The following is a 57050-nucleotide window of genomic DNA, read 5'->3' as shown; positions in this document are numbered from 1 at the left end:
TTCGACGCCGTCTCGGTGGAGGACATCGCCACTGCCGCCGCTATCTCCCCCCGCACGTTCTTCCGGTACTTCGACAGCAAGGACGACGTGTTGCTCGGCTACCAGCGCCGGCTGGACACGCGGCTGGCCGACGCGCTGCGGGACCGGCCTCCTTCCGAGGGAGCGGTGACAGCGCTGCGGGCCGCCTTCGTCGCCACGTCCACCACTCCAGCGGAGGAACGCGTCGAGCTGCTTCAGCGGTTCCGCGCGATCGCCGCCTCGCCGAGCGTTCAGGCCCGTTCCCGCGGAGAGCACGCGGCGATGACCGCGTTGGTCGTCCCGCTTGTTGCCGAACGGATGGGTGTGGACCCGCAGGACCCGCGCCCACGGGTCATCGCCGCCGCGCTGGGTGCGATCGCACTGTCTGCATGGGACTCCTGGGTTGCAGGGGCCGGCACCGACGACCCGGCCGACATCATTGCCGCTCATCTCGACCTCGTCGTCGCGCGCTTCGCCGACCTCGACCAGCCGTCCGCGAAAGGACCGAAATGAAGGATCTGTTCGACCTGACAGGAAAGGTCGCCCTGGTGACCGGTGGAAGCCGGGGTATCGGGCGGACTATTGCCGGCGCGTTCGCCGAGGCGGGTGCCGATGTCGTGATCGCAAGTCGGAAGGCGGATGCCTGCGTCCTGGCCGCAAAGGAGATCTCCGAGGCGACGGGGCGGCGCGCCCTCGGTCTGGGCTGCCACGTCGGCAAGTGGGACGACTGCGATGCCCTGATCTCCCGCGTCTACGACGAGTTCGGTCGCTGCGACGTTCTCGTCAACAACGCCGGCATGTCCCCGAAGTACCACGACCTCGCGTCGATCACCGAGGACTACTACGACAAGGTCTCGTCGGTGAACCTGAAGGGCCCGTTCCGGCTGAGCGCTGCGATCGGGACCCGGATGGCCGCGGGTGAGGGCGGCAGCATCATCAACGTCTCGACAATTGGGTCCACCCGGCCGGGGGCGAACGAGCTCGTCTACGCCTGCGCGAAGGCCGGTCTCAACGCCCTGACGATCGGCACCGCCGAGGCGTTCGGCCCGACCGTCCGGGCGAACGCGATCCTCCCCGGCTCCGTCATGACCGACATCTCCCATGCATGGACCCCCGAGTTCATCGAGATGGTCAGCGACGTACCCGCCGGCAGACCGGGACAGCCCGAGGACTTCATCGGAACCGCACTGTGGCTCGCCACGGCGGCCTCCGCCTTCGTCACCGGGGCGATAATCCGCGTCGACGGTGGCGCTTTCCGCCAGATGTAGACACGATTCCAAACGTAAGCGAGAGGACACTACTAATGATCGACTTCGAACTACCGGACGACGCCAAGGCCGTCCGTGAGAAGACCGCCACCTTCATCGACACCCACGTGCTGCCCGCCGAGTCCCAAATCGGGACCCGGCCGTATTTCGACATCGTCGCCGAGCTGCAGGCCAAAGCCCGTGCCGAAGGTCTGTGGTGTCCGTTCGTGCCAAAGGAGTGGGGTGGCATGGGCTTGGGCCCCGTGGCCAACGCCGCCGTCCAGATCGAGGTCGGCCGCTCGTTCTCCTACCTGGGAGCTTGGGCCATGAACTGCATGGGTCCGCAGGACGCGACGATGTTCACGCTGATGTCGCACGGCACCGACGAGCAGAAGGAGCGCTATCTCAAACCGCTCGTCGACGGCAAGATTCGCATTTGCTTCTCGATGACCGAGCGCGCCGCGGGTGCGGACGCTACCGGCATGCAGACCACTGCAGTTCGCGACGGCGACGAGTGGGTGCTGAACGGCGAGAAATGGTTCTCCTCCAGCGCTTCGATCTCCCAGCTTGCGCTGGTCATGGCGCGAACGGACCCTGACGCCCCGCGGCACAAGCAGTTCTCGACGTTCCTCGTCGAGCTGCCCAATCCGGGCTACCAGATCGTCCGCAACATCCCGGTACTGGGCGAGGTCGGCGAAATCGCCTATGAGAACGAGGTCACCGTCGGGCATGCCGAGGTGAAGATCGACAACCTTCGAGTCCCCGCAGAAAACCTGCTCGGCGGGGTCGGCGAGGGCTTTTCGATGGGCCAACACCGCCTGGGCTATGGGCGGCTGCGGCACGGCATGTGGTCGATAGCCAAGGCACAGGCCGCGCTGGACATGGCGACGGACTACGCACTCAACCGCAGCACCTTCGGCAGTCCGGTCGCGGATCGTCAGGGCATCCAGTGGATGCTCGCCGACGCGGCCTCCGAACTCTACATCTCTCGGCTGATGATCATGCACATCGCCTACAAGATGGAGAAGGGACTCGATATCCAGCAAGAGAACTCCATCGCCAAGAACTACATCGCCCACATGCTCCACAACGTGGTCGACACCGCGATGCAGATCCACGGCTCCCTGGGCTTCACGCATGACACCCCGCTGGCCGCGTGGTACGCCGAGGCCCGCGGACAACGTCTGGTCGACGGCCCGGACGAGGTTCACCGCTGGAAGATCGGACGCAACCTGATCAAGGCATACCGCGAGACCGGGAGCACCGCCCCGGCTTCCGGCGGCGACCTGATCTGATCCCATGGACCTCACCGGAACCTCCGTCGTCGTCACGGGCGGCGGGAATGGCATCGGCCTCGCTCTGGCTCGGCGCTTCGCCCAAGCCGGAGCGCGGGGCATCGTCGTTGCCGACCTCAACGCAGGATGGGCCGAGAGCGCGGCCGATCTCCTACTTGCGAACGGCACTCCCGCGGTCGGGCTCGCCTGCGACGTCGGCGACCCTGATGCCATCGGCAGGCTCGTCAGCACCGCCGAAGAGGCACACGGCCCGATCGATGTCTTCTGCTCCAATGCCGGCTACAGCGACCCGGCGCCCGGCACCCTGGACGAGTCCGTCCCCGCCGACGCCTGGCGACGGATCGTGGATGTCAACCTGCTGGCCCACGTCTGGGCCGCCGAGCGGGTCGTCCCCGGGATGGCGGAACGCGGCAAGGGCTATCTGCTGCAAACCATCTCCTCCGCCGCGCTGATAACCGGTCCGTCTGCACCCGGCTACACCCTCTCCAAACACGGGGCGCTCGGCTTCGCCGAGTGGGTCACGCTCAACTACGGGCACCGAGGTGTCCGGGTCTCCTGCCTGTGCCCCAACGCCGTCTACACCGGAATGTTCGGCCGCGCACCAGACGACGAGGACACGGACACGACCATAGACGTACCGGGACTGGGTGAGGTACTCACCCCGGAGAGCGTGGCAGACACGACAGTCACCGCGATGGAGGGCGCCGAGCCCTTCCTCGTCCTGCCGCATGAGCGAGTCGCCGCGTCATTCCTGCGGAAGGCCACCGACTACGACGGATGGATCGCCCGCACCCGAAGCCGACTCGTCGGAACGAATGACGGCAACGGAACGGGCGCGTTGTGACTCGACATCCATCCCTGATCGCCGAGGAAACATCGTGCCCGAACCGTTCCTGACCGCTCCGATGACCGACGAGCAGCGCAAGGCCGTCGCCCTCGCGTACTTCACGCGGATGGACTCAGGGCGAGACTTCGTGAAGCTGTTCGCCGACAACGCGTACGTGTGCTTCCCCAAACACAAGCCCGCGCACGGCATCAAGCACATCCAGGATCTGTTCTCCGACATCGCCGTGCGGATCGCCCGGATGGCCCATCACGCGCCGTACTTCAATTGGGTCGTCGCAGGGGACGTGGTGGTGGTCGAAGGGTTCACCTCGGGTGTGCTGGTGGACGGAACGTCGTGGCAGGGGGCCTACGACCTCGGTGGACGGTTCTGCAACGTCTTCGAGATCCGCGACGGCCTCATCCAGCGGCTGAACGTGTACCTCGACCCCGACTACACGACCGCGGACCGGGAGCGCTACCCCTGGCTCGACGCCTGAGCAACGAAGCGCCGATGGTGTCCACCCCAGCAGTTCAGGTGGGGTGGACACCATCGGCTCTCTCTTCACTGTGCCTGCTCTCCGGCGGTTACGCAGATCCGGGGCGCGGTTGGCCGGTCTGCCACCGCCAGGTTGCACCGGTGACGCTGTGTCGTCTGGAAATGACGCCCCCAGCGACGCAACGCCGAAGAGCATCGCGAACCCGGACTCCGACTTTCAACCTATCGGGGTTGTCGCCGGTGGTGGCAACCATGTGTCCGGCGATCCCGCGCGAGCAGCTTCGGTGCGAGTACTTACAACCAGCGGGTTGATCGGGCAAGGTCGGTAATCCCGTGGGGCAATTCGAGGAAACGACACGCCATCCGGACCGCGGACCACCTTATTCCAAAGACATAGGAGTCTTTTCGATGAACACCGTCATCGACAAATTCTTCACCACCCCGATGTCATGGCTTCTGGGCGTGCCGGTCGTCTTGCTGGACCGCATGCTGGCGCCGGGCTTGCCTGAACTACGCCGCTATGCAGCCCCGCCTAAAAGCGGGCCTCACGGGCCGTCCGTTCATATATGGCGAACAATTGGCAGCGGCCGGGACACACGAGCATTGGAGATCCTGACCGGAGAACGCGTCAGGAAATAATTAGATGACGCCTGATCGGTGGAGGAGCTAGACGCGAACTGACTGGCAGACAACTGCGGAAATATGCAACCGTGCGCTTTCGCACGAACTGAAAAGGGTTACCTCATATGACATACTGGCGAGCGAAATGCGGCGATGGCCGTAGAACTGGGCGTGATTTATCTGCGCTATTGCTTCGCGGCGCAATCGGCGGAACTATGATCGTCCACGGGGTGAAGCACGGGCGTTCCCTTCAGGGGACCGCGGGCTGGTTTGGGTCTATTGGCTTTCGACGGCCGAAACTCCAGGCTCAGGCTAGCGCCGTTGTAGAGATTGGGTCTGGTTCGCTTCTTCTGGCGGGCGCTGCGACGCCGCTCGCCGCGGCCGCTGTAGTCGGCACGATGGTTGTTGCGGCCCGCTCCGTCCACGTTCCCAATGGATTCTTCATCACGGCGGAGGGCTGGGAATACGTCAGCAACCTCGGCGCTGCTGCGGTCGCGTTGGCTGCCATCGGTCCAGGCCGATTCAGCGTGGACCGAATCGCCGGATTAGACAAGAGATTCATAGGCCCCAAAGGCGCGGCTCTGACGGCAAGCCTTGGGCTCGTTGGTGCCGCAACCCAGCTGGCGGTATTCTGGCGCGACCCAGCGTCCGGCGCCAACGCAGACCTCTGAGTACTAACAGGGCATGTCTCCCAAAAATTTGAGCCACTCGACGATGCCTGTGAGCATGAATCCGGCGCGGTAGGTGAGGGCGAGTTTGTCGTAGCGGGTGGCCACGGTGCGCCGCTGTTTCGCCTTGTTGAAGGCCCGTTCGACCACATTGCGGCCCTTGTAGGACTCCGGGTCGAAGTTTGGTGGCCGCCCGCCCGCGCCGCCCTTGTTCACCCGGTTCGATGCCTGATCGGTCTTCTCAAGGATCACCGCCTTGATGCCCTTGCTGCGCAGTAGTTCCCGGTTGGCCCGTGATGAGTACGCCTTGTCGGCCCAGACCTCGTCGGGGCGCGTGCGGACGCTCCGCCGGCGAGCCGCGGGACGCTGATGCCGTCGAGGAGTGGGCCGAACATCGGACTGTCACCTGCTTGACCTGGGCCGATCAGCACCGACAGGGGGCGCCCGTGACCGTCACACGCCACGTGCTCCTTGCTGGTCAACCCGCCCCTCGACCGGCCGATGCCGTGATCGGCAGGCTCGTCACGCAGGTTCGTGCAATTCGGTAGATCCCCCTGTGTGGCGGGCGGCGTTCGCACCGTGCTGATGGACACGGACGACCGTGGAATCGACCGATACCGCCCAGTCCAGGTTCCCGCCGGCGTCGGCCATCGCACCAGCGCCGTCAGCACCCGATCCCATGCTCCCTCTCCGGCGGAACGGCGATGCCGCTTCCACACCGTCTTCCACGGTCCGAAATGCGACGGGAGATGTCGCCACGGCAACCCGGTCCGCAGTCGATACAGCATCCCCTCGACCACCACACGATTGTTCCGGGACTTCCGCCCCAGGAGCCCATCGGAAATGGGCAACAGCAGCGCGAGCAACTCCCACTGTGTCCGTCAACACCGACCGCACCGGCGTCCTTAACCGGTCCGTCCTGTTCGAGCGAATCGGGCGGGTCTCAAGCGACCTCTCGACACCGGCCGGAATTGTTGTTTATCGACGTGGACAATTTCAAGACGATCAACGACACCAACGGGCAGATCATAGGTGAATTGATGCTATGCACTACCACGTAACGTATTGTCGCCAAGTACGATTCGATCACGGTAATCGGTGGTGACGAGTTCGTGGTCGCACTGTTCCGGCACACCGAGCTCGGAAGCCCCACTCCTGCAACCGATATTGCCGAGCGCATGCAGCGTTCGTGGATATCTCCTATCCGTGCCGACGCCGCCCTCCGCCGTTCGAAGAACGCTAGCTGAGCATCCCGACCGGTTACCGAAATCGACCACTAGCAGGTACCCCCGGTTCGGGGGTCTGTGACTGCATGAGGCCGCAGATTCCACCGCGTCAGTTCCGCGCGTTCGGTATTTGAGCGGTATGGAAACCTGACCGACCACGCCTACCGCCGCCCTGACGGGTGCCCGGGGTCAATGCACTTGAGGTGCAGCACGATCATTTGCGAAGGATGAGATCCAACGCCTCGGCCCGTGACGCAGCACTCGACTGCAGCAAGCCACGGACCGCCGACGTGGTCGTGCTGGCACCGGGTTTGCGAATGCCACGCATCGCCATGCAAAGATGCTCGGCTTCGACGACGACGATGGCACCGCGCGGATCGAGCTTGCGCATGACCGCGTCGGCGATCTGGCTGGTCAGACGCTCCTGGACTTGTGGGCGCTTGGCGTACAGGTCGACGACGCGCGCCAGCTTGGACAGGCCGGTGACCTTGCCCGACTTGCCGGGGATGTATCCGACGTGGGCGACGCCGTGGAAGGACACCAGGTGGTGCTCACAGGTCGAGAACATCGGAATGTCCCGTACCAGCACGAGTTCCTGGTGGCCTTCGTCGAACGTGGTGTTGAGGACGGAGTCGGGATCGGTGTAGAGCCCGCCGAAGATCTCCTTGTACGCGCGCGCGACGCGTGCCGGGGTGTCGACGAGGCCGGGTCGATCCGGATCCTCGCCGACGGCCGCCAGCAGCTCACGTACTGCAGCCTCTGCCCTGGGTTGGTCGAACGTGCGCCCCGTCTGCACCGCGACGACGACGTCGTTCACCACGGTCACACCGTCTTTGCCAGTATGCTTCAATAACACCAAGATCGAACCTTCGTCGGGTCGGGAAGGCTGGTCCCGAACGGTCTTAGCCAAGCTAACGTCCGACCGGAAGCGGAGAACGAGTTAGCTGTATTTCTCGCCCCTCTCTGGGTACTGAGTGCGCGGGCGGCCGGCGGCGTCGTACACGACTGGGACAACCACACCGACACCGCTCCAGATGGAGGAAGGGAGCGTCTGCCGAACTCCCTGCCCGACGCGATCGCACGTCAGCTACAACCAGCAGCGCAACAATTCTGCTCGCAGCTGCAAAGCTGGGTTCGAGTATCGAGTGCGCAGCGTCGACACATTGAGTGGCGTCACTTTTCATTGCTTCAGCAACATACTTCATGTGCGGTAGCTGAAATAGTGCCCTGTTGAGATGCCCCTCTTGAAACGATGCGCGTAACGGATCTCGGTTTCATCGCCATCAGGTGGTCGAGGCCACGTATTCGCCTCCGGGTGGCCTACTTCCTCCGTCCACAGATTTGAAAGCGGTGCGGTGAGCCGACGGATTGCGTTACATGGCACAGTCGGTTACTACATCGTTCGGCTTATGCCATGCGCCGACGTGCTCGAGCGACAGCGAGAGGCGATCCCGGGGCCGCCCTCGTCAAGTCCTGCGTAGACGCTGCAGATGTCGAGAGAACGTCGGTGTCACTCGGTAGCAGGTTTGCATGTATCACACTCGCGATGTTCTCTGCCCTGCGACATGAAAGAGACGACACTGATAACCGGATCGCGAACTTCATTCCTAGCTCACGAAAGTAGTGTCCCCCGCAGAATTCTCGGAAGTGTCCACCGTCTGTGACAGGCGGGCGAGTCTCCTCGTTTTGTAGATGGCCAGCGGAACGAGTAGCGCCGCAACGGCCAGCCAGGCAATCAAAATGTACCAACCCACGATGGCGTATCCAAGCGTAGAGATCACGGTAGCCACCGTAAACGGAACGATCAGGTTGGACAGACGACCGGAACCAAAGGCCACGCCGCTGCCAGTTGTGCGGAGATTGCTCGGAAAGCTTTCCGCCATCACGGTATTCAAAATGGGCGCAAAACATCCCAACAGTAAAGTATGACCGAATCCGCCAATGGCAGAAGGTCACACCCGTTGGCTGCGATTATTGAAAGACCTGTGTGCTTAGGGTCCTCAATCGCCAGTATTCGGTGGACATAATGATGCGGCGTTCGAGCCGGCAGTGGCCTCGTCCGGCAATCGACCTCGACGCCGGAATGTTCGTCCACGGCAGTGCCTTCAGTCGCTTCAGCGGTTTCGGATGATTCGCATTCACGGTGAACGCGTAATGGCCGCCGCGGCCGACGATGTATTCGGCGGTACCCCGTTGGCAGTGCAGGGCGTCGGCGGCGGATGACGGTGTCGGCGAACTCTAGGGGGGTCGAGCAGGAGCGGAATCTCGTTGATCCTCGCACCCACCGCCACCTGCCTGAGCACCACACCCGCGTCGTGATCGACCGCGGCCAGCAGGTGCGTGAGATGACCCGAGCCGTCTTTCGCTCCGCGCCAGGTCTTTCCCATCGACGGCGATGATCCTCCTGCCGTCGACCACGGTGCGCACCCACACATCTACATACCGAGCACCTGGTCGAGGGCGGTCGCGTCGACGCCTGCCAGAAAGCGGCGACTCGTCGATTCGCTCGGGACGACAGCAGAAACCCCGAGTCCGCCCAGCGCCTCGGCGGGTGCGTCGTGGGCCCATTCGGCGATCGCGATGAACGAGCGGGCACCGGCACAGGTTGCGGACAGAGCGGGCGCGAGGATCACCGAGAAACGATGCCGGACCCCACGCCGGTGACGGGGATCGGGCACCTCGTCAGTAGGCCGAGGATCCCGCTGTCGGCGACTGGTGACGCGCCGAGAAACGGTCCGCTCTCGCGGACGGTGACGGGCATGGGAGATGATGGGTCCGCGGGCACGGCTCGTTCCTGGTGGTGGTACTTGTGTAGGAACATGAATCATCGCCGCAGCTAGCGTGCCCGCCCTCGATTACGGGCTCAACGGCGTGTCGCATCCCCCAAAACAGCAGCTCAGAACTCATCTCTCATGACTTTGCCGAGCCCCTGGTGGGGGCAGTACCGTCCATTACCAGGTAGGAACTCCTGAAGTCAGCAATTGGCACGGAATGATTGGGATCCCGATTCGACAAATATGGGAGCCTGTTTAGATATTGCGCTAGGTGTAAATATTGTTGTGTCTTGAGCCCACTACCGCGGTAGGAGATCGCAGATGCGCCCGGTGATCGGAGACATTTGGAATAGAACTCAGGCGATCAAGGGCCTGAGCCGAGCCAACGGCGGCACCGGTTCGACCTCCAAAAGCGAGCCACTACACTTCATTCGAAGTGATCGGCCGCAGTGATCCAGTCCGAGGCCGCAGAGAGATCACCGCTGGCTCGTGGCGTTAGGCCTTCCCCGCCATCCCAAGTCGCACCGCTCGCTGCGCTCGCACTCGCGGGACTGTGCACATCCTTTATGCATACGCTCGTCATTCCCATTCAGAACGATCTGCCTGCACTTCTTCACGCCCCACGTAGTGACACCGCATGGGTGCTGACCATCACCCTGCTGGTTTCTGCCGTGTCGACTCCTATTGCTGGCCGCTTGGGCGACCTGTACGGAAAACGCCGGGTGATGTCGATACTGCTCCTACTGCTGGTTGCCGGTTCGGTGGTCGCAGCCATGACGTCCAGTGTCTGGGTTCTTGTGTTCGGCCGCGGCCTTCAGGGCGCCGGAGTGGGCGTGATCCCCCTGAGCATCTCTCTCTTACGCGATATTTTGCCTGTGAAACAACTGGGGTCTGCTGTGGGGCTGATCAGTGCGACGTTGGGTGTCGGAGGGGCCGTTGCACTGCCGCTCAGTGCACTAGTAGTCCAGTATGCGGAATGGCACCTGCTGTTCTGGATGGCAGCTGCTCTGGGCCTGTGTTGCATAGCAGCGCTATGGCGCTTCGTGCCACGTGACGAGGTTCAGCGAAGTGGCCGTCTGGACATTGTTGGCGCCTTCGTTCTGAGTACCGTCATCACAACCGTGCTCCTATTGATCTCGCACGGAGACCAGTGGGGATGGACGTCACCTTTTACGATCATCTGCGCGGCAATAGCTGCCATCTCAGCGCTGATGGGCGGATGGTACGAATTACGCAGAACTGACCCAGTCGTTGACCTGCGGGTAAGTGCTAAGCGGCCTGTCTTGTTCACGAACCTGGCATCTCTAGGACTTGGGTTCACGATGTTCGCGGCAAGCGTGATGTTTCCCCAATTTCTGCAGCAACCGCTTGAAGTCGGAGGCGGTGGACTCTCGCTGATGTCTTCGAGCTTGGTCGTCATGCCGTCAGGATTGGCGATGCTGGCCATGTCATTGGCAGCCGGCCGATTGGAACGAATACTGCGACCACAGACGCTGCTCATCGCGGCGGCACTAACCATGACAGTCGGTTACTCGACACTGTGGCTGCTTGGGTCGGTTCAAGTATGGCAAATTTTGGTGGTCAACCTCTTGGTGGGGTTGGGAATCGGAATTGGTTTCGCAGCTATGCCTCTGCTGATCATGAATTCTGTGCCGGTCAAGCAAAGTGGAGCGGCCAATGGACTAAACACACTCATGCGCTCGTTGGGTACCGCATCCGCATCGGCAGTAATCGCTGCGCTACTCGCAACGTCGGCGTCGAGAGGAGAGATTGACAAGGATCTTTTCCAGCGAGGATTTATGATCGCAGCGGTGGCGGGTTGTGCCAGCGCGATATGCGCGGCATGGATCTCGTCATCCCGGCCGCACAAACGACTGTCGTAGTTTCTGTGCTGCGCATGGCTGCGGTCGCCGCTGTAGATGAAGTTGAGGTTTCGGGGCGGCCGCCCAGTTCGCTCGAAAATCCGGGATGTCACGGCTGGTGGCGTGGCGTAGGCGGGTGTTAGTGTACTCAATAGTACGCGATGAAACGAGGTGCCAGGTAGATGCGGAAACAGGTGCCTCATGTACCGAAAGACTTGGCAGATATCCGCCCAGCCAAGCATCCTGAGGTTAAGCTAGCCAAGGTTCTGGCTCAGCGCCTCGAGGCCGACATTGCGAGGGCCGGTTGGCCAGTCGGGGAGATTTTTGCGTCAGAAGACGGACTTCGAAGCCGCTACGGCGTTAGTCGTGCCGCACTCCGAGAAGCCATCCGGTTGCTCGAACACCGAGGCTTTGTCCGCACACGCCGGAGTGCTCCCGGTGGTCTCGTCGTGCAGGCCCCAGACGCGAGACCGGTGTCTCGCGCCATGGCTGTGTACCTTGAGTTCGTCGGTGCAACAGTAGACGATCTGCTCAGGGCACGCGTGCTACTTGAACCGGTCGCCGCACGGGTGGCTTCGCAGCACCTGACTGAGGACGGAATCGATTATCTCCGCGGATGTTTGACCCGTGAACAGGCGAACGAAGGATTCGAACCAACTGGCCGCGAACGGCTCCACGTCGTGTTGGGGAATCTTTGCGGAAACACCGCCCTCACCCTGTTCGTGGACGTCCTAGTGGAACTCACTACCAGCTACGCGAGAGTGCCGACGCTGCCCGCCGATCCCAAGCTGCAGGAACTCAAGTCGGAGTCTGATCACGCGCACGGAGCAATCGTCGATGCTGTCGTCTCTGGAAATCACATCCTCGCTCATCACCGGACAGTTCGGCACCTACGTGCCGTGCACGCCTGGCTCATGTCCGCGAAGCAGTCACCTATCGATCGAGGCTCGTCAGCATCGGCACCACTCCCTCCGACAGCCAAGCTCGCGGAGACGGTTGCGGACCGCTTGATGACGGAGATCGCCGCCAGCGGCATAGGTGCTGGGGAGATCTTCGGATCCGAGCGGGAGCTCCAAGCGCGCTCGGACGTCAGCCGCGCCGTCTTCCGCGAGGCGGTCCGCCTCCTCGAACATCATCACGTCGCGCGGATGCGGCGCGGTCCGCATGGTGGCTTGGTGATTACCGACCCCAACCCGGCGGCGAGTGTGGAGGCGGCGGTCACCTACCTGAGGTACCAAGGTGCTTCCGCACATGATCTACAGCACGTACGCGAGGTCATCGAGCTCGGTGCGTTGAGCACCGTTGCGGCGCGCCTGCACGAGCCAAAATTGCGCGGGCTTCTAGAGGTCGCGTCGGACTCTTTCTCGGAGACGGTCTCCGACGACTTGCCGACGTTGTTTGTCCGTCTCGCGGACAACCCGATCCTCCTCTTATTCACTCAAATCCTGTTGGCTGCTGAGAGTCCCGACTTCGAGCACTCCGTCATGGATCGCGAGACCCGCGACGCATACGCCGCGGTACTCGCAGCATTGCTCGACGGGGACTCCGCGCGTGCACAGCACCGACTGAACCGGCATCTCCGCCGTACCCATCAATCGTGACCAAAGGAGTCAAGACCTTGTACAACCCCACGAAGGACAAGGTGGCGATCGTCGGGATCGGTACCACCCCGCACGTCCGAGATGCTCGAAGTACCGCCTGTAGCCTCGCGCTGCGGGCTTGCAGGGACGCCGTGCGAGATGCGGGTCTGACTGCATCCGATGTCGATGGGGTCATCGGATCCACTCAAGTCCCGGTGCACGACGTTGTGGCTGGTCTCGGACTGAACGACATTGGGTGGTGGGTCGATACACCGATACCGTTCACCTTTCATATAGCCGAAGCGGTCAACGCGATTCATTCCGGGGCGGCGGAGGTCGTGCTGGCCTATCACGCAACCACCCGCGCTCCGGGCACGTCCCGGTCGGCTGCCACTGATCCCATCCGTGCCAGGGCGGGCCTCGGCTCAAACCGTCCGGGTCATACGCCGGACACGCTGGCGGGCTCCCCTGGGTACGCCGCCTGGGCCTCGCGGTATCTTCACGAGTACGGCGTCACGCGGGACGGCTTCGGACTCATTGCAATCAACAGCCGCTCGAACGCGGCCCGCAATCCTGATGCCGCCTTGCAGAGTCCCTTGACGATGGATGATTACCTGGCTGCGCGCATGATTCGAGAACCGTTGTGCATCCTGGATATGGACTACCCGGTGGATGCTGCGGATGCTCTCGTGCTGACCACTGCCGAGCGAGCCGCGGACCTTCCGCACCCGGCGGTACTCGTGCACGCCGTGACCAGTGGTATGTCTCCTCGTCCAGACGAAGATCAGCAGATCGACCTCGCGCACACCGGTCAGCAGATCGTTGCCGATCGTCTGTGGCGTACTAGCGATGTCAAGTTGAGTGATGTAGACGTTGTGTTCCCCTACGACGGATTTTCCGTCCTTGCGCTGCGGTGGCTCGAGGTGCTCGGGTACTGCGGTGACGGTGAGGGTCGCGCATTTCTTGAAGCGAATTGGGATCAGGCCCAGAACCGGATCCTCATCGAAGGGCGCGTACCGGTCAACACTCACGGGGGCAGCCTGTCGGCCGGGGGGACCCAGGGCTCCGGTCATGTCCGTGAGGCTGTAGTTCAACTCCAAGGGCGAGCAGGCCTACGCCAAGTGCCGGACGCGTCTGCGGCGCTCGTGACGCCTGGTGGGTTTTTCTACAATTCGGGAGGGATGGTGCTTGTTCGTGACTGAGCAGCAGCGCATTCTTACACCCTGGCATGGTTCAGAGGGTGGGCGATCTTTCCACCGCGCCCCCATTGCTGCCGGCTGGTATGACGCGGTCGACGAAGGGTGGTGGCCCTCGGTGTCGGACGTGCGAGCAGGTTGTCTGCGCCTGCCTTCCGGAAAGTCCGCGAGGCCCATCGCGCCGAACAGCGTTCTGTCCGCTGTCCTGATCTTCGTCTTCAACGAGGCTGGGGAGCCCCACGTCGCCCTCATCGAGCGCTCCCACCGGTCCCCGAACAATCCAGGCGAGCTCGCCTTCCCGGGTGGGATCTTGCATCCACGGGAATCCGCGCTGACGGCGGCGCTGCGCGAGACCGAGGAAGAGGTCGGCGTCAAGAGTTCGGACATCGAGGTCCTCGCCTCACTCGACGAGATAGCCACACCATCAGGATTCCTCGTCCGTCCGTATATCGGCTTGGTGACGGGTCGCCCCGACTTCCTCATCGACCCAACCGAGGTAGAGCGGGTGGTCACGGTGTCACTGGCAGAGCTCGCCCTGCCGAGCGTACATCGCCAGCTCCCATTCCCTGGAACGGGTGTGCTGCTCAACCACTTCGACGTCGGCGAGCTGAATGCCTGGGGAATGACCGGCGACCTCCTCGCCCAGCTCCTGACCATCGCTGCCGACGGTCGACGGGGTGACGACCGTGTCGCCTGAGCCGATCGGCACCGAGGACGAGTTCGCCCTTCTCACCGAGAACGCCATCGAGCTCGGCCTTGCAGCCGACGCGGTGCCGCCCGTCCGACGGGTAGACACGCATGTCGAAGGGCGCGTCGTCAGCGCACTGCTCTGGGGAGACAAGTCCCCGCAGATCGTGTTCCTTCACGGCGGCGGGCAGAACGCGCACACCTGGGACAGCGTTCTGCTCCACCTCAACGTCCCGGCGCTTGCGATCGACCTGCCTGGACACGGGTACTCCAGTTGGCGGGACGACCGCGACTACATGGCATGGACCGCCGCGGAGGCGGTCGTCCCTGTCCTGCGTCGGTGGGCACCCGACGCCCGGACGGTCGTCGGAATGTCCCTGGGCGGCTTGACAACTGTTCGACTTACTGCGCTGGTGCCCGAATTCGTGCGGCGGGCGGTCGTCGTCGACGTCACGCCGTCAGTGCATCTGCGCCACCGGCGGATGACCCAAGCCCAGCGCGGCACCACGGCACTGATCAACGGCGCTCGCACGTTCCCCGACCGCGAGGACATGGTTCGCCAAGCCATCGCGGCCGCACCGCAGCGCTCCCCCGCGGCGCTGAGGCGAGGCGTGCGGCACAACAGCAGGCCCTCGGCCGGCGGCGGCTTCGAGTGGCGGTACGACGTGCTGAGCGAGGGGCCATCCGACTCGTCGGCACTGTGGGAAGACGTGAGCGCGTCCTCGGCGCGGTTCACGCTGGTACGAGGAGGCGATTCCGTCTTCGTGTCCGACGACGACACGGCGGAGTTCCTGCGCCGCAGCGCCTCCACCGTTGTGCTGACGGTGCCAGAAGCAGGTCACTCGGTCCAGAGCGACCGCCCGCGCGAGCTCGCCGAGATCGTGCGGGGCGTTCTCGAGACCTAACCCGACAGCTTTCGGCTTCGGGTCGCCGAGACCGGAGGCGCTACGCTCGCTCCAAGCGCGGACAGGCGTGTGATCTCCAGCCATAAGGGATAAATAAGGCAGGGAGCTCAACCGCGTGACGGCCCGGGACAACAGACCTGATGGACGGGAGGCCGAACGGGCCAAGATCGTCGAGGCGGCTTATCGGCTCCTCGCCGTCGACGGCGCGTCAGCATCTGTCACCGACATCCTCGCGCAAGCCGGCCTCGGTACGCGGGCCTTCCACCGACTCTTCGACTCGAAGGACGAACTGCTGCTGACCATGTTCCGCAGCGACGGGGACTGCGCGCTGGGTGACTTGGAGGTGGACGCCGCGCTGGCCCCGGACGGCCGGATTGCATTGCACGGCTGGATCAGCGCTCTGCGCGCGTCGCCGCAGATCCCAAACGGCGCCCCCGCGTGTTTATCTTGCTTTCCGACGAAGTCATGAGGGCGCAGGGAGACTCGAAAGAGCGTGAGCACTACGACGCACGGCAAGAGACGGGCCTGAAGTTTCTGCTCGACCGCGGTCGTCGCGACGGATCGTTGCCGCGGGCCGACACCGCCGACGCTCAGTGGGTACGCGCGCTCATGGACCGTGGCTTCGAACAGTCCATTGCCCTCCCAGAAGGAGCGGATGTCTCGCACCTCCTCGCTTGTCTGATTGGCTTCATTGACCGGGCGCTTTGTAAACAGGCCCCTGATTTTGAGGTCCTGTCTGTTGACAGTACGTGTGTGGGCACCGACACTGAAAATGATAATTTTCACTCTGCGTCCATCGAGCCGAGGCGCGGACCACAACATCGGAGGACGGCATGGGAAAGATCTGGGCGAACTCGGGAGACTCTCATTTCTTGGAGCCCGAGACCCTGTGGCGGGACAACCTGCCCAAGCGGCTCGCAGACCTGACACCCCGCTCGGTCAAGGACGCCGACGGTGAGTGGGAAACCGTGCACATCGACGGCATGGCGTTCCGCCGCAAACTCCCGACCAGCGCCGCGATGAAATTCATGGAAGCGACTGTCCGTGCCCCCGGCGCGGGCAACGTCGAACTACGTATGAAAGACCTCGATGAAGAGGGTGTCTGGGGCGAGGTGGTCTTCCCTTCGTTGGGGATGTGGAGCAGTTCGTTCCGTACCCCCGAAGTCCTCCGCGAGTGCACGCGAGTCAGCAACGACTGGGCCTACGAGACGCTCGAGAAGTATTCACCCCGCCTGGTCACCACCGCACAAGTGTCGACCCTCGACGTCGGCGACGCCGTGGCTGAGCTCGAACGCTGCGCCGAAATCGGCTACCGCGCGGTCTACCTCCCCGTTCAGCCGCACCCACTGCAGCAGGACTGGAACAGGGACGTATGGGAGCCGTTCTGGGCTGCAGCCGAGGCCGCGAACATGGTCCTTGCATTCCATATCGGCAGTGACCCCATCGACCTGGCCAAGGGCGCGGCGGCAGGAGTGGTCTACCGCGGCCCCGGGGGTGCGGTGCTGAACTACACCGAGACCACATTCGGCGGCCAGCGAGCAGTCATGAAGCTCGTCGCAGCAGGTGTGCTCGACCGACACCCGAACTTGAAGGTGCTGGTTTCCGAGGGCGGCGCGACCTGGGTCCCGTTCATCGCCGACCGGATGATCGAGGGCTACCGCCAACACTCCATGGCCGTGCGCCCGAAGCTGAAGCGGGACATCAAAGAAACCATCTACACCCAGGTCTACGCATCCTTCCAGCACGACGCCTCGGCGGTCGCCGTCGCCCAGCACATGGGCTACAACAACGTCATGTGGGGAAGCGACTACCCCCACATGGAGGGCACCTACGGCCACACCCAGCAGACCCTGCACGACCTGTTCAACGGCGTCGACCCGGCCGTGAAGCAGAGGGTGACGATCGGCGCGTTCCAGGAACTCTTCCCACAGGTGCCGCCGGTCCCGACCGCGGCCTGAGCCCGAGCGGAACAAACACGATGAATGACGAGACCATCCTTTACGAGGCCCCAATCGAGATCATGGCCGAGGCAGCGGCGCTGAGCGGCGAGTGCGCCGCCCAGTCCGTGATCCCATTCGGCGCGGACGGACGCTATCGGTGTGCCTGTACCTGCGAGCGGTGGGAGGTTGAGGCGGAGAGCCTGGAGACCGGCCTGGAAGCGGCGCGCAGGCACACAGGCGCCATCGCCCCCGTACCTTCGGCGAACGGCCGGATGGGCGTGCAGTGACCACTGAGGAGACCACTGCGGCGCGGGCGAATTGGTGGATGAGCCGGCAGGCCCCCGCAGCGCCTGTCGGCTACCCCGATCTCATGAAGGCGCTTCGCAGCGTCCAGGACCGGATCTCTGAATCCGTGCCCGACGCAGGGCTCGTCGCCGACGTGACCCATCTGCTGCGAGAGATCGTGTGCCTCCTCGAGCCCTCGGTGGAGGAGAACGAGTGGCTGCGGCTCAGCGGAACGCTCGACGAGCTACCCGGCCGTGGCCAGGCCTTCATCCCCGCCATCGAGTACGACAGGCTTGAGGATGGCCGCGTTGCTGGCCGCGTCGAGTTCAGCAGCTTCCACCTCGGCGGTAACGGGGCGGCCCACGGCGGTGCCATCCCGCTGTTGTTCGACGACGTACTCGGCCGCATGGTCAATCACGACCAGACATCTGTGGCCCGAACGGCCAATCTGTCCGTCGACTACCGCAACGTGACCCCCGTCGGACGAGACCTCGAGGTGCAGGCCTGGATCGAACGTGAAGAGGGCCGCAAGACCTACGCTCGTGGTGAACTCTGGGACGGACAGGTCTTGTGCGCCGAAGCTCGCGGACTGTTCGTGACTCTGCAACCCGGTCAACCCTGAGTAGAAGGTGACCTCATGACGACACCAAGCGACCAAGACATTCTCGAAGCGTTCCCGTTGGACCCGATCGATCACGACAACAAGGAAATTTATCGTGGCAGGCTACAGAAACGCCTGCTTGTCAACCGCTGCGGGGAATGCAAATCCTGGTCGCAGCCCCCTCGCGGAATCTGCCCCGTCTGTTGGTCGGATGCTGTGGAGGCCACCGAGGTCAGCGGACGAGGCACCATCTACCTCACGATGCTGCTTCACCAGGGCCCACCCGCGCCAGGCGTGGATTACAGCGAACCGCATCCGGTCGTGACCGTGGAACTCGACGAACAGCCCGGACTGCGAGTGACCACGACAATAGTCGGTCTGCCTGTCGATCAGGTCCAGATCGGGATGAAGGTCGAATTGACTTGGATCGACCGCGGCGGAGAGCCGACCCCGGCCTTCCGGGCGATTGAGTAGTCGAAGTAGTACATCCCTCGCGCCGAGAGCTCGTGACGAGGCTCAGCAAAAATTGGACCTGGCACGAATTTCGTGAGTGCTATGGGGCGCTTAGCTATCCGGCGTGTATGACGCGTTTGCGGAGCAGATCCAAGTTCGACCGGCCGTACATCTGGCGTTTGAGCATTTCGAAAGATACGTGGAATCTGGCCGTGGGGATGATCATGTCTCCTCGGTTGACCACGGAACTGAGGAGATGGCTTGCGCGGCACGGTGGTGTTGGAGGAGAAGTGGCCGGTGCTGGGCCGGCATGTACAGGCGGCCGGGTGGCTGCGGGCGTGGACCGATCTCGAGAGGGCGCCTCGGACGATCGACACCTACGCCCGGCGGCTCGCCGAGTACCTGGAGACGTGCGAGCGGGAGGGGTGTCGACCCGCTCACGGCGAGTCGGGCGCATGTCGGCGTCTACGTGCGGGAGTTGACCGACCGGCCCAGCCGCCGTGGCGCGAACGTGGTGGCGATCGACTCCGGCTGCGGGCTGGCGAATGCCACGATTCAGCAGCGGCTGGTGTCGGTGCGACTGTTCTATGACTAGCTCATGGAGGAGGGGCTGCGCGAATCCAATCCCGTTGACCGGAGCCGTTTCACACCCGCCCGATGCGGCGGCGGGAATCAGCGCGGGTTGGTGCCCCGGTTGACGAAGCTGCCGTGGATCCCCACCGAGGGGCAGTGGGCCGCCATCCTGACCGTCGCCGCCGTGGAACCGGTCCGCAACCGGGGTGATGCTCGCCCTGGCCTACGACCGCGTTGCGCCGTGAGGAGCTGTGCTCGCGCACCGACGATCTCGACCCCGCCCACCGCATCCTGCGGATCCGGGCGGAGACGACGAAGAATTGGCCCGAGCGGGTCGTGCCCTACTCGGCTCCGACCGGAGTGCTGTTGTCGAACTGTCTCGCACACCGGGCGAGACTTAACAGGGCACGCGGACCGCTGTTCTTGTCGGAGTTCCGCCGCAATCGCGCCCAGCCGTTGATCCTGTGGGCATGGTCGAAGGTGGTACGACGGATTCCCCTGGCCGCCCGATGTTCCGCGGTTCTCCACGCACACCACACGGCATCTGTGTCTGACCGATCTGGGCCGGATGGGCTGGGAACTGCACACGATCGCGACCTTCGCCGGGCATCGCCACACGGACTCGACGCTGCGATATCCACCTCCCTGGGCGGATTTGGCCGACAAGCTCGGCCGCGGCATGGACCACATCCACGCCTGGCGCATCGGAATGCTCACAGGCACGGACGCTGCGACCGCAGGCACGCCGCGGTGACCGCGCGGCTGTCGGGGTCCGTCACCGCGGACTTCGAATCACGTTGGTGCTCAGCGCTCGTCGCGCATCGCTTCGACACCGCTATCGAGGTCCGAGACGAGGGGGCAAGGGCCATCGGCGACCTCGGGATACGAAACCTGCGGCGGCTGCAGTGTCACGATCGGAGCGCGCCGGGCTGGCGTGTGATCGGACGACTGCTGCGACCGTTGGAGGTGGTCAACGCAGGGCTGGATTCGCCTGTCACCGTGCATCGGCGGCGGGCCATGGCCGATGCGGTCGCGGTGCTGCTGGTGCGAGGCGCCGAGATCGGGCGGACCTTCTGGGTCTGGAGCACGGAGGAATGGGTCGATCTGCTCGACCGGGATCAGGTCGAGTTCCGCCGGAACGCACCCGCCTGGGCCGGCGAGGAGGTCCGTTCCTACCTCGTCGCGCATGCCTACCTGCTGGGCTCCTTCACGGGGTTCCACCGGCTCGGCAGCTTCCAACGTCTGACCTTGTCATGGCGGATCTTCGGGCGCGACCGCGTGGGCGGCGAGATCGCCCGGCTTCGTCAGGTGCTCGCCGGGTGGGGTTATCGGCTCGGGCACGGCGACGACACGATGCTGCCGGTGGTGATATGCCAGCTGTTCCTGCTCAACGGCAGCCCGAACCTCGAAGATCTCGGCACCGACCTGTTCGAGCGTGTCCGCAATGACGGACTGCTCGGCGGCGCCCGGCTGAACGCTCTGCATGCAGTGCAGCGGGCGGTGACTGCGCTGGGGTTCTGTGACTTGCCACCCGCGACGACCGGTCGTGGCACAGCTCGGGCGGCCTGCGGTGGTCAGATCTGGCACGAGTGGGTCGAACGGTGCTACGCCACTCCGACATTGACACCGCGGGCACGCGGCGACGTCCGCTCCCGCATGCTCAAGATCGGCCGCTGGCTCGCAGCCGAGCATCCCGATGCCGCCGACCCGGCCGCCTGGACCCGGCAGACCTGCGCGGCCCGAGTCGCCGCGATGGACCGGATGAATGTCGGCGACTCCGTGCACCGCACCACCGGAATCGAGGACCGTCTCGGCAAGCCGCTTCAGGCCTCGACCAAGGACGGTCATCTCGCGGCGATCCGGAGGTTCTTCACCGACTGTCAGGAATGGGATCTGCTACCGCGACGCTTCGATCCTGGGCGTGCACTGGCCACTCCACGCAGCATCACAGCTGCTCGGCCCGAACCCCGGGTGATCGCCGACGACATCTGGCGTCGTGCGGTCTCTCTTCGGACACTGCCGGAAGACAGGCACCATCTTCCGCGACCCGACCACACGCATTCGCGTTGGACCGAACAGCTACGGCGTCATAACGCCGCTGGAAGACAACGAAATCACCGAGGCGGCCTGGCGCGGCCACGACACCAGCGACCCGCCTCGCCCTCGCCCTGGCCGCCATCCACGCCGCCCGATCCAAGGACAGCGCCCAGTTGCTGCTCGACGACGTCGACCTCGGTGACCGTCGTCTGAGTAGGTGTTTGGAAAGCTGTTCGATTTCGACCCCGAAACGAATTGGCGACTCATGATGGGGCATGGTTTCTCGTAAGCAGCGTCGCAAGCCGAAGCCGTACGGTTCGATCTGACTGATGCGCAGTGGGAGTTGATCGACCGATGGTCCCGGTACCTTCGGCTGGTCGCCCGCCATCCACTCTCGACGCCGGATCGTGGACGCGATCTTGTATGTCAACCGCACCGGCTGTTCCTGGCGCCAGTTGCCGCATGATCTTCCGAAGTGGGAGACGGTGTACTGGTACTTCGAGGTGTGGAACGAGTCTGGGGTGACCGACCGGATCCACGACGCACTGCGGGCGCGCGATCGCGGTGGTCGGGATCCAATGGCCTCGGCGGGGATGGTCGACGCCCAGGCGGTCAAGGGTGCCGACACCGTCGGCACGAACACGCGCGGTTGGGACGGCGCGAAACGAGTCAATGGGCGCAAACGGCACTTGGTGACCGACACGCTCGGCCTACTCGTGGTGGTGTTGGTGACGGCGGGGAGTGTGCAGGACCGTGACGGCGGACGCCAGGTACTGGCGCGGGCGAAGACGGCGATGCCGTCGATGGTCGTGGTGTGGGCCGACGGCGGCTACGCCGGCAAGCTGGTCGCCTGGGTCGACACGCACTGCCGCATCGCACTGGATATCGTTCGGAAACCCAAAGGGCAGGGTGAGTTTGCTGTCCTACCGCACCGCTGGGTGATCGAACGGACGCTGTCGTGGCTGATGCGCTGTCGCCGCCTCGACCACGACTATGAGCGCCTCCCCGCACACTCGGAGGCATTCATCAAGTGGGCCATGATCGGGCTCATGACGCGACGACTAGCACCGACACCGGGACGCCGCCCCGGTGTTCCAAGAGTCGGATGGCTTCGCAGTGCGCCTCGACTCACGCCGTAGCGGCGGCGAAGGTCGTCTTCCGACGCAAAGATCTTCCCGACTGGCCAACCGGCCTCCGCGGTGTCGTTTTCGAGGCGCTGAGCCAGGATCTTTGCAAGCTTCACTTCGGAATCCTTATTCGGGCGAGTAGCTGCAGAGTTCGCAGAGGCTACGGGGCCTTCTCGTTTCCCCGTCGTAGCACCTAGGCCCCCTGTGACACATTGAGTACACTATCGCTGGCGGTGAGGAACTGCAGGCCGGTGGCGACCGTCGAGACCGCGCCGTTGTCGAGGTTCAGCGCCTGGATCGTGCCGTCCTTACTGGCCGGTGATCCCGACGGTGAAGCTGTTGCAGGTATTGAAGTAGGCGGTGTTGCCGCGGACGACGATCCCGCCGGGGCTGCTGACGTTGGCAACCGCAGTGGACTTCGTGCCGTCCGCGCCGAGACGCTGCAGGACGCCCGATCCGCCGGCGAGAGACTGCTGGCTCAACCACACACCGCCGCGGCAGTCGGAGGTGAAGTTCTCCAGCGTGCCGTAGCCCTACGCGACGGTTTGCCTGGCCCACGGCGTGCGCGGGTTCGGTTCGGCGACAGCCGCATTCACTGCTGGTCCGATCACCACCGCCGAGGCGATCGTCGCCATCCGGCGGAATCGGTGGTGGTATCCGGCGCGGCAGAACTCCCAGGATCAGAGTCCGAGATCCTTGGCGATGATCGTCTTCATCACCTCGCTGGTGCCGCCGAAGATCCGTGACACCCGGGTATCGGCGTAGAGGCGCGCGATCGGGTACTCGAGAATGTAGCCGTAACCACCGTGCAGCTGCAGGCATTTGTCGATGATGCGTCCGGCCGCTTCGGTGCTGAACAGCTTGGCACGGGCGGCATCCTGAACAGAGAGCTCGCCACGGTCGTGCAGTTCGAGTGCGTTGTCGACCATTAGCTGGACGGCCTGCAACTCCGTGGAACATTCGGCCAGAACGAATTTCGTGTTCTGGAACGCGGCGACGGGCTTGCCGAACACCTTGCGATCGGTCGTGTAGGCGATCGCGTGCTGAACCGCGGCCGACGCGGTGGCGGACGCGTCGAACGCGATGGTGAGCCGCTCCTGCGCGAGATTGTGGGTTAGGTACGAGAAGCCCTTGCCCTCCTCTCCGAGCAGGTCGGAGACGGGCACCATTACGTCGTCGTAGGACAACTCGGCGGTGTCGGACGTCTTCAAACCGATCTTCTGCAGCTTGCGTCCCACGGAGAAGCCTTCGCTGCTGGTGTCGACGACGAGAATCGACAGGCCGGAGCGGCGGTTTTCCGGGTCGAACGGCGACGTGCGGCACACCGTGAGAATGCGATCCGCCAATACGCCGCCCGTGATGAAGGTCTTCGAGCCGTTGAGCACGTAGTGGCTGCCATCCTCGGACAACTTGGCGGTAGCCGAAATATTGGCGAGGTCCGAACCGGTGCCGGGCTCAGTCATCGCGATCGCGAACATCAGGTCACCGGAACAGAATCCGGGAAGCCAGCGCTGCAGCTGCTCCCCGGTCCCGTACATGGTGAGGTACGGCAGGATCAGATTGGTGTGCACGGAGTAGGAACCCCCGAAAGACACTCCGGCCGCGGCACACTCCTCGGCGACAACGGCATTGAACTTGACTGACGCTTCGCCACCGCCGCCGAACTCCTCGGGCGCCTGGATGCCGAGAATGCCGAGTTCACCGAGACACCGGTAAAAGTCGCGCGGCGGATGCCCATCCGCTTCCCACTCATGGTAGACGGGTGCGACTACTTTGGCGATGAAGGTCCGCACTGTCTCGCGGAACGCTTCGTGATCCTCGTTGAACACAGTTCGTTGCATGGCCAGTCTTCTTCCTCGCTCGGTCTCTAGCTCTCGCGGTATTCGCGCAGGACGCCCCGCTGATGATTTCTGATCGGTTCTATCGCGGTCACCGGCCCGATCGCAATCGGTGCTGCGATCCAGTACTTTTCCACGATCAATGCGCCGTTCAACCACCGGCCCCGGCAAAGTAGGTCTCTCCATCTACCGGTTCAGTGGCTCGCGTAACGCCGCGCAGGCGTTGGTAGGACACGATAATCGACGATCAGCAACGAAGAGTGCTTCAGATACCAGTCGATCGGATGTCCCGCTCGGTAGCCCCCAATCCATAAAACACCCGCGCAGGGGAGCCCGGGGACGACTGCGCTCGAGGGATGTGACGGTGCTTGTGTTGGCAAGTTCTATATCAGCGGCGTGACAGTATGTTCTGATTCCACCGAGTTCGAGGAAACCATGGAGTTACAAAATCGACGAGAAAGCCGTCACAGCACACATGGCGGTAAAATCTCACCTACAAAGCGAACGCAACACTTTTACGCCCACAAGGCGACGCCACAGGAAGTAATGAATTCTGGCGCGCAATGGGTTAGGTCCTCGCTGCACGAGCTGAAAGTTTTGAGTGGCGCCCGTTGCGTCGACATACATGCGGTGCCGTATATCGAGTTTGCGATTCGGTGGGCCCCGTTCGGGCGTGCTCGGCCCGGCGACGTACTGGTCGCATTCGGCACCGACCGTAGACGTTTCGAAGAGTTGGTCCGTGCTGGATTGCAGCCGAGTCAAATGGATACCGAGAAATCGCGATGTTTTAAACGGTCACTGTTGGAGACTTTGACGTCGGCCTGGCAGAGTGGCAGATTACCCTCTGCCGTCTCCACCTGACGCAGTCATCTATCGAGCAGAAGTGGCAGCGGCGCCGACGACGATGTACACGTGCGTATCTGGTTGGGTGGTGGGGCTTTCGAATACCAGGCGCCAGAAGCGGCAGACAAGAGTTTGATCCGCGATTGGCAGCGAAAGCGCCGGTGCGCGCTCGAACTCGTCCGTTCCGCCATCGGTCGTTCTTTGCCGGATGTCAGGTTGCCCAATGAACGACTGTTTCTCGATCCGTGAGTGTGAACCGGCCTGGTTTCAGACGTGCCCTCTCGGGGCCAGGAGGTGGGCACGCCGGCTCGCGGATGCCCTCCAATCCGTTTATGACTGTGCTCCGGAGGTTCGTCGCTATGACGGATTGCCGGACGGAACGCCAGGTGGCCGAATTCAGTAGACGACGTGTGGCGCGGCTAGGTGTCGGGACGATTGAGGTGATCCAGAGCTCGGGCGCAGCTTGACCGAGATCTAGGTGAATGTGGGCTGGCAGCTGGCAGACCTGAACGCACGGGAGATCCCATCCAACTCGCCGGTGTGCCTGCCAACGCAGCGTCGCGGTCAAGGTCCTCCTCGCCGACCGTGAAATCGACAGGGATTGTCATCGACCCGGAAGCGGCGATCATGGCTGGTCCTTTGCCCGCAAGCTCAGCCGATCGCTCGATGATGGACTGACTTGTCATGCCTTCACAATCCTAGGATCTTGGCGGCTGAGATAGATCGAGCCAGCAGCACACCCTCCTCGATCAACTCGACCGTTGGAGAGACTTCGACCCGCTCCTGGACAGAGGAAGACAACCGTTCCACCAGCTCGTCCAAGTTGGTTGTCCGCTCGCGGTTGTAGCCCACGCGGATGTGCAGCTTGTCAACTTCGCGCTCCGGCCGCACTATCTGGAATACCGTAGGCGGGTCTCGTCGTGCTGCTCAATCGCCGACCACACCTCCACAGGCATGACCGCGCGGCCCTGTACAACTGTGACGTCCCCCGAGCGGCCCAGCGGCCAAACGCGAGAGTGGTGACGTCCGCAGCGGCGCTGCGAGGACGAGTGGCGCACGAGATCTTCTGTGCCAGATCGAACGAGCGGCGCACCGCCTTATCGATATCAGTGACCACGAGCTGCCCGACCTCATCCTCGCGTGTCCGAGCGCGTGTGATCGGGTCAAGCGACTCGGGTATTATCCGGCGACGAGAGTGGATGGGCGGCGACCAGCCGAAGGTACCGGGACCATCGGTCGATCAACTCCTGCGCATCAGTCAGATCGAACTGTACGGCTTCGGCTTACGACGCTGCTTACGAGAAACCATGCCCCCCTCATAAGTCACCGATTCGATTCGGGGTCGAAATCGAGACCGTCCCTCGAAAAAGCCACAGGGTCGCCTGGCCGAACCAGGTTTGATAGTATACTCAATGGAAGACCGATGAGGTGAGGTGGGGCGCGATGTCGACGGGAACACGACAGACCCAGATTCCTGCAGCCCCTGTCCCTCCTCGCACCGAAGGGGAGCGCAAGCGGAAACTAGCCGCTGTCCTCGCCCAGCGACTCGAAGCCGACATCGCGGCTGCCGGCTGGCGGGTCGGAGAGGTTTTCGCTTCCGAGGAGAACCTCTGTAGCCGTTACGACGTGAGTCGAGGCGCGCTACGGGAAGCCATCCGGCTCTTGGAGCATCGGGGCGTCGTCCGCACACGCCGCAGCTCTCCGGGTGGGCTCGTCGTACAGGCTCCCGACGCGCATCCGCTGGCCCGAGCCATGGCCGTCTACCTCGAATTTGTCGGCGCCAACGTCGCAGACCTGCTCCGGGCACGCGTTCTGCTCGAGCCGGCCGCCGCTCGGCTCGCCTCGGAACGCCTGACCGAGGATGGGATCAACCACCTACGTGCGTCTCTGCGCCGTGAGCAGGAGGCCGAAGGATTCGATTCGACCGGTCACGAACGACTCCACATCGTGCTGGCCGATCACTGCGGCAGTGCCGTACTGACCCTGTTTGTGGACGTCCTGGTCCAACTAACGATCAACTACGCGCAGGTGCCGACGCTGCCCATCGACCGGAAGCTGCAGGACCTCAAGTCGGAGTCCGATCACGCGCATAAGGCGATCGTCGACGCCATCGTCTCCGGGGATCATGTCCTCGCGCAACACCGATCGGTTCGACATCTGCGTGCAGTAAACGCCTGGCTCCTGTCGGTGCAGCAGAGGCCAATCGATCGTGGGTCGTCCTCCCCCGCGCCGCTTCCACCCACTGCCAAACTCGCGGAGACGGTGGCGCACCGCCTGATGACGGACATCGTCACCAGCGGCATGCAGGCCGGGCAAATCTTCGGCTCGGAGTCGGAGCTGCAGGCGCGCTCGGGCGTCAGCCGCGCTGTGTTCCGCGAGGCTGTTCGGCTCCTCGAACACCACCACATCGCCAGGATGCGGCGCGGCCCGTACGGCGGCCTCGTGATCACCGAGCCCGATCCGGCGGCGAGCATCGAGGCGGCGGGGACATACCTCCGATACCGGGGAACCTCCACCGACGAAGTGAGGCAGGTGCGCGACATCCTCGAGCTCGGTGCACTGGCTGCCGTGACGGAGCGGTTGCACGAGCCCGAGATGCACGAGCGCCTCGAGGCTGCCGCCGAGTTTTGTGGCGGGGCCACGGCGGACGAGCGCGCCGTGATCTTCGCCCGTCTCGCAGACGACCCAATCCTTGAGCTTTTCACTCACATCCTGCTCGCCGCCGAGGGCTTGGACGCTGTACCTGTGGCCGACGATCGCGACGGGCAGGATGCGCATGCAAGTGTGCTCAGCGCGCTGCTCAACGGCGACAGCGCCCTAGCTCGCCACCGACTGGGCCGCCATCTGCGCCGCCCACCAACGGTCCAAGGAGTCTGAGACAGAGCGCAAACCCGCCATGGCGGTACGACGTGCTGGACAAGAGTCGATCCGATTCGTCGGCACTGTGGGAAGACGTGAGCGCGTCGGCCGCGCAATTCACACTGATCCGCGGAGGTACATCGGCGTTCGTCTCCACCGAGGACGCCACCGAGTTTGTGCACCGCAGTCCCGCCACCGTCGTCCGCACGGTCTTGGCGCTGGACACTCCGTGCAGAGCGATCGCCCCCACGAGCTCGCCGAGATCGTGCGGCAGATCATCGAGGGCTGACCCGACACCCTCCGACCTTGCGATAGGCTCGACTGCAGCGCGGACGAGCCGCGTGACCTCTCGACTTGTCGGGACGGGTGGGGCGGGAGGACGATCCGCGTGGCGTCCGGAAGCAACGGCCCTGACGGGCGTAGGGCCGAGCGTGCCAAGATCGTCGAGGCGGCTTATCGGCTCCTCGCCGTCGACGGCGCGTCAGCATCTGTCACCGACATCCTCGCGCAAGCCGGGCTTGGGACGAGGGCCTTTTATCGCCTCTTCGACTCGAAGGACGAACTGCTGCTGACCATGTTCCGCAGCGACGGGGACCGCGCGCTGGGTGACATGGAGGCGGACGCCGCGAGGGCCCCGAACGGCCGGATTGCATTGCACGGTTGGCTCGGTGCCCTTCTGCATGTCGCTGGCGACCCCACACGGCGCCCGCGCGTTGCGGTCCTGCTCTCCGACGAGGTCATGAGGGCGCAGGGGTACACGGCGGAGCGCAAGCACTATGACGAGCGACAGGAGAGGGGCCTCAGGGCCCTTCTCGACCGGGGCCGACAGGACGGCTCGTTGCCCCGAGCCGACCCCGACAACGACACCCAGTGGGTGCGCGCTCTGATGGACCGTGGCTTCGAACAGGCCATAGCCCTCCCCGAAGGTGCAGACGTCGCACCCCTCGTCGCCTCGTTGCTGAACTTCGTCGACCGGGCACTCTGCTGACGGGACCCGTTTACAGGTCACATGATTGACAGAAGATCAGTCTGACCGCACATCGCCATCGACACACTGACCAGCACCACGACGACCAAGCACGAGGCGCCCGCCCCGAACAATCAGGACGGGCGCCTCAGCCTGCCTCTTGACAGGAGACCACTCCATATCGACTGTGACGTCCAGCCAGATTGTTCAATCTAGTGATGGGTGCGGCCTTCCCGATTGCTGGGTGGGGCCGGTGATGTCGACTCGTGGACCGATGCCGCAGAGCGGCGAGCCGGGTTGATTCGCACGCTGGGATGATGCCGAGCCGGTGCCCTACCCCGAGAACCCCGGCCGGCGCGAAGAGGAGAAGTATTCGCACGGCGAGCGCTACACGACGGGATCAGAAGCGTCCTGCAGAACCTTGCGTGCGGGTGAGCCGAGCCGGCAGCAAGCAGGGTTGCGGTCCTCAGCCTGCTTGCGAGCTCAATGCCCTCACGCTGAGGGGCTCATCCCTCCTTCTCAATCGTTGGGCGCGCCAGCGACGTGTCGGTCAACGTAGCGCCTCAGCCACTCGACGAGGTCGGTGTCGTCCAATCGACCCAGGCGGAACTCGCGGATGTGGCCACCCGCGGTGTGCAGGACCCGCCCGTTGATTCCACCTGCCGCCTCGGTGCACAGCCCTGCCGCTACCTCAGCGACGCGTTCCGGGGAGAGGTCGAGGCCGGCCGGGATGCCCTGCACGTCGAGGAAGCGCTTCGACATGCGAGTGTAGGCCCCGGGCGACAGCGCGTTGACCGTGATGCCGTCCGGCTCCCCTGCCGCTGCAGCTGCCATCGTCGCGCCCCACACAGCGGCCTTCGCCGTCGAGTACGCGATCGAGTCGGCCATGTGTCGGTGAAGTGAAGCCTCAGAGATCGTGTTCAGAACCCGGCCGTAACGCTGGGCACGCATCACCGGAAAGGCCGCCTGCAGGACTGCAACCGTCGCGACGGCATGAATGTCCAGCTCAGCGCGCAGATCGGCCTCGGTCAACGCTTCAAGCGGCGCCCCGTGCAACGTGCCTGCATTGTTGACCACGATGTCCAACCGACCGAAACACTCCACCGCACTTGTCACGGCGGCCTGCGCACCCGCGAAAGTTCGCACGTCGGCGTGGTCGGCGACGGCCCGGCCGCCATCCGCACAGATCTCGTCGACAGTCGAGGTGGCTACGGTCGCATCGGGCGCGGTCCCGTCGAGAGCCACCCCCGTGTCCGCCACGACCACACTCGCGCCCAGCCGAGCGAGCTCCCGGGAGTGTGCCCGTCCAAGCCCACGGCCACCACCGGTCACCAGGGCCACTCGGCCGATGAGAGGCTTCGCAGCCGATGGTCGATTCATCGTTGAGCTCCCCTGTCCCAGGCCGGCCGTGGTGATTCTGTGCCGGTGAACGAGCCGTCAGCCCGCTGACCGGCAGTGAAGATCCGGTGCCGGACCCGCCAACCGTCGACCGTGCGCTCAACGTGATCCCGGTAGCTTCCGACAGCGACCCTGCGGTCCGGCAGCACCCCAATGACTCGACTGCGTAACCCGACTGGATCCCCCTCAACAACCCGGACGTTGACGATCAGGTGCGCCCGGGGATGCCGATCCGTCGTGGTCATGTGCCCCCGGATCGCCGCCAGCCCGTGGAACTCGCCGAGCCCGATATCGCTCATGTCAAACACCGCGTCCTCGGTGAAGATCTGAGCCAGTCCAGCCCAGTCCTTCGCATCCACGATCTCGCCGTAGGCCGCGGCCAGTTCGTGCAGTGCGAGACGGTCGGCCACATCGATGGTCCCGCTCACGATTCACCGCCGAGATAGGCGCGGGCCAGTGTCGTCTCGTCGAGGTCTGCCGCCGACCCATGGTGGACGACCCGACCGCGGTTGAGGACGTAGGCGTACGAGGCCAGGTTCAGTGCACGAGCGGCGAATTGGTCGACCAGAAGCAGCGCGGCACCATCGGCAACGAGCTGCCCCAGGAATGAGAAGATCTCGTCGACCACCAGCGGCGCGAGTCCCAGGGACGCCTCGTCGACCAGTACCAGGCGCGGCCGCCGGACGTAGGCCGCCGACATAGCCAGCATCTGCTGCTGGCCGCCGCTCATCGTTCCGGCCTGCTGTTCGAGGCGCTGACCGAGGACCGGGAACGCGCTGACCGCGCGCTCGATCGCCTCATCCTCCGCCCCTCTGCCCGCCTGCATGACCAGGTTCTCACGCACGGTCAGGCCACGGAAGACCCCGCGACCCTCCGGGATGTGCGAGAGCCCCGCTGCCGCGAGCTGATGCGCGGGCCGCCCGGTCACGTCCTCGCCATGCATCGCAAATCGGCCGCCCGTGAGCGGCAGCAGCCCGGACAGAGCGGCCAGCAGGGTGGACTTGCCTGCGCCATTCGGCCCAAGCAGGGCAACGGCTCCACCCGAGGGCACCGTGAGCGAGACATCCCGCAGCACAGTGGTGCTCCCATAGCCCGCACTGAGCTCCTCGACCATAAGCGCTGGTACGTCAGTTCGCACGTCGGACGGCGTCTCGGCAGTAGTCGACGGATTCACGCGGCACCTCCTACCGAGCCCGCAAGGTCGAGATCGTCGCCCAAGTACGCGGCGCGCACCAACTCGCTGGCCGCGACGTCCAGGGGGGTCCCATCGAAGATCATGCGGCCGAAGTCCAGCACGAAGATCGCGCTGCAGATCCGCATGACCAGCTCGACGTCGTGCTCCACCAGCAGGATCCCGATTCTCCGGCGCGCTACGACGCGCTCGAGCACCTCGGCGAGTCGGGCCGTCTCGGTGGCGTCGAGACCGGACGACGGCTCGTCGAGGAGAAGCACGTCGAAAGGACCCGCCAGGCAGCGGGCGAGCTCGACGAGTCGGCGCTGCCCCGTCGACAGCGTGGCGACCTGACGGTCGGCGAGATGCTCGATCCCACACTCGACCACGGCAGCCCGGGCCGCCGAGCGCGCCAGCCGCCACTCTGATGGCCGTGCGACCAGGTGCGAGACGAAACCCTTGCCCGCCTGCGAGCACTCCCGCCCCAGCACGACGTTCTCCATGACGGTGAGGGTCTCGCAGAGCTGCATCCGCTGAAAGGTGCGGCCGAGGCCTGCTCGGCCTCGCACTGCTGGAGACGAGCGGGTGATGTCGTCCCCGTGCAGCCTGATGGCTCCAGAGAAGCGCCGGTTGAGCCCACTGCACGCGTCGAACGTCGTGGTCTTGCCCGCGCCGTTGGGGCCGATCAGGCCCGTGATCGTGCCGGTCGGGACGCGGAACGTCGCGCCGTCGACGGCGACCAGACCGCCGAAGCGCACGTGCAGGTCGGCTACCTCCAGCCCGCCTCGGACTGCGGTCTCCACGGTCTCAACGGCCGAGCCCGTGGCGCGGAGGCCGTCGGTCGACTCCCCCTGCGCGGCTTCCGGCACATCTGGCTGCCTGCCGCCCAACCGATCCAGCAGGTGCTGGAGCCTAATCGGCATCCGTGGGGGGCCGCCCTGCATCGCGACCATCACACCGAAGACGCCGAAGACGGCGTTCACGATGTAGACGGTCTGGTCCCCCGGGAGGTAGGCGGGCAATACCGTGGTGAGCGCCACGAGCGCATACCAGGGCTCCGCGAACGGGGCCAGCGCCAGCATCGTGAGCAGGAGCAGCGAGCTGAACGGCAGGTAGAACGGGTCCGAGCCGATGGCGAAGTGTCGCACCATCCCGAGCAGCGCACCGCCGATGCCCGCCAGGTATGCCGAGATGCAGAAGACGATCAGCTTGGTGACGGTGCTGGAAAGCCCCAGGGCTGTCACCGCCATTGGCGATTCCGACATGCCCTGCAGCACCCGCCCGAGCCGGCTCCGCACGATCACGACGACGAGGATCGCGACGATTACCAGCGCCGCGAGCAGGACGTAGTAGAAGTCCGCCTGCGAGGTGGCGAACTCCGGCCGCGGCATCCGGCGGCCCTCCGACAACGAGGTGAACATCCATGGCTGTCCGTACAGCAGCTGCTGCACCATGATCCCGAACCCGAACGTGGCCAGCGCGAGGTACAGGCCGCTGAGCCGGATCGCCGGGATCGCGACCAATGCGCCAACCGGGACCACAACCAGCGCCCCCACCAGCAACGCCACGATCCACGGCAAGCCCAGTCCTTCGGACAGCTGGGCAAAGGCGACCGCACCGATCGCGGCGAACGCAGCATGACACAGCGACACCTGACCGGAGGTCCGTACCAGCAGGCCGAGCGAGAGCACCATGATCGCCGTGGCGATCGCCGTCGACCAGAAGGACAGGGTGGTGCCCGCGAAGGAGGGGACCAACAGCAGGGGGATCAGCACGAGGACCGCGACCGCGATCCGGATCCTCCCTAGCGCGCGGAACTGCGGAAGGGGAGGCCGGAGCTGCATCCTGTCGGGGACCGGGAGCCTGCCCTTCGGCAACACGAGCAGCCCGATGAACAGCACGAGGAACGGCAGGGTGGCGGGCACCCCGGCCAGCCAGGGGGCGTCGAGCACCCAGGCCTTCGAGAGGTCGGCCAGTACTCCGATCACCAGCCCGCCGATCAGGGTCCGCGGGATGTTGGAGAACGCACCGACCACTGCCGCGCCGAAGGCCTGCACCACCAGGAACGTCATTCCGATGGCGTCGAGGCCGATCACGGGGGCGACGAGAACACCGGAGAGCGCCGTGAACGTCGACCCGATGACCCACGCGGTGCGGCGCACCCTCGTCGGGTTCGTCCCTAGCATCGAGACCAGGTTCGGGTCGTCCACAACGGCCCGCATCGCCAAGCCGGTGCGCGAGAAGCGGAAGAGCGCGTAGAGACCGCCGACCGCTACGAGGGTGATCCCCGTGATGATGACGAAGTCCCAGGTCAGCACCACGCCACCGAGCGAGAAGGTGTCCGTGCCGAACGGCAGGAACTGGTCAACGCGGATCGTGGCGGGGCCGTAGAGGAGGGTGGCCAGGCCCTGGACGGCAAGCATGATCCCTACGGTGCCGACGATCTGCAGTGCCACCGGCTGCGGGGCGAGCCGCGCGGCCACGCGCTCCATGATCAACCCGAGCACCGGGCCGACGAAGAGGACCGCAATCACGAACGACGGCAGCGCGCCGAGACCGAGCTGGACGTGCAGCGAGTAGAACACATAGGCCGCGACGGTCGCGATCGCACCATGCCCGAAGTTGAACAGCCCCGACGTCTTGAAGGTCAGGACCAGTCCTGTACCGGCGAGACCGAAGATCGCGCCGGTCGCGATGCCACTGAGGATCAGGGGGAGGTACTGGAGCATGTCAGCTCGCGATCTTCGGCGCGCTGCACTGCGGCTCGCCCGAGGTGACCAAGGTGCCGTTCTCCAGTTTGTACAGCCAAGCACAGTCGATCCGGGGTGAGGGCTCTCCGCGGGTGAAGGTCACCGGCTGAGGGAGCAGTCCGTCCAGGGTCTCGTCCTTGATGGCGCCATAGGCGTCCTGGACCGTGTCCCTGGTGATGGTCGTCCCGGATACCACTCCGGACATCGTCTTCTCGAAGAGCTTGGCGCTGGCCCAGGCGGCAGTGGCCGGGGTCGAGGACCAGTCGTCCTCGCTGACCTTCTGTGCCGCCATCACGTCGCGGTAGTTCTGGGCGGCGGGTGACTCCATGAACCACGGGAAGGCGTTGAGCCCGCCGTTGAGCTGGATGCCGGGCACGCTCGTGAGCGTGCCGGTCAGGCTGTTGCTCGACGCGCCGAAGGAGCCGGTGTAGCCCTGTCGGATGCAGTCCTCGGCGACGCGCGGGGCGATCGCCTCGGCAAGACCGAGCTGGATGAAGTCGGCGCCCCTATCGGCGATCGCCAGACACTCGGCGGTGTAGTTCGGCGCCGTCGCTGCCACCTTCACCAGACCGGCGTAGGAGGCGCCGACCTCGTCGACGGCGGACTTGAAGGTGGATTCCGAGGCGACGCAGGAGGGGTCTTCCGCACAAGAGATCTGGCTGAGCTTCGTCGCCCCCGCTTCCGCTGCGGCCCATACTTGGATGCCCGTCACGTTCGGAAACGACGTGGTGATCCCGTACCAGTTGGGCAGCGCTCCCCAGACCTTGGGGTTGAATCCTGCTCCACCGACGACCGGCAGATCGGAGTCCGCGATCTGCTGGCCCACGGAGCCCTCGGTGCTGAAGGTCAGCGAGAACACGCCGACCACCGACTCATCGGCGATGAACTCCTCCGCGGCCGCTGCCGTGGTCGGAGCGTCCGCGCGGGTGTCCTTGATGACGAGCTCTACCTCGCGTCCGCCGATGCCGCCGCGGGCATTCACGTTTCGCGCCCAGGCTTCGAGCACCCGGGTCGCGCCACCCTCCTGCTTGCCGACAGTGCCGGTGACGTTGGCGAGGACGCCGATCTTCACTGTCGAGCCGTTCGGGTCGTTGCTTCCTGCGCCGCCTCCGCAGGCGGCCAGCACAGCGGAGAGCGCGACCATCGTCATCGCGACGAGACCATAACGGCGCATCGCGAGGCGACGCGTAGGGGAGAAACGGGGAAGGGGCATTGCTCGTACTCCTTGGCTTTTGCTGAGGGGTCGTACCGATAACCGGGCGCATCGCCGTCATCAGGACTCATCGTCGGGTCACACCGAAACTTGGTCCTGAGTACACCATCGATCGATTCGATAGCAGTATGCGTCACGCATGTAGATGTGGCAAGCCTCACTTTTTGCGCAGAGACCTCTCTAAAGAACACTATCGGCCCACTGTGTCAGACCGAACATCATGGGGTCGGGGTGACAGATTCCCCTTGCGCAGTCCGTGATTGTTGATTCCGAACGTTTGACCGAGTGGGTCGGCGATCGCCTGCCCGGTGCCGGTCTGCTCGAGCTCACCCGGATCGGGGAGGGAGTCGGCGTCGCCAACGCCCTCTTCGTGGTGAGCCGTGGGGGCGCGGTGGTTGCTGCGGCGCCCGCGGGCTCGAGGGCCTCGGCAGGCCGGAGTGGTTCCTGGAGCGACAGGTTAGACATCCCAGGGCCGTAAGTTGTCAAGCAGCTTGGGCGATGCGGGCGATGTGTTCGTCGTAGTGGGTGTGGTGGCGGAGGCAGCCGTGGAGGATGCCGACGAGGCGGTTGCCGAGGGCGCGGACCGCTTGGTGGTGCAGGTCGCCGGCGTCGGGTCGCTGGTCGTAGAATTCGCGGGCACCGGGACTGAACGATAATGCGCAGAACGCCCATTGAACGACCGCATCATAGAGGCGCTGGTTGCGGACGTGCCGGGAAAGCACCGCGCGTTTCTTGCCCGACGCGACCGTCAACGGCGAGGGCCCGGCGTAGTTTCTGCGGGACTTGGCGGTGGTGTAGCGATCGGGGACGTCCGAAGAACTCACCGAGCACCCGGGCGCCAAGGATGACACCAAGTCCTGGCAGGGAGCGGTAGATGTCGGCGTCCGGGTGTGCCTCAAAATGTGTTGCCAGTGTGGTCTCGAGTTAGGCGATCTGCCGGTTCAACTCGACGATGAGACCGACCGCTGCTCTGGTGGTGACGGCGAACGTGGCAGAGACCGGCGCCGGCGCGGCAGGTGCTCGGCCCGCAGTCCGGCCTGGATTTCGCGGGCCCGACCGTCGATATTTCGTTGCCTACCAGCCTTTTTGAGGTCGGATTGGATCGCCGGCAGGGTTAGGTGCGCGGCCTCGGCGGGAGTCTGGGCGCGACCGAGTGCGGCCAGGGTGTCGCGGTCGTGCAGGTCGTCGAACACCTCCAGCGCAGCCGGGTAGTACTCGCGCAGCGCCGAACGCAGCGCATTGGTCTGCCTGGTGCGGGACCAGATCAGGTTCTGGTGTCCGCGGGCGGGCGAGGACCTTGATCGCCTCCACGTCCGGGCTGTCTCCGGCGATCGGCCGGTGATTTTTCCGGTCGGTGCGTACCAGGTCCGCGAGCAGCCTGGCGTCACCGGGGTCGGATTTCGCGCCGGAGACGTGGTGGCGTCGCGGTAGCGCGCGACCGCGAGGGGATTGATCGCGTAGACCTGATAGCAGGCGGTGGTCAGCGCCTGCACCTACAGGCCGCGTCGGTTTCGATTCCGACCACGACCTGACCTGCCTCTTCGGCGTGGCTGGCTACCAGCTCGTGCAGCTGCCGGATGCCGGCCGGCCCCTCGGGGAGCCGCCGCGATGCCAGCCCTCGCCCACCCTCGTCCATCAAATGGACATCGTGATGGTCACTTTCGCGACGAAGAAGACCGAAGCAGATTCGGGAATGGCGTTGAACCGCGACGATCTGCGATTCTGGCACTAGTGTTCTGCGAGCCGACGGGGCTGCTTGTGATGTCCGGCCCGGCGTAGAAACGATTTCGGAGTGGTTGACCCAGCCCGTACCGATGCCGAGTTGATCCCCAGCTGCTCACCTATACCCCGACAGACGTTTCCGCACCGGCCGTCCGGGTCGGTCTTCGCGTCCGAGCACGAGCCGGAACACTCGCTCCAGCAGCTCATCTGGCTGTATCCTCGCGGCCATTGGCCGCCATCTCCAGTCGGCTCAGTAATCCCGAGGCGCGACACACGCGAGAGTCATGTTCTCACCGCCGAGCGCGTGAGAACGGCAAAGAACCACCCGAGTCTGTGTGCAGAGCGGAAGGTGAATCCATGACAGTCTCATTCAGTGGGCGAACGTTTGGCCCGGGACCACGACAGCGGAGCGGGAGCGGTACGCCTAGTTCGATGTCGAAGTAGTGAAACGGTGATTCACCGGCCGCGCCATACTGGTTCGCGCTTCTCGGCAAACGCGGTGGCCCCCTCCTTCGCGTCCTCCGAGGCGAACACGGGGCCCATGATCGTGGCCTGCTCCTGCCAGCCCTCGGCCAGGGCCCAGTCCGTGGTCTTTTGTGCGATCTCTTTCGTGGCCGCGACGGCGAGTGGACCGTTCTTGGCGATAGCGGTCGCCATGTCGACCGCGGCCTTCAGCGCCGCGCCGGACTCCGTGACCCGGTTGACAAGTCCCACCGCCGCGGCGCGCTCAGCAGAGAAGGGCTCACCGGTCAGCAGCAGCTCGAGCGCCACGGCGTAGGGCAGCCGCCGCGGCAGCAGCAGGGCCGCTCCCCCACCGGCCACCAGCGACCGCTTCACCTCGGGGACCCCGAACCGCGCGGTCTGCGCCGCGACAATGAGGTCGCACGCTAGCAGCAACTCGAAGCCGCCGGCCAGAGCCCACCCCTCGACCGCACCGATCAGCGGCTTGCGTGGGGTGGACTGGGTAATCCCGCACAGACCTCGACCTTCAATCGCCGGGGACTCGCCGCGCAGAAATGCCTTGAGATCCATCCCGGCCGAAAAGACCCCACCGGCGCCGGTCAGCACCCCAACCCGCAGCTCGTCCGACTCATCGAGCTCATCCACCGCCGCCGCGATGCCCTCGGCGACCGCCAAATTCAGCGCGTTCTTCGCCTCCGGGCGGTTGATGGTGATGACCTGAACCGCGCCGCGGCGCTCGACCAGTACCTCGTCCGACATATCAGTCCTCTCAGTCCAGTGACTCGACGATTTAGTCCAACAGCTCGACGATGGTGGCGTTGGCAGTTCCGCTCGCCTCGCACATCGTCTGCAGCCCGTAACGGATCCCTTTGTCGCGCATATGGTTCAGCATCCGGGTGAGCAGAATCGTGCCCGACGCTCCCATCGGATGTCCGACCGCGATCGCCCCGCCCAGCGGGTTGAGCAGCTCGTCCGCGACGCCGAACTCCGCCTGCCAGACCAGCGGGACCGGCGCGAAGGCCTCGTTGACCTCGAACACCCCGATGTCGGCGATCGAGAGCCCGGACCGTTTGAGCACCTTGTGCGTGGCCGGGATCGGCCCGCTGAGCATGTCCAGCGGGTTCGCCGCGCTCACCGCACCGGTGTGATAGCGCGCGATCGGAGTCACCCCCAGTTCGGCGGCCCGCTCAGGTGTTGTGACCAGCACGGCCGATGCGCCATCGGAGATCTGCGAGGAGTTGCCCGCGTGAACCAGCCCGTCCTCGGTGAAGGCAGGTTTGAGACCCGCCAGCGTCTCCGGCGTGGTGCCGGGACGAATGCCCTCGTCGGCGGTGAAACCCGGCAGGCTCGGGATCCGGACGAGCTGACCTGCGAACGCGCCTGCGTCCGTCGCTTCCTTCGCGAGCGCATGCGAACGCGCCGAGTACTCGTCCAGCCTGCGCCGGTCCAGCCCCGCCTTGCGGGCAATCCGCTCGGCCCCGATGCCCTGGTGGAACTCCCCGTCCGGGAACTCCCCCGATCCCAAATCCTGGGCGTACCGGGCGCGCAACTGCGTGCCGTACGGGCGTCCCAGGTCCGCGCCGAGCCCCATCGGGACCCGGGTCATCGACTCCACGCCGCCCGCAATCACGACGTCGTCGTGACCGGACCGCACGAGAGCCGCGGCGAAGTCGACGGACTGCTGGCTCGAGCCACAGGCTCGGTTAACCGTCACTCCGGGTACGGACTCCGGGAAGCCTGCAGCCAGTACGGCGCTGCGGCCGATCTGGATGCTTTGCTCGCCGAGTTGGCTTACACATCCCCAGATGACGTCGTCGACTACTACGGGATCGACACCGGCGCGCTCGACCAGCGCACGTAATACGTATGCCGAGAGATCCTCGGGATGGATGTCTGCAAGCGCCCCCTTGCGCTTGCCGATCGGGGTGCGCACGGCGTCGATGATCACTGCCTCGGGCATGGAGAGCCTTTCGGTCGAGCCTCGTGTTCAGCCGAGGCGGGTGGTGAGAGGTGAGGGCTCAGCGGGGGCCGAACCGCTGCCCGGCGTCGAGCCGAATGCACTGGCCGTTGAGCATGGGGTTTTCGACGATGGCGACGGCCAGCTTCGCGTACTCGTCCGGCTTCCCCATCCGCTTCGGGAACGCCGCGTCCTTGACCAGCGTCTCGGCCATCTCGTCCGGCACCTCGGCGGTGGCGCCGGTGAGGAACAGACTCGGTGCGATGGACAGCACCCGGATACCGAGCGACCCGAGATCGCGAGCCATTGTCAGGGTCATCCCCGCAATGGCCGCTTTGGACGCGGTGTAGGCGACCTGCCCGATCTGCCCTTCGAACGCCGCGATCGACGCCGTGTTGATGATGACCCCCCGCTCGGGGGTGTCGACGTCCTCCGGCTCGTTGACTGACATGTGCGCGGCCGCGAGCCTGCTGATGTTGAACGTAGCCACGGTGTTCAGGTCGAGCGTCCGTCGGAAGTGCTCCAGGCTGTGCGGGCCCTGCTTGCCGAACGTGCGTTCCGCTCCGCCTCCGCCCGCGGTGGTCACCGTGATATGTAGCCCATCGAGCTGCTCGACCGCCTGGGCCAACACCGCCTCCGTGCCCTCGAAGTCGAGTACGTCGACGGGCAGGAACCCGCCGCCGAAGTCCCTTGCGACCTCCGCCCCGGCCGACTGCTCTCGATCCAGCACTATGACCTGCGCCCCACGGGCAGCCAACTGCTCCGCCGAGGCCCGGCCCATGCCGGAGGCTCCGCCGAGCACAATCGCCTTCTTACCCTTGATCTCCATCAGAACTCCTCATCTTCTTCGATGTCGTGTGGTCCCGGCGCTTGCCAGGTCGGCTCGGCCGACGCCCGCCCGGACCACCGGGGGGGTCGCCGCTCGAGGAAGGCGGCGACGCCTTCCTCAGCATCCGGCTCGTCCGCAACCCGCGCAAACAGCTCGGTCTCTTCGGCCCGGAGCTCGGTGAAACCGGTCCACTCGGCTTTCTGCAGCAGGTACTTGCTGACTGCCACCGCCCGCGGCGCGGTGTGCCGGGCGATGTCCTCTGCGATCTCCAACGCGCGCTCGAGGACTCGGTCCCGGTCCACCGCCTCGCCGCACACGCCTAGCCGTACGGCCTCCTCGCCGTCGATTCGCCGTCCGGTCAGCAGCAGATCGTGTGCGACCCCCCACCCAGCGATCCGGGCGAGGCTCCAGTGGGCACCCATTTCGGGGATCACACCGAGCCGCGTCATCGGCGTGGCGAGGCGAGCGTCGCGGGCTATCACGCGGACGTCGCACAACAGGCTCAGGGTCACCCCTATGCCGATCGCGTCGCCGTTGATCGCGGCGATGACTGGCTTGCGCACGTCTCGCGGAGTGACGATCGAGCGCATCACCTCGATCGGGTCCTCGTCCGAGCCGGGGCTGCTGATGGAGCCCTCACTCAGGTCGGCGCCTACCGAGAAGCTGTCACCCGAGCCGGTGATCACGACAGCCCGGACCGCGTCGTCGGCGTCGCACGCGGCCAGGGCGTGGCTGGTTTCGTGAACCATCGGCATGGTCCAAGCGTTGCGCCGCGTGGGTCGGGCCAACTTGAGTACGGCGACCTCGCCGCGCGTGGCGAGTTCCAGGTTCTCGTACCGCGCCTGCCGAACGGGGGCCGTCGCCCTCACCCGCCCGGTGTGTGGGCGCCGGCCATGATCTCGGCCAGGTCGTCCGGTCGGATGAAGGACGGCGGGGGTGGCGGGCCCCAGTTGTAACGGGCGAGCTTGCCTTCGAAGACCTCCGGCGACCACAGCTCGTCTTCGAGGATCGTGTCGAGGTCGCTGTAGTACTCCGCGAACGTGCCCGAGGGGTCCCTGAGATACCAGAAGAAGTTCGAGCCGATGTGGTGGCGTCCGAGACCCCATACGTGGCGGTTTGGATCCGCCTCGAGCAGCCGGGACGCACCCCGGCCGACTTCGTCGACGTCGTCGACCTGCCAGGAACTGTGGTGTACGAAATTGACTGGGGTGTTTTGCACCAGCAGGTTGTGGTGGTCGGTGGAGCAACGCATGAACGAACCGCGGCCCTGGATCATGTCGCTGACCTTGAACCCGATGCCGTCCCGGAAGAACCGCATCGAAGTCTCGAGATCAGTGGATCCGAGCACGACGTGACCGAGCTTGCGAGGGCGCACGTCGTCCTTGCGGTCCAACGGCAGCGCCCGCGCGTTGGTGCGGATGATCCGGCCGGGCGCGTTGTACTCCACGGCAGGCTGCTCGGGCGGGGGCACCGTGATGGGGGCTTCGACTTCCAGTCGGGTGGTTACACCGGTGACGGGCTCGACGGCGGTCAACCGCTGCCCCTCGACGGTGGAATCGAACCCCTGTCGGGCCAGGTCTGCCTGGGCACGGAACAGGTCGTCGCGATCGTCAACCCCGATGGTGACGGCCACGAGCCGGCGCGTTGGCCGGGTGACGAGCTGGAGTTGCTCACCCCCGTCGGCGGAGGCGAAGCGGCCCTCACCCAATGGGGTCAAGCCGAACTCGGTGTAGAACCCTGCGGCCTCCTCGACGTTCGGCGCACCGAGGACGATTTTACGAAGGGTGTGCAGTCCCATCGGCTCAACCGTCCACGACGTCGTCGGCAACCGTGTTGACCAGCAGCCCCACGCCCGGGATGTCGACCTCAACGACGTCCCCGGGCTTCAGGAAGACCGGCGGGTCTCGAAACAGACCAACCCCGCCCGGGGTCCCGGAGACAATCACATCGCCCGGAGCGAGCGGGGTGAAGGTCGAGATGTAGGCGATCAGGGCGGGGATGTCGAAGATCAGGTCGGCGACCGATGCGGACTGCCGCTCCTCTGCGTTCACCCGCGTCGTCAACTGTAACCGGCTCGGATCGCCCACTTCGTCGGCGGTGACCAGCGCCGGGCCGAAGCCTCCGGTAGCCGGGAAGGTCTTGCCCGGCAGCCACTGGGCAGTGTGCCGCTGCCAGTCCCGGACACTTCCGTCGTTGTAGCAAGAATATCCCGCGACGTGGTCGAAAGCCTTTTCCGCCGGGATACGCCTACCACCGCGGCCGATGACCACCGCCAGCTCGCCCTCGTAATCGAAGCGCGCAGTCTCCGCCGGCCGCAGCAGTGGCCCCCCGTGGGCGACCTGCGAGTCCGCAAAGCGCGGGAAGATCGTCGGGTACTCCGCGGCTGCCCGTGAGGCCTCCTCGCGGTGCGCGTGGTAGTTCACCCCGGCGCAGAGGATCTTGTTCGGGTCGGGGATGGGCGGCAGCAACTCGAGGTCGGAGAGAGCGAGGGTCGCCGCTCCCTCCGCGGCCCGGATCTCGTCCAGGGCGTCCTGCTCGAGCACGTCGCGCAGGCCTGCGTATCTGCCCTCGAATACGGGGCCGAGGTCGATAACGGCATCTCCTTCCAGTCGACCGAATGACACGCGGTCCGCACGGCGGAAAGTCACAAGCTTCACGAACGCTCCTCTTGGATGGCGTCCCCGGAGATGGGGCGCCCGGTGATGGATGGGGTGGTGCCAAGAATTGCGGCCAGCGCGGCGCCGAGCAGTCGAACGGCCTCATGGACGTCGGCAACGTGACCGTATCGCCAGGCGATGTAGCCGTCCGGACGCACAAGGAGGACCCCGGCCTCGTCAATCTCCCGACGCTCCGCCCACTCGAAGTAGGCGTCCTGCGCACCGGGTCCTCCGACGACGACCGACCGCAGGTGGTCCAACCCGAGCGCCTCAACGGCATCGGCCCAGACTGATCCCGCGACTCCGGTCACGGCCGCGAAGCGGCCGGAACCGACGAGATCCAGGGTGGACACCCTGGTGCCGTCGGTGCCCACCACCCATGCGTGTGGCAGTTTCGCACCGGGTCTTGTCGAGGGCTGCACGTACAACTCCGGGTCCCGTGCGAACTCCTCGGGCGGCACGTCCGGATCCGGGAGTACGGCCCCCGACCTGTAACGCTGGTTGAGCTCGATGCCGTGTGCGTTGAACTCGTAATCCTTCACCTGCACAGCGAGGCTGAGCGCCCGGCGGGCCTCGACGGCGTCCTTGCCGGGGTCTGTCATCAGGGCCGTCGCAGCTCGGAGCGGGTCGCCGCCGTACACCGCGAGGGCGTCGCGGATCCCCTGGAACTCCACGCGTGAGGTGTTCGCCCGTTCGACGATCTGCTGCGCCACAGGGACCCGCTCTGCGGTATAGGAATCGAGCAGCGCTGGGTCGGCCACGCCACGCACCACGTGCGCGAGTTTCCAGGCAAGATTGTGGGCGTCCTGCACGCTGGTGTTGGACCCGAGACCACCCGATGGCGGGTGCCGGTGCACTGCGTCGCCGCCGCAGAACACCCGGCCCACCGAGAGCCGGGTTGCGAAGGCCTGGTTAACCTGCCACGTGGAGCACCGGCCGATCTCGACGTCGAGCTGCGGCTCGCCGACGAGCGCGCGGATCCGCGCCCGCAGCGCGTCCGTCGAAAAGTCGGGCTCGCCATTCGCCGGGTCGTGACCCCAGCCCGCGATCCACTCATTCCAGGGGTGCACCGCCCGCAGCAGGCCGAGCCCGATCTCACCGAAGCCTCCGACCGGGTTCATGATCCAGTAGAGAATACTGGGGCGGTGCGCGACATAGCGGCTCAGATCGGCAGTGAACTGTACGTACGCCGTAGTCGCTCGACCGCTGTGGCCCTCGATCGGAATCCCGATGTCTTCGGCGACCTTTGAGCGTGCCCCGTCGGCCCCCACGAGATATCGGCAGCGCCAGGGACGTTCGACGCCGCTGATCCGGTCCCGCAGGTAAGCGGTGACCCCATCGGCGTCCTGCTCCAAACCCAGGTACTCAGTGTTGAACCCGACCGTCGCACCACGCTCAGCGGCAGCGGAGACCAGCACGTTCTCCAGCTTGGGCTGCGGGATGTCGAGCATCCCGACCGGGCTGGCGGCCAGGTAATCGCCGATCCTGCGGTCGCCGGTGCCCCACGCCCGGATACGGGCGATCTCCGGACCCGTCAGGCTGGTAGTGATCAGCGTATCGCCCATCAGTCTCCAGTCGGAGCCCTGCAAGGTCATCCGGTCCTCGATCCCGAGATCCCGGAACACCTCCAGTGCACGCTGGTTGGTAATGTGCGCGCGCGGAGTGTCGGCGAGCCACCGGTAGCGCGTGATCATGTGCACGCGCACGCCTAGCGAGGCCAGGGCCAACGCCGTCGTCGCACCCATCGGGCCCGCGCCTACGACGAGGACGTCACTGTCATAGTCGTTGTGAGCCAATATGGTTCGCCTCCCTCTGCAAATCCGATGTGATCTGGCGGCAGCCCGCCGTCTCGTTGTCCATCGTGTTCTTCTACAACGTCATTCGCTTACCCTGTCAGGGGACGTCGCGCCTTGCGGGCTTGGGTTTACCCGCCGTGCGCCAGTCTTCGACGTCTACTCCGGGTTTGGCAGACGGGAAGCCGTCTCCGTTGATTTCGCGCCAGTGCGCGTGATTGAGCTGGTGCACATAAAAGTTCGACCGCAGGGCGGTCGAGAAGCCCGCTTGGTCGAGAGTCTGGTTGATCGAGTCCTTGACCAGCAGAGCGGCGATCGTCGGGCGGGAGGCAATGCGGCGGGCGAACTCGAGCGTCTTGTCCGCGAGCTCGTCGCGCGGGAAGACCTTACTCACCATACCGAGCCGGTGCGCCTCGTCGGCATCGATCGAATCCCCGGTAAGGAGGAGCTCCTTTGCCTTCCGGGCGCCGAACTCCCACGGGTGCGCGAAGTACTCGACGCCGACCATGCCCAGCCGCGAGGTCACGACGTCGGCGAACACTGCGTCGTCGGCGGCAACGATGAGGTCGCAAGCCCAGGCGAGCATCAGGCCCGCGGCGACAACGTTTCCCTGAACCTGCGCGATAGTGATCTTGCGAAGATCACGCCAGTAGCGGGTGTTCTGGAAGTAGTAGTGCCACTCCTGCAGCATCCAACCCTCGATAGCCCGACGGTCCCCACCGTTGATCGCGGTGGTGGGGTGCGCGCCGGGACCCTTGGTGAGGTCGGCGACGGCATCGGGCGACCCGATGTCGTGGCCTGCCGAGAAGGACGGACCGGCGCCGGCCAGAATCACGACCCGGACCTGGTCGTCCGCCTCCGCAGCACGGAAGGCGGCGTCGAGCTCGACGAGCATGCCGCGGTTCTGCGCGTTGCGCAGCTCCGGCCGGTTGAGTGTGATCCGAACAATGCAGCCTTCGTCCAGCGTCTCGTAGGTAATGAAGTCGTATTTCGACACGTGATTCTCCTCATCGCGGCATCGAACGGTGAGCCCAGTGCGGTCGTGATCAAGCGGTGTGCGGCGCAGGTTTGTCCTGCCGCGGGCTCCGGCGAGCCGACCAAGTCAGAGCGAGTCTATGTCTAAATGATAGCTTCTCGCAAGAGGAGTGCGTCACTCATTCATGTACGAGCACATCGCCCGCAAGATTGGTGACGTTTCGGATCAGAGCGCGACCCCGCGGCGAGTAGTCGTAGCCGGCCTTGGGGTAGCCGTTGCATGTCATTGCGAAGGACAGGCCGCTGTCCGGGTCGCACCACCCCAGCTGGTACGCCGAACCGCCGTGACCGAACGTTCGTGGGGACGCCGTGGCCGGCATCCACATGTCCGGGTCGCCGCCCGAAACCATCACGAAGAGCCCGACCGCCACCTCCTTCTCCGTTCCTCCATAGATTTGTTCCCCAGCGGGAGCGGCGTACACCCGGGCACGGGCGGCGTCTTCGACGACACCGGGCCCCCAGAGCGGCGAATGCAGCAAACCCTGATAGAACAGTGCGAGATCTGCCGCGGAGCTGACGACACAGTGCGCAGGCTCCCCTGCCGCGATCACCCCGGGGTTGTTCAGGAACCACGGCCCCCAAGGGTCGACCTCCGCTTCGCCGCCCTCGGTGCACCGCATAGGCGCTACCGTTTCCTCCTGCTCCGCCGGAGTGACGCCCAATGCGGTCCGCAGACCGAGTGGCTCGGCGATCTCCGTGCGCAGGTACTCACCCAGAGCCTTGCCGGTGATGCGCTCAACCAGTTCGGCCAGCACCCACGCGGTCGAAGTCAGGTGCCATTGCAAGCGGCCGGGTGGCTCGTCCTGGCGCCAGCGCGCCATCGCAGCCAGCCGCTGCTCACGATCTGCCATCTTCGGATACCCCAGCGGGGCGAAGGCGAGGCCGCCGGTGTGGGTCATCATCTGCTCGACGGTGACCAACTCTTTACCGTTCGTGGCGAACTCGGGGATCAGGTCGGCGACCCGCGCTGAGACGTCAAGCCGGCCCTCCCCCATCAACTTCCAGATCGCCGACGCCACGAATGGCCGCCCGACCGATTGCAGGATGTAGCGCAGCGACTCATCGGCACCCCAGGCATGACTTGCGACCAGCCTGCCGTACCTGGCGACGGCAATCTGAGCCGAAGGCAGATGTCCGCTCTCGACCTCGAGAGCGACACGTCTGCACAAAATGTCCAGTCGAAACGGATCGACACCCGCGTCGGCAGGATCGATCAACTCACGTAATAGGGGTGCGATCTTAGAGGGAGTCACCAGTGACGACCTTTCATGCCGGGCCCCGGAGGGCCGTACGTCGAATTGGACAGCAGGTGCTGTACTCTCAAATGAATAGTTCCTCGCAAGTTGCGAGAAGGGAGGCACATGGTGGACGACACCGCGCCGAAGCTGAGCCTGCGCGAGCGGAACCGGCTACGCACCCGAGCCGACATCGTTCGCGCCTCGGTCCCACTGTTCGAAGCACAAGGGTACGAGGGGACGACGGTGGACGAGATCGCCTTCGCGGCAGGCGTTTCCGCGGCGACCTTCTTCCGATACTTTGCCGCCAAAGAGGACCTTCTGTTCGCGGAGGAGGAAGAGCTCACCGCCGCGCTCACCGAGGTGGTGGCGGGCCGCGAGAACCCGGCGCAGACACTGAACGCCCTGGCCGATCCCTTTGCGCGGTACGCGAAGGCGGTGCTCGACCAGGACTCCGCAGAGATGTGGCGCATGACCCGCCTTGTCATGACTACCCCAACACTCGAGGCCCGGAGCCTGCGGCACCGCTTGCGCTGGGAACGAGCCGTCGCGCAGCAACTCGCCAAGGAGAACGGTCGCAAGACGCCCGCGCTCGCCGAGGCCGTGACTGCGTCTGTCGCGGTGTCCTGCCTGGTCAGCGCACTACGCTTCTGGCACAACGGAAGCGGTCCCCACGACATTGCCGACCTGGTTGCCGAGGCGTTCACCCACGCGGCCGAGAGTCAGGTCGGCTGAGCGGCCGCTCGGCGGCCCTGAGCCTCGGGGCGAGGTCGGCGCCGATCCTGCGGATGTGCTGAGCAACGGTCTCGGGGGCCATACCTGGGAGTCCCGCCCAGAGATACAAGGTCTCGACGGGTGCGCCGGCCGTGTGCTCGGCGACGAAGTCCGCCATGTCCTGCGCGGTGCCGTGCACGAAGTAGTCGATGCCGGAGTGCGTCAGGGGCCTGCGTTCGCGAAGCCGATCCGGATCGACCGGCTTCGGGAAGGGGAAGTCGGTCCCCATCCGCGCGTGCCGCCGGTAGGAGTCCGACTGCGCCGCGAGGTGCTGCCCGACCATCTGCCAGTCCCGTTCCGGATCGTCCGAAACCCACCCCTGCGCGGCCCCGCCCATCACGCCGAGGGCAGGGTCGTGGCCGCCTTCGATCAACCCCTGCCGATAGTGCGGCCAGTTACGGGCGTCGATCGACAGCAAATTCTCGCCCATTCGGCCGGCCCGGCGAGCACCCTTCGGGCCGAGGTAGCCCATCCAGATCGGCACACGCTCCTGGGCCGGGGCAGGGGTCACGGCCCTGGACTCCCATAGCTTCCTGATTTCCGCCGGCCGAGCGTCGTTCACCCGGTAACGACTCTCCATGTCCGCGGCGTACAGGTCGAACTCCGGGCTGCGGTAGCCGGCTCCCAACCCGAGGTCGAGTCGCCCCCCACTGAGCAGGTCCACGACGGCGGCCTGCTCGGCAATCTCGGCGGCCGCGTGCAGCGGGGAGACAACGATCGCAGTCCCGAGACGGACTCGCTGAGTCCGCGCCGCGACCGCCGCCAGCAGGGTAAGCGGGGTCGGGAGATAGTCGTCGTCGAACCCGTGGTGCTCGGTGACCCAGATCGTGTCCAACCCGACACTCTCGGCCTCCTCGCACAGCTCGAGGAAGGAACCGTAGAGTTCGACCGGATCCCGCCGCCACTGCGGCGGGTTCCGTAGGTCGAAGTAGACACCAACCTTCATCCGCCCGCCCCGGGGTTCACAACGCACCCAGGAGGTCGAGACCGTTTGTCCGCAGGAACCGGTGCCGCCGCTCCTCGCCGAGCCCCTCCACCCGCGAGTAGAAGTCGGCGGGCTCGCGGAGTCCTTCGGCGTGCGGCCAGTCCGATCCCATCACTAGGCTGTCGATCGACCCGAGGCGGTCGGCGAGGGCGATGGTGTCGTCCTCGGGATACGGCACGACCCTCACGGACTGCCGGAAGATCTCGCTGGGGCGCTCGTCGAGTTGGCCGCCGAGCCACGTGCCGTTGCGGGCCATGCCGCGGCTCTTGTCCATGTGGCGCACGAAATGCGGAACCCATTCGGCGCCGAACTCGCTAACCAGCACCTTGATGTTCGGGAAGCGGCCGAACAGGTTGTCGAAGATCAATGCCGAAAGCGTGTCGGTAATCGGGCGTTCGCCGTAGGTGTTCTGCCACTGCCACGCCGAGAAGGCGAACGGCGGTGTAAGGCCCCACCCCCAGTGCGACGCCACGTTCTGCTGGTAGTGAAATTCCGAAATATGGTAGCTGACGACCGCGCCAGCCTCGTTGATTCGAGCCCAGAACGGGTCGAAGTACGGATCACCCGGGGATCGGCCGTAGGCCGGACCAGGCGGAATCATAATGAATCGCGCCCCGGCCGCGAGAACCCGATCAAGTTCCTTGCATGCTCGGTCCAGGTCGCGCAGCGACATGAGGGCGGGTGCGTAGATGCGGTCTTTGTACGCGAAACCCCAGTCCTCGTTGATCCACCGGTTGAAGGATTCGATGTTGTCGTAGAGCGTGTCGACCCCTTCGAGGTACGCCTCGACCATCAGCGCCCAGCCGCCGGGGTACATGATGGTGCGCTCGATCTGCTGCTCGTCCAACTGTCGCAGCCGTGCGTCGTGGTTGAGGTATTCCTGCTGAATCGGCTCGAAAAAGCGCTCGGCGTCGGTGGCATTGCCCGACGAACGTTGCTTGAGCATCTCGACCAGGGATCCGGGCACATACGCCATGTCCAGATCCTGCTCGAGCGCGGTCACGATCCGGTCGTTCGCCAGCAGCACCTTCTTGCCGCTCGCGAGCCGCACCGGATACACCGACGTGTCGAGCTTCGACTTCGGCATGTACCGGGTGAAGCAGTTTTCGGCCTCGTACGAGTGCTGGTCGAAATCGATCAGCTTGTACGGAAGCTCTCCTACGGAATCCTCGATCAAGGCCATTGGGCCGTCCTCTCTGGCGAACGATGGGGCCGACCACGCAGCGGGTCCGGCCGTGCGGTGGGCCCGATCGTCCACACCGCGGAGCGACTTCATCTTTACATGAGAGTCTCTATCATGTCTAATGTAACTCGCAATGAGGCGGTCGCTTTCATTCAGGCGGACGCACCTACAACCCCTGGAGGGCAACGCATGGACGCTGACGCCCCTGATCTCGACGTATTCGCTGACGAGGTCCGCAACTTCCTGGAGGCGCACGCCTCCCGACGAACTGACACCCGCTTCACCTGGGGCCAGGGCAGCGACGAGGTCGGCTACTTCGGCTCGCCCTCCCCCGAGGTGGAGGCAGCCCGTGTCGCTGAGGCCCGGACCTGGCAACGAACCCGCTACGACAACGGCTTCGGTTGGATCAGCGGGCCGACCGATTACGGAGGACGCGGCCTGGGTCTGCTCCACGAGATGGTGTACGACGCAGTGGAGGCCGAGTACGACGTTCCGAACACCGAGGCGCTCAGTGTCATCGGCCTGGGCATGATCGGGCCGACGATCCTGCGGCATGGCACTTCGATGCTCCGGGAGCGCTACCTCCCCGCCATGTACTCCGGTCGCACCATCGCTTGTCAGCTTTTCAGTGAGCCGGGTGCGGGTTCCGACCTGGCTGGTCTGAGCACCCGCGCCGAGCGGGACGGTGATGCATGGATCGTCAACGGCCAGAAGGTGTGGACGTCTTTCGCGCAGCACGCAGACATTGGGGAACTCCTCGTCCGGACCGACCCATCGGCGCCCAAGCACAAGGGCATCAGCGCGTTCGTGCTGGACATGTCGACTCCTGGTGTAGAAGTTCGTCCGCTTCGTCAAATGACCGGTGGCGCCGATTTCAACGAAGTATTCCTGACTGATGTGCGAATCCCCGATGATCATCGTCTGGGCGACGTGAATGGCGGTTGGTCGGTCGCCCTGACCACCCTGATGAACGAGCGGGCAACGGTTGGTGGCGGCGAGGCCAGCAACCCCGCCATCGCGGCGATGGACCCACAGCGTCTATCGGCCTTACTCGGAGCGAGCGGACGGTCGAGCGATGCTCTACGACGTGATCTCAGTACGATTATCGTAGAGAGTTCTGCGGCACAAGCTTTCAATGACCGGCTCACTCGACGGTTACGATCCGGGGACACCCCAGGGCCCGAGGCATCGATCGCGAAACTCGCTCTCGCGCAGAATCTCAACCGGGTTGCGCGGTTCGCGTCGGATGTCCTCGGTCCTCGCATGACGGCCGACACCGGTGAATGGGGAACGTTCGCGTGGACTCAACTGTTGCTCAGTGCGCCCGCGTTACGCATTCTCGGCGGTACCGAGGAAATCATGAAAACCATTCTGGCCGAGCGGGTTCTGGGCCTGCCGAAAGAGGGAGCACGATGACCTCGGTCAATGTCGACCGCACGGAGTCCGTCTCAGAGGAAGAGCTCACGGCTCTCCGAGGCACTATTCGAGATTTCCTCGTCAAGCACTCGAGCGAACAGGTGGCCAGGAACCTCACGGACGGCCGTGATCCCGCCCACGGGCGTGCCGCACTGTGGACCCGCCTGCAGGACGAACTGGGTCTCGTGTCGCTTGTCCTGCCTGTCCAGTACGGCGGCGACGACGCTGGGTACGCCGTACTACGGGTCGTGCTAGAGGAGCACGGGCGCGCGCTTCTCGCTGGCCCGTTTTTGGCCTCCGCGGTCACGGCAACAGCAACACTGCTCGCGTGCGGTGACGACGAAGCCTGCGCCCGGTATCTGCCGGGAATCGGCAGCGGCGAGACGGTCGCCACGGCCGCCCTGCCAGTGTTCGGCCAGGACCAGGAGCCCGAGGAGCTGGGTCTCCGTGCAGACCAAGACGGGGCCGGCTCCTGGACGTTGACCGGAACCGAATGGTCGGTGCCCTCGGCCGTCGGGGCGAATCTTTTTCTCCTGGTCGCCGCCACACCGGAGGGGCGCAGCCTGTTCGCCGTCGAGTCCGGCGCGGCGGGGCTGAGCGTCACCGGTTCGGACACGTTGGACCGCACCCGCCCCGTCGGACGGGTCGACCTGGACGGAGCACCGGCACGACTGCTGGGCAAACCGGGTGCCGCTGCTACCGCAGTCGAGCACGCGCTGGACGTGACCGCGTTTGCTCTTGCGGCCGAACAGGTCGGTGCGGCTCGGCGCTGCCTGGAGGCAACGCTGGAATATGCCCGGGAGCGTCGTCAGTTTGGCCGTCCCATCGGTTCGTTTCAGGCTGTAAAGCACCGCCTCGCCGACATGCTTACCCGGCTCGAGCTTGCAGACGCCGCCACAGAGGAGGCTGCGTTGACAGCCGACCGAGGCGATCCAACTTTTTCAGCTGCCGCTCACATCGCTTTTATTTCCGCGAGCGACGCGTTCCAGTTCGTCACAACGGAAATGATTCAGCTCCACGGTGGAATCGGATTCACGTGGGAGCACGCCGCTCATCGCTATTTCCGGCGCGCAAAAAGCTCAGAGAATGCGCTCGGCGGCCCCACCCGCAACCATGAACGCCTGATGACCCGGCTAGACCTGTGAACAGGTACATCGCGCGCCACTGCAACAGCGGAGGTCCATTTCGTTCGGTCAAGTCCATGGGGGTGGTGTACGAGGGTCATCGCGTGACTCCTCGTTGGTGAGTCAGGCAGTCAAGGCCGGTGTCACCTCCTCGGTGGACTCGGTGCTGCTGTCGGTGGGCTTGTCGTTGCGGGAACGGGCCAGAACGTCCAGGCCGAGATAGCGGCGCCCTTCGATCCACTCGTCGTGTTGTTCGGCCAAGACCGCACCGACGAGCCGGATCAGGGCGGTACGATCCGGGAAGATTCCGACCACATCGGTTCTCCTGCGGATTTCCTTATTGAGGCGCTCCTGCGGATTGTTGCTCCAGATCTGTTTCCAAATCTGCTTGGGAAATGCGGTGAACGCCAACAGGTCCGGTCGTGCTGCGTCGAGGTGGTCAGCGACCCTCGGCAACTTCTCCGACAGTGCGCCGATGATTCGATCATATTGGGCATGAACAGAATCCGCGTCGGGTTGGTCGTAGACCGAGTGCAGCAACGTCTTCACCCAAGGCCACGATGCCTTCGGGGTCACCGCCATCAGGTTTGTCGAGTAATGGGTTCGGCACCTCTGCCACGAGGCGCCCGGCAGGGTCCCACCGATCGCCGCCACCAGCCCGGCGTGCGCATCGGAGGTCACCAACCGCACCCCGCCCAAACCGCGGGCGACGAGCGATCGGAAGAACGCCAGCCAGCCGGCACCGTCCTCGGACGAGGTCACATCCACGCCCAGGATCTCGCGGTAGCCCTCGGCGTTGACGCCGACCGCGACCAGGGTGTGTACATTCACCACCCGACCGTTTTCCCGCACCTTGAGCACCAGGGCGTCGGCGGCGACGAAGGTGTACGGCCCGGTATCGAGCGGGCGGCTGCGGAACGCCTCGACCTGGGTGTCGAGGTCCTTGGCCATCACGGACACCTGCGACTTGGACAGGCCGGTGATGCCCAACGTGTCGACGAGCCGGTCCATCCGCCGGGTGGAGACCCCGAGCAGGTAGCAGGTGGCAACCACGGTAGTCAGGGCCTTTTCGGCGCGTTTGCGACGCTCGAGCAACCAATCGGGGAAGTACGAACCGGACCGCAGCTTCGGGATCGCCACGTCGAGGGTGCCGACGCGGGTGTCGAAGTCGCGGTGCCGGTATCCGTTACGCGAGTTGGTGCGCTCCTCGGAGCGTTGTCCGTAGCCGGCGCCGCACAGTGCGTCGGCCTCGGCGCCCATCAGGGTGTGAATGAACATCGTCAGCAGCTCGCGCAGCAGGTCGGGGCTTGCCCCGGTGAGTCGGTCGGTCAGGATCTGCTGCAGGTCGATATCGTGGGCACTGGTCATCGCGTGGTCCTTCATCGAGTGACTTTGGTAGGTCTCTCGAAGAGTCACGCGATGGCCACCTTCGTTGGCTACGACACGCCGGTCAGATGCGGAACCGCTTCATACACCATCTTCATGGACGCAACCTTTCGTTCCCTGCCGCGGGCGGCATAGCCCCGTAAATAGGAGCCCGTTTTCCAGGCGACATGGATCACACTGGACGCTAGGATTTTATTTACACACCCGGCAAACACTGTTTCTCAAAACAGTCGCCGCGATATTCCCGCCCGATAAGAAGGAACGCTGCAGTAGCAGCGAAGTCTCACCGCCACCGCGGTCAACACCCCGCCCTCGCGAGGGGGGCTAGTCCTGTGCCGTCAAAGGAGACAAACATGGCGTCCACCGAGCTGAAGCAGTGGTACGAAGGCCCGCGTGTCGGCGGGTTCGACTACGCGACCGACCCCGTCGTGGCCGTTCCCGAACCGCCACGTCGCCTTCGCCTCGGGTTTCCACCGCTGCCAGGGTTCGCACCTGGCTCGCCTGGAGCTGCGGGTAGCGCTGGAGGAATGGCACAAGCGCATCCTCGAGTACAGCGTCGACGACGCCCAGATCCAGATGGTCAATTACGGCGTCCGGACCAGCTGCTGGACCGCTGATGGGCGGCACGCACAGCTATCTGATCCCGCTCGACATCGACGGCGAATGTTCCACCTTCCTCTCCAGATCGACCCCGCCGGTTCCTGACGAGCCACAGCGAAGGGAACGCCCGTGAAGATCACGCTCGACCGAGACCGCTGCGCGGGGCACGCACTCCGTGTCGCCGCAGCTCCCGACGTCTACGACTTCGACGACGGCGGCTACTGCGTGCTGCCGTCCGAGATCGTCCCCCCCGCCATGGCCGCGCAGGCCAAGGCGGGCGCGGTGGCTTGCCCCGAGCGGGCGCTCCGCGTGGACGAGGACTGAACCTAACTATCCCCACCATCCCGTCCCGCGGAGGCACAGCCCACATGTTCGACACCCTGCCCGAAATCGACCGCAGCGGCCCGAAGGTCCACCTGCACATCGGCGATCGCAGCCTTGACACCGGCTCCGCCGGCGTCCACCGGCGCGTCAACCCGTCCACCGGCGAGGTCGACGGCGAGATCCCGCTCGCCGGCGCAACCGAGATCGACGAGGCCGTCCGTGCCGCGCACGCGGCCTACCCCGCCTGGCGGCGAACTCCTGGTCCAGAGCGCCGTCGGCTGCTCCTGAAGCTGGCCGATCTACTCGAAGCCAACGGTCCCGAGTTCGGCCGCCGTACGACCATCGACATGGGCATGAACTACGTTCCCCATCTCGGGATGCTCGGCGAGTGGCCGCGTTACTACGCGGGCTGGGCAGACAAGATCGTCAGTGACGTCACCGGTTTGGGCGCCTCCGGGGGCGAGTTCTCCTACACAATCGCGGAGCCCTACGGCGTCATCGGCGTGATCATCACCTGGAATGGTCCGGTCGGCTCGATGTGTATGAAACTGCCGCCGGCACTCGCGGCGGGCAACACGGTGGTCGTCAAGCCGCCGGAGCTTGCCCCCTACGGTCCCGAGCTGTTCGCCGAGCTGGTCAAGGAGGCCGGCTTCCCACCCGGCGTCATCAATATCGTGCCCGGCGGCCGTGAGGCGGGCGAGGCGCTGGTTACACACCCACTCGTGCAGAAGATCTCCTTCACCGGCGGCCCCGCCACGGCGAAGGCCATCCTGCGCTCGACCGCGGAGACGATGAAGCCCACGCTGCTGGAGCTGGGCGGCAAGTCGGCCAACCTCATCTTCGAGGACGCCGACCTCGACTCTGCCTGCACCCATGCCGCGGTCATGTCAGTCGGCTTCTTGGCGGGGCAGGGTTGCGCGTTCCCCACCCGCATGCTGGTGCAGGACACGATCTACGAGGATGTTGTGCAGCGGATCGAGAAGATTGTGTCCGGTTTTGTCGTCGGCGACCCCTTCGACCCGCGGACGACGACGGGCCCCGTAGTGAACCAGGCCGCCGTCGACCGCATCCTCGGCTTCATCGAGGGCGCGAAGCGAGACGGCGCGCGGCTGGTCATCGGCGGCAAACGCGCCGGGGGTGAGCTTGCCCAGGGATGTTTCATCGAGCCCACCGTGTTCGCCGACGTCGACCCCGACTCCGAGCTCGCCCAGGGCGAGGTGTTCGGCCCGGTCCTGTCGATCATCAAGTTCAGCACGGAAGACGAGGCCATCGAGATCGCCAACGGCACGCCTTACGCCCTTGCAGCCTACATCCGCACTAGCGACGTCACCCGGGCCCACCGCGTGGCGGAGCAGCTGGTCGCCGGCACGATCTCGATCAACGGAGCCAGCAACCTGGCCGCGGACAAGCCTTTCGGCGGCTTCAACCTGAGCGGGACGGGCAAGGAGGGCGGCAAGGCCGGCCTCGACGAGTTCCTGCGGATCAAGAGCGTTGGCGTCGGCATGGGTACCGGGGCTTTCGGGGGTTACTGACATGACGAAACAGGTTGAACTGCCGGGCGCGCCAATCCTGCCCGATCCGGACCCACACCGCTACTTCGAGCCCGAGACCGAACTCATGTCGCGCGCGGACCTCCGCGCGCTCCAGGAGCAGAAGACCCTCGAACTGGTGCCCTACGTCTACGAGCGGTCGGCGCTCTACCGCACTGTCTGGGACAAAGCAGGCGTGCACCCGCGGGACATCCACTCGATGGACGACTTCCGCGAACGTATCCCGGTCATCACCAAGGACACCATCCGCTGGTTCCGGGACACTTATGGCGACCCGTTCGGTGGGCTGCTATGTGTTGAGCCTGATGAGCTGACAGCCATTATGTCCAGCTCCGGAACCACGGGCGACCCGACCTTCTTTCCTGAGCGGTTCAGCCGCTGGTCGCCTATGCAGACCAGCTATGTCCGCGACCTCTGGGAGCACGGCCTGCGTCCGGGCGACCACGTCGTCGGGACCTCGGGGGCGTTCCGTGGTGGCGGGCTCCCAGAGTTCCGGCTGCTCGGGTGCACGGCCCTCGCCCTCAACGCCTGGATGGGTGGATGGGAGGAGCTGCTCGACGCCA

55 protein-coding genes and 4 pseudogenes (2 of these 59 only partly in view) are annotated in these 57050 nt (G+C 65.1%); 34 read left to right on the top strand and 25 right to left on the bottom strand.

Features of this window, described 5'->3' with window-relative positions:
* The 7 genes from RHA1_RS42395 to RHA1_RS42370 form a co-directional block, all read left to right on the top strand.
* Positions 1-531: the 3' portion of an acyl-CoA-like ligand-binding transcription factor gene (locus tag RHA1_RS42395; RefSeq protein ID WP_011600185.1), read on the top strand. The gene continues 114 nt to the left of window position 1, outside the view; only the last 531 of its 645 coding nucleotides appear in the window; the start codon falls outside the window, past its left edge; its stop codon occupies positions 529-531.
* The gene (locus RHA1_RS42390; protein ID WP_011600184.1) at positions 528-1286 is read left to right on the top strand and encodes an SDR family NAD(P)-dependent oxidoreductase; all 759 of its coding nucleotides are present in this window, start codon (positions 528-530) and stop codon (positions 1284-1286) included. Before RHA1_RS42395 ends, RHA1_RS42390 begins: the two co-directional genes overlap by 4 nt.
* A 35-nt stretch (positions 1287-1321) precedes the next feature.
* Positions 1322-2560, top strand: a complete 1239-nt coding sequence (locus tag RHA1_RS42385) for an acyl-CoA dehydrogenase family protein (protein ID WP_011600183.1) — start codon at positions 1322-1324, stop codon at positions 2558-2560.
* 4 nt (positions 2561-2564) lie between these two features.
* Positions 2565-3404 (top strand): SDR family NAD(P)-dependent oxidoreductase, encoded by an 840-nt coding sequence (locus RHA1_RS42380; protein ID WP_011600182.1) that lies wholly within the window; start codon positions 2565-2567, stop codon positions 3402-3404.
* Between the two features lie 34 nt (positions 3405-3438).
* Entirely contained in the window at positions 3439-3882 is a 444-nt protein-coding gene (locus RHA1_RS42375) for a nuclear transport factor 2 family protein (RefSeq protein ID WP_237727108.1), read from the top strand.
* Between the two features lie 407 nt (positions 3883-4289).
* Positions 4290-4520, top strand: coding sequence for a hypothetical protein (locus RHA1_RS48385; protein WP_148228550.1), 231 nt, complete (start codon positions 4290-4292; stop codon positions 4518-4520).
* Between the two features lie 107 nt (positions 4521-4627).
* On the top strand, positions 4628-5173 hold the full coding sequence (locus tag RHA1_RS42370; RefSeq protein ID WP_011600179.1) for a DoxX family protein: 546 nt from the start codon (positions 4628-4630) through the stop codon (positions 5171-5173).
* Positions 5174-5176: 3 nt separating this feature from the next.
* Here the strand turns inward: RHA1_RS42370 and RHA1_RS53920 are convergent.
* Positions 5177-5485 (bottom strand): annotated as a pseudogene (locus tag RHA1_RS53920) (transposase); the annotation flags it as partial.
* Complete coding sequence (locus RHA1_RS49145; protein ID WP_423816310.1) at positions 5419-6021, bottom strand: IS5 family transposase; 603 nt, start codon at positions 6019-6021, stop codon at positions 5419-5421. The pseudogene RHA1_RS53920 and the gene RHA1_RS49145, both read right to left, overlap by 67 nt.
* Between RHA1_RS49145 and RHA1_RS53915 the strand changes: the two genes are divergently transcribed.
* The gene (locus RHA1_RS53915) at positions 5908-6231 is read left to right on the top strand and encodes a diguanylate cyclase domain-containing protein (RefSeq protein WP_423816309.1); all 324 of its coding nucleotides are present in this window, start codon (positions 5908-5910) and stop codon (positions 6229-6231) included. The genes RHA1_RS49145 and RHA1_RS53915 overlap by 114 nt on opposite strands.
* A gap of 379 nt (positions 6232-6610) precedes the next feature.
* On the opposite strand, the gene folE is transcribed toward RHA1_RS53915, so the two are convergent.
* The 3 genes from folE to RHA1_RS53910 form a co-directional block, all read right to left on the bottom strand.
* A complete protein-coding gene (gene folE, locus RHA1_RS42355; RefSeq protein WP_011600175.1) occupies positions 6611-7222 on the bottom strand; it encodes a GTP cyclohydrolase I FolE in 612 nt (203 codons plus the stop codon).
* A 781-nt stretch (positions 7223-8003) separates the two neighbouring features.
* Positions 8004-8312, bottom strand: coding sequence for an MFS transporter (locus RHA1_RS42350; protein WP_011600174.1), 309 nt, complete (start codon positions 8310-8312; stop codon positions 8004-8006).
* Between the two features lie 519 nt (positions 8313-8831).
* Positions 8832-9224: a transposase family protein gene (locus RHA1_RS53910; RefSeq protein WP_011600172.1), complete on the bottom strand. Its 393-nt coding sequence runs from the start codon at positions 9222-9224 to the stop codon at positions 8832-8834.
* Positions 9225-9619: 395 nt separating this feature from the next.
* On the opposite strand from RHA1_RS53910, the gene RHA1_RS42340 reads away from it, so the two are divergent.
* The 15 genes and pseudogenes from RHA1_RS42340 to RHA1_RS42285 all read left to right on the top strand — a co-directional run bounded on the left by RHA1_RS42340 (position 9620) and on the right by RHA1_RS42285 (position 22428).
* Positions 9620-11053: an MFS transporter gene (locus RHA1_RS42340; protein WP_011600171.1), complete on the top strand. Its 1434-nt coding sequence runs from the start codon at positions 9620-9622 to the stop codon at positions 11051-11053.
* Positions 11054-11214: 161 nt separating this feature from the next.
* Positions 11215-11448: pseudogene (locus RHA1_RS52720) on the top strand (GntR family transcriptional regulator); the annotation flags it as partial.
* 69 nt (positions 11449-11517) lie between these two features.
* Positions 11518-12633, top strand: coding sequence for a FadR/GntR family transcriptional regulator (locus RHA1_RS42335; protein ID WP_237727121.1), 1116 nt, complete (start codon positions 11518-11520; stop codon positions 12631-12633).
* Positions 12630-13814: a thiolase C-terminal domain-containing protein gene (locus RHA1_RS42330; protein WP_011600169.1), complete on the top strand. Its 1185-nt coding sequence runs from the start codon at positions 12630-12632 to the stop codon at positions 13812-13814. The genes RHA1_RS42335 and RHA1_RS42330 overlap by 4 nt, the downstream gene beginning before the upstream one ends.
* 112 nt (positions 13815-13926) lie before the next feature.
* Positions 13927-14505, top strand: coding sequence for an NUDIX hydrolase (locus RHA1_RS42325; RefSeq protein ID WP_050787666.1), 579 nt, complete (start codon positions 13927-13929; stop codon positions 14503-14505).
* The gene (locus tag RHA1_RS42320; RefSeq protein WP_050787665.1) at positions 14486-15400 is read left to right on the top strand and encodes an alpha/beta fold hydrolase; all 915 of its coding nucleotides are present in this window, start codon (positions 14486-14488) and stop codon (positions 15398-15400) included. The genes RHA1_RS42325 and RHA1_RS42320 overlap by 20 nt, the downstream gene beginning before the upstream one ends.
* A gap of 115 nt (positions 15401-15515) precedes the next feature.
* The gene (locus RHA1_RS42315) at positions 15516-15869 is read left to right on the top strand and encodes a TetR/AcrR family transcriptional regulator (RefSeq protein WP_011600166.1); all 354 of its coding nucleotides are present in this window, start codon (positions 15516-15518) and stop codon (positions 15867-15869) included.
* A 364-nt stretch (positions 15870-16233) separates the two neighbouring features.
* Positions 16234-17358, top strand: coding sequence for an amidohydrolase family protein (locus RHA1_RS42310; protein WP_011600165.1), 1125 nt, complete (start codon positions 16234-16236; stop codon positions 17356-17358).
* 20 nt (positions 17359-17378) lie between these two features.
* Positions 17379-17627 (top strand): hypothetical protein, encoded by a 249-nt coding sequence (locus RHA1_RS42305; protein ID WP_050787664.1) that lies wholly within the window; start codon positions 17379-17381, stop codon positions 17625-17627.
* A complete protein-coding gene (locus tag RHA1_RS42300) occupies positions 17624-18247 on the top strand; it encodes a PaaI family thioesterase (RefSeq protein ID WP_050787663.1) in 624 nt (207 codons plus the stop codon). Before RHA1_RS42305 ends, RHA1_RS42300 begins: the two co-directional genes overlap by 4 nt.
* A gap of 15 nt (positions 18248-18262) precedes the next feature.
* Positions 18263-18700 (top strand): Zn-ribbon domain-containing OB-fold protein, encoded by a 438-nt coding sequence (locus RHA1_RS42295; protein WP_011600163.1) that lies wholly within the window; start codon positions 18263-18265, stop codon positions 18698-18700.
* A 448-nt stretch (positions 18701-19148) separates the two neighbouring features.
* Positions 19149-19274 carry a hypothetical protein gene (locus RHA1_RS53095; protein ID WP_272942793.1) on the top strand — a complete coding sequence of 42 codons (126 nt, stop codon included), beginning with the start codon at positions 19149-19151 and terminating at the stop codon, positions 19272-19274.
* Positions 19275-19820: 546 nt separating this feature from the next.
* Positions 19821-20006, top strand: a complete 186-nt coding sequence (locus tag RHA1_RS53905) for a hypothetical protein (protein ID WP_423816308.1) — start codon at positions 19821-19823, stop codon at positions 20004-20006.
* Positions 20003-21502, top strand: coding sequence for a site-specific integrase (locus RHA1_RS42290; RefSeq protein ID WP_050787662.1), 1500 nt, complete (start codon positions 20003-20005; stop codon positions 21500-21502). Before RHA1_RS53905 ends, RHA1_RS42290 begins: the two co-directional genes overlap by 4 nt.
* 173 nt (positions 21503-21675) lie before the next feature.
* Entirely contained in the window at positions 21676-22428 is a 753-nt protein-coding gene (locus RHA1_RS42285) for an IS5 family transposase (protein WP_272942798.1), read from the top strand.
* A 296-nt stretch (positions 22429-22724) separates the two neighbouring features.
* Here RHA1_RS42285 and RHA1_RS51055 read toward each other — a convergent pair whose 3' ends face one another.
* Positions 22725-22904, bottom strand: coding sequence for a hypothetical protein (locus tag RHA1_RS51055; RefSeq protein WP_011600159.1), 180 nt, complete (start codon positions 22902-22904; stop codon positions 22725-22727).
* Positions 22905-23096: 192 nt separating this feature from the next.
* Positions 23097-24257 carry an acyl-CoA dehydrogenase family protein gene (locus RHA1_RS42275; RefSeq protein ID WP_011600158.1) on the bottom strand — a complete coding sequence of 387 codons (1161 nt, stop codon included), beginning with the start codon at positions 24255-24257 and terminating at the stop codon, positions 23097-23099.
* Between the two features lie 909 nt (positions 24258-25166).
* On the opposite strand from RHA1_RS42275, the gene RHA1_RS50100 reads away from it, so the two are divergent.
* From RHA1_RS50100 to RHA1_RS42260, 3 genes are all read left to right on the top strand, one after another.
* Positions 25167-25346 carry a hypothetical protein gene (locus RHA1_RS50100; RefSeq protein ID WP_148228545.1) on the top strand — a complete coding sequence of 60 codons (180 nt, stop codon included), beginning with the start codon at positions 25167-25169 and terminating at the stop codon, positions 25344-25346.
* A 1194-nt stretch (positions 25347-26540) separates the two neighbouring features.
* Positions 26541-27974: a FadR/GntR family transcriptional regulator gene (locus RHA1_RS42265; protein WP_011600154.1), complete on the top strand. Its 1434-nt coding sequence runs from the start codon at positions 26541-26543 to the stop codon at positions 27972-27974.
* A 370-nt stretch (positions 27975-28344) separates the two neighbouring features.
* A complete protein-coding gene (locus RHA1_RS42260) occupies positions 28345-28944 on the top strand; it encodes a TetR/AcrR family transcriptional regulator (RefSeq protein ID WP_011600153.1) in 600 nt (199 codons plus the stop codon).
* Positions 28945-29442: 498 nt separating this feature from the next.
* Here RHA1_RS42260 and RHA1_RS42255 read toward each other — a convergent pair whose 3' ends face one another.
* From RHA1_RS42255 to RHA1_RS45200, 6 genes and pseudogenes are all read right to left on the bottom strand, one after another.
* Entirely contained in the window at positions 29443-30303 is an 861-nt protein-coding gene (locus RHA1_RS42255; protein WP_011600152.1) for an SDR family NAD(P)-dependent oxidoreductase, read from the bottom strand.
* Positions 30300-30749, bottom strand: coding sequence for a nuclear transport factor 2 family protein (locus RHA1_RS42250; RefSeq protein ID WP_011600151.1), 450 nt, complete (start codon positions 30747-30749; stop codon positions 30300-30302). The genes RHA1_RS42255 and RHA1_RS42250 overlap by 4 nt, the downstream gene beginning before the upstream one ends.
* The gene (locus RHA1_RS42245) at positions 30746-31495 is read right to left on the bottom strand and encodes an ABC transporter ATP-binding protein (RefSeq protein ID WP_011600150.1); all 750 of its coding nucleotides are present in this window, start codon (positions 31493-31495) and stop codon (positions 30746-30748) included. The genes RHA1_RS42250 and RHA1_RS42245 overlap by 4 nt, the downstream gene beginning before the upstream one ends.
* Positions 31492-34221, bottom strand: a complete 2730-nt coding sequence (locus RHA1_RS42240; RefSeq protein ID WP_011600149.1) for an ABC transporter permease subunit — start codon at positions 34219-34221, stop codon at positions 31492-31494. The genes RHA1_RS42245 and RHA1_RS42240 overlap by 4 nt, the downstream gene beginning before the upstream one ends.
* A 1-nt stretch (position 34222) precedes the next feature.
* Positions 34223-35455 carry an ABC transporter substrate-binding protein gene (locus RHA1_RS42235; RefSeq protein WP_011600148.1) on the bottom strand — a complete coding sequence of 411 codons (1233 nt, stop codon included), beginning with the start codon at positions 35453-35455 and terminating at the stop codon, positions 34223-34225.
* A 482-nt stretch (positions 35456-35937) separates the two neighbouring features.
* Positions 35938-37091, bottom strand: a pseudogene (locus tag RHA1_RS45200) (IS110 family RNA-guided transposase).
* Here RHA1_RS45200 and RHA1_RS51050 point away from each other — a divergent pair.
* Positions 37002-37187: a hypothetical protein gene (locus RHA1_RS51050; protein ID WP_167541011.1), complete on the top strand. Its 186-nt coding sequence runs from the start codon at positions 37002-37004 to the stop codon at positions 37185-37187. The pseudogene RHA1_RS45200 and the gene RHA1_RS51050 sit on opposite strands and share 90 nt — an antisense overlap.
* 446 nt (positions 37188-37633) lie before the next feature.
* Here RHA1_RS51050 and RHA1_RS42215 read toward each other — a convergent pair whose 3' ends face one another.
* The 9 genes from RHA1_RS42215 to RHA1_RS42175 form a co-directional block, all read right to left on the bottom strand.
* The gene (locus tag RHA1_RS42215) at positions 37634-38398 is read right to left on the bottom strand and encodes a crotonase/enoyl-CoA hydratase family protein (RefSeq protein WP_011600145.1); all 765 of its coding nucleotides are present in this window, start codon (positions 38396-38398) and stop codon (positions 37634-37636) included.
* 31 nt (positions 38399-38429) lie between these two features.
* Positions 38430-39599, bottom strand: coding sequence for a thiolase family protein (locus RHA1_RS42210; RefSeq protein WP_011600144.1), 1170 nt, complete (start codon positions 39597-39599; stop codon positions 38430-38432).
* Positions 39600-39657: 58 nt separating this feature from the next.
* Positions 39658-40425, bottom strand: coding sequence for an SDR family NAD(P)-dependent oxidoreductase (locus tag RHA1_RS42205; RefSeq protein WP_011600143.1), 768 nt, complete (start codon positions 40423-40425; stop codon positions 39658-39660).
* Positions 40425-41294, bottom strand: coding sequence for an enoyl-CoA hydratase/isomerase family protein (locus RHA1_RS42200; RefSeq protein WP_011600142.1), 870 nt, complete (start codon positions 41292-41294; stop codon positions 40425-40427). The genes RHA1_RS42205 and RHA1_RS42200 overlap by 1 nt, the downstream gene beginning before the upstream one ends.
* On the bottom strand, positions 41291-42223 hold the full coding sequence (locus RHA1_RS42195) for a VOC family protein (protein WP_011600141.1): 933 nt from the start codon (positions 42221-42223) through the stop codon (positions 41291-41293). The genes RHA1_RS42200 and RHA1_RS42195 overlap by 4 nt, the downstream gene beginning before the upstream one ends.
* A 4-nt stretch (positions 42224-42227) precedes the next feature.
* Entirely contained in the window at positions 42228-43082 is an 855-nt protein-coding gene (locus RHA1_RS42190; protein ID WP_011600140.1) for a fumarylacetoacetate hydrolase family protein, read from the bottom strand.
* Entirely contained in the window at positions 43079-44878 is a 1800-nt protein-coding gene (locus RHA1_RS42185) for an FAD-dependent oxidoreductase (RefSeq protein WP_011600139.1), read from the bottom strand. The genes RHA1_RS42190 and RHA1_RS42185 overlap by 4 nt, the downstream gene beginning before the upstream one ends.
* Before the next feature lie 97 nt (positions 44879-44975).
* Positions 44976-45872 carry an enoyl-CoA hydratase gene (locus RHA1_RS42180; protein WP_011600138.1) on the bottom strand — a complete coding sequence of 299 codons (897 nt, stop codon included), beginning with the start codon at positions 45870-45872 and terminating at the stop codon, positions 44976-44978.
* Positions 45873-46029: 157 nt separating this feature from the next.
* Positions 46030-47163 carry a serine hydrolase domain-containing protein gene (locus RHA1_RS42175; protein ID WP_237727107.1) on the bottom strand — a complete coding sequence of 378 codons (1134 nt, stop codon included), beginning with the start codon at positions 47161-47163 and terminating at the stop codon, positions 46030-46032.
* Between the two features lie 108 nt (positions 47164-47271).
* Here RHA1_RS42175 and RHA1_RS42170 point away from each other — a divergent pair, with 108 nt between their 5' ends.
* Positions 47272-47880, top strand: a complete 609-nt coding sequence (locus tag RHA1_RS42170) for a TetR family transcriptional regulator (RefSeq protein ID WP_011600136.1) — start codon at positions 47272-47274, stop codon at positions 47878-47880.
* Here the strand turns inward: RHA1_RS42170 and RHA1_RS42165 are convergent.
* Positions 47849-48865: an LLM class flavin-dependent oxidoreductase gene (locus tag RHA1_RS42165; protein ID WP_011600135.1), complete on the bottom strand. Its 1017-nt coding sequence runs from the start codon at positions 48863-48865 to the stop codon at positions 47849-47851. The two genes, RHA1_RS42170 and RHA1_RS42165, sit on opposite strands and share 32 nt — an antisense overlap.
* 16 nt (positions 48866-48881) lie before the next feature.
* Complete coding sequence (locus tag RHA1_RS42160) at positions 48882-50087, bottom strand: amidohydrolase family protein (RefSeq protein WP_011600134.1); 1206 nt, start codon at positions 50085-50087, stop codon at positions 48882-48884.
* A 189-nt stretch (positions 50088-50276) separates the two neighbouring features.
* On the opposite strand from RHA1_RS42160, the gene RHA1_RS42155 reads away from it, so the two are divergent.
* Positions 50277-51503, top strand: a complete 1227-nt coding sequence (locus RHA1_RS42155; protein WP_011600133.1) for an acyl-CoA dehydrogenase family protein — start codon at positions 50277-50279, stop codon at positions 51501-51503.
* Complete coding sequence (locus RHA1_RS42150) at positions 51500-52648, top strand: acyl-CoA dehydrogenase family protein (protein ID WP_011600132.1); 1149 nt, start codon at positions 51500-51502, stop codon at positions 52646-52648. The genes RHA1_RS42155 and RHA1_RS42150 overlap by 4 nt, the downstream gene beginning before the upstream one ends.
* Before the next feature lie 102 nt (positions 52649-52750).
* On the opposite strand, the gene RHA1_RS42145 is transcribed toward RHA1_RS42150, so the two are convergent.
* A complete protein-coding gene (locus RHA1_RS42145) occupies positions 52751-53995 on the bottom strand; it encodes an IS256 family transposase (protein WP_011598806.1) in 1245 nt (414 codons plus the stop codon).
* A 456-nt stretch (positions 53996-54451) separates the two neighbouring features.
* Here RHA1_RS42145 and RHA1_RS42140 point away from each other — a divergent pair.
* From RHA1_RS42140 to RHA1_RS42125, 4 genes and pseudogenes are all read left to right on the top strand, one after another.
* Positions 54452-54718 (top strand): annotated as a pseudogene (locus RHA1_RS42140) (hypothetical protein); the annotation flags it as partial.
* Positions 54719-54742: 24 nt separating this feature from the next.
* Positions 54743-54937 (top strand): ferredoxin, encoded by a 195-nt coding sequence (locus RHA1_RS42135; protein WP_011600130.1) that lies wholly within the window; start codon positions 54743-54745, stop codon positions 54935-54937.
* 44 nt (positions 54938-54981) lie between these two features.
* The gene (locus tag RHA1_RS42130; protein WP_011600129.1) at positions 54982-56469 is read left to right on the top strand and encodes an aldehyde dehydrogenase family protein; all 1488 of its coding nucleotides are present in this window, start codon (positions 54982-54984) and stop codon (positions 56467-56469) included.
* A gap of 1 nt (position 56470) precedes the next feature.
* Positions 56471-57050, top strand: partial view of a phenylacetate--CoA ligase family protein gene (locus RHA1_RS42125; RefSeq protein ID WP_011600128.1) — the start only. 767 nt of this gene lie beyond the right edge of the window; the window shows 580 of its 1347 coding nt (coding positions 1-580); it begins with the start codon at positions 56471-56473; the stop codon falls past the right edge of the window.

The organism is Rhodococcus jostii RHA1 (genome assembly GCF_000014565.1).
In the GTDB taxonomy this organism is placed as follows: Bacteria; Actinomycetota; Actinomycetes; order Mycobacteriales; family Mycobacteriaceae; genus Rhodococcus_F; species Rhodococcus_F jostii_A.
The sequence above is the reverse complement of the archived record's forward strand: the minus strand, read 5'-3'. Positions and strand labels throughout refer to the sequence as shown.

What these genes read in the sequence shown, in the direction of transcription:
- RHA1_RS42165 (WP_011600135.1), bottom strand. Translation starts at nt 48,865, where the DNA reads ATGAAGGTTGGTGTCTACTTCGACCTACGGAACCCGCCGCAGTGGCGG.
- RHA1_RS42155 (WP_011600133.1), top strand. Translation starts at nt 50,277, where the DNA reads ATGGACGCTGACGCCCCTGATCTCGACGTATTCGCTGACGAGGTCCGC.
- RHA1_RS42145 (WP_011598806.1), bottom strand. Translation starts at nt 53,995, where the DNA reads ATGACCAGTGCCCACGATATCGACCTGCAGCAGATCCTGACCGACCGA.
- RHA1_RS42305 (WP_050787664.1), top strand. Translation starts at nt 17,379, where the DNA reads ATGAATGACGAGACCATCCTTTACGAGGCCCCAATCGAGATCATGGCC.
- RHA1_RS42210 (WP_011600144.1), bottom strand. Translation starts at nt 39,599, where the DNA reads ATGCCCGAGGCAGTGATCATCGACGCCGTGCGCACCCCGATCGGCAAG.
- RHA1_RS42335 (WP_237727121.1), top strand. Translation starts at nt 11,518, where the DNA reads ATGGCTGTGTACCTTGAGTTCGTCGGTGCAACAGTAGACGATCTGCTC.
- RHA1_RS42265 (WP_011600154.1), top strand. Translation starts at nt 26,541, where the DNA reads ATGTCGACGGGAACACGACAGACCCAGATTCCTGCAGCCCCTGTCCCT.
- RHA1_RS42295 (WP_011600163.1), top strand. Translation starts at nt 18,263, where the DNA reads ATGACGACACCAAGCGACCAAGACATTCTCGAAGCGTTCCCGTTGGAC.
- RHA1_RS42390 (WP_011600184.1), top strand. Translation starts at nt 528, where the DNA reads ATGAAGGATCTGTTCGACCTGACAGGAAAGGTCGCCCTGGTGACCGGT.
- RHA1_RS42150 (WP_011600132.1), top strand. Translation starts at nt 51,500, where the DNA reads ATGACCTCGGTCAATGTCGACCGCACGGAGTCCGTCTCAGAGGAAGAG.
- RHA1_RS42240 (WP_011600149.1), bottom strand. Translation starts at nt 34,221, where the DNA reads ATGCTCCAGTACCTCCCCCTGATCCTCAGTGGCATCGCGACCGGCGCG.
- RHA1_RS42215 (WP_011600145.1), bottom strand. Translation starts at nt 38,398, where the DNA reads ATGTCGGACGAGGTACTGGTCGAGCGCCGCGGCGCGGTTCAGGTCATC.
- RHA1_RS53915 (WP_423816309.1), top strand. Translation starts at nt 5,908, where the DNA reads ATGCGACGGGAGATGTCGCCACGGCAACCCGGTCCGCAGTCGATACAG.
- RHA1_RS42255 (WP_011600152.1), bottom strand. Translation starts at nt 30,303, where the DNA reads ATGAATCGACCATCGGCTGCGAAGCCTCTCATCGGCCGAGTGGCCCTG.
- RHA1_RS42235 (WP_011600148.1), bottom strand. Translation starts at nt 35,455, where the DNA reads ATGCCCCTTCCCCGTTTCTCCCCTACGCGTCGCCTCGCGATGCGCCGT.
- RHA1_RS42195 (WP_011600141.1), bottom strand. Translation starts at nt 42,223, where the DNA reads ATGGGACTGCACACCCTTCGTAAAATCGTCCTCGGTGCGCCGAACGTC.
- RHA1_RS42385 (WP_011600183.1), top strand. Translation starts at nt 1,322, where the DNA reads ATGATCGACTTCGAACTACCGGACGACGCCAAGGCCGTCCGTGAGAAG.
- RHA1_RS42380 (WP_011600182.1), top strand. Translation starts at nt 2,565, where the DNA reads ATGGACCTCACCGGAACCTCCGTCGTCGTCACGGGCGGCGGGAATGGC.
- RHA1_RS48385 (WP_148228550.1), top strand. Translation starts at nt 4,290, where the DNA reads ATGAACACCGTCATCGACAAATTCTTCACCACCCCGATGTCATGGCTT.
- RHA1_RS42130 (WP_011600129.1), top strand. Translation starts at nt 54,982, where the DNA reads ATGTTCGACACCCTGCCCGAAATCGACCGCAGCGGCCCGAAGGTCCAC.
- RHA1_RS42275 (WP_011600158.1), bottom strand. Translation starts at nt 24,257, where the DNA reads ATGCAACGAACTGTGTTCAACGAGGATCACGAAGCGTTCCGCGAGACA.
- RHA1_RS53905 (WP_423816308.1), top strand. Translation starts at nt 19,821, where the DNA reads ATGGGCTGGGAACTGCACACGATCGCGACCTTCGCCGGGCATCGCCAC.
- RHA1_RS42170 (WP_011600136.1), top strand. Translation starts at nt 47,272, where the DNA reads ATGGTGGACGACACCGCGCCGAAGCTGAGCCTGCGCGAGCGGAACCGG.
- RHA1_RS42310 (WP_011600165.1), top strand. Translation starts at nt 16,234, where the DNA reads ATGGGAAAGATCTGGGCGAACTCGGGAGACTCTCATTTCTTGGAGCCC.
- RHA1_RS42370 (WP_011600179.1), top strand. Translation starts at nt 4,628, where the DNA reads ATGACATACTGGCGAGCGAAATGCGGCGATGGCCGTAGAACTGGGCGT.
- RHA1_RS53910 (WP_011600172.1), bottom strand. Translation starts at nt 9,224, where the DNA reads ATGATTCATGTTCCTACACAAGTACCACCACCAGGAACGAGCCGTGCC.
- RHA1_RS42160 (WP_011600134.1), bottom strand. Translation starts at nt 50,087, where the DNA reads ATGGCCTTGATCGAGGATTCCGTAGGAGAGCTTCCGTACAAGCTGATC.
- RHA1_RS42205 (WP_011600143.1), bottom strand. Translation starts at nt 40,425, where the DNA reads ATGGAGATCAAGGGTAAGAAGGCGATTGTGCTCGGCGGAGCCTCCGGC.